Source organism: Stenotrophomonas sp. 62841_Sma, assembly GCF_056482945.1.
In genome coordinates this window covers 227,490-283,868 of sequence record NZ_CM151224.1, presented here as the reverse complement: position 1 = coordinate 283,868, position 56,379 = coordinate 227,490, and the positions used below count along the sequence as shown (strand labels likewise).

Below are 56,379 nucleotides of genomic sequence, written 5' to 3'. Positions count from 1 at the left end.
GAATTTGCACTGTCACAGCCGCAGGAGAGTGGCCGACCAGGGGCCACACATCGTCCGGCTTCGCCTTTGGTTGATCCTTCGCTGGTACCGCTTCTGACCAAATCCCCAACACTTCGAGCGGGTCTTGCACAGGCTGATCACGACAACCTGGGTGTCGAATGGGGGCCAGCCGGTGGCGGCACCTATCTTGTTCCCGGCGTGAAGATCGTCATTGACGAGAACGCCATCGGGCAAGGCTCCAGAATCGCACGTTCTCTTTCTCATGAAGTTGGGCATCATCTCTTCACCGAGCAACCAGATCGGGCGTCTAAGCAGTCCTTTGTGAACACCTCGCTGCGAGGAGAAGCAGCTGCCACGCTCAGCAATGTCCAGGTCCAGCGTGAAATCACCGCAGCCGGAGGACCGAACATTGGCGTGTCGGGCACAGGCGATCGCCCCCAGCGGTATGGAGCCATTGCCGCGAAACTCGAGGCAGGGCAGATCAACCGTAACCAAGCACTAAGTCAGATCGCTGACGTGTTCAAGACGGAGGCTCCTTCTGTTGGTCCTCATGCGACATACGAGCTTTACTATGGCGCGCACTATGATCAGCACATAGCACCCACGCAGCGTCGACGTAGGCCCGAGCCACAATTTGACGCCGAGCGCACTTCGGCTGCGGAAAGAGACGCCGTGGTCGCCGACGACTCACCCTCAATGCAACGAGCAGCTTCCTCAGTAGCTGAACTCGGCGATGCTGACCGTTCTCTCTATAGGCAGATAAGAGCAGGTGTGGAACGCCTGGACGCCGAGAGCGGGAAGCAGTGGGATGAGTCGAGCCAGCGCATGTCCGCGAGTCTGTTGGTACTCGCGAAGGAGCAAGGGCTTGCAAGAGTTGACCACGTTGTATTGAACAACCCGACAGAGTCCCTTGCACGTGGCGAGAAAGTATTCATCGTCGAGGGAGCGATGGACGATCCTGCCCAACGCCGTGGAACCATGAATACGATGGACGCGCTTCGCACATCTGAAGCAGAATCACTTCATCGCGCTGAGGCGTTGGCAGTAAATCTTGAACAGCCATCAGCGCAGCAGGTTCATGCGCAGGATGGGCCATCGTTCTCAAGGTAAGACTGCCGAGGCGCTGGGTGTGCCGCCTTTCGAACCACCCGGCAAGCGCCTGTAGCATTGCAAAGTGGCGCCGACACATGGGGGGACCGCTTATCCGAATCGAACGGATGACCTGGTTGCCGTGGAACAACTGACGCTGTTGGCTGGAGCGAGGGCATCAGCCCCGTTTTCGTATGGGGACAAGATGCACACAATCGCAATCTTCCTGGTCAGCGTCTGCACCATTGTTCTTTCAGGCTGCGCGACTACCGCACTTCCGAAAGGGGTTGCCTCAGCTGGATATACTGAAGTTGTTTCCGTCCCTCTAGGCCCTCTTCGCTACTTCTACACGGCTTCCATGCTTCCTGGTCAGGACGCCGTAGGCACGACTTATCTCGTCCGCTGCGCGAACACCGAGCGGACGATCAACCTACAGATCGCGGATGGGCTTACGATTGACGCCGAAGAGGCTTGTGCACGTGTCGATGCGGCGGCTGCCTCATCCGAGTCATGGATACCGGCAGCATCGAATAGCTATCGGATCCTTCTTGTACAGGAAGGCACTTCTGCGGTAGCGCGGGCAAGGTCGCTTGGCCGCTTTGCCACGGGCAGGACGCTCGCGCTTGTGTCACCGGTCTACGGCGATCAACACCGGACCTTCGCAAATCTCGTTGATCTGGTTGCGCACGAGAGCGTTCATGCATTGGGCCATGCTACAAAGCATCCCCGAGCGCTGGACGAAAGAAGCGCCTACTACGCGGGCCTATGCGCGCAACTTCAGATCAACGGCTTCATCACGGAAGAAGGTTTGCCGGGGGCCCCTCTCGCGTCCGGCGATCAGGCCGTACGCTACTCCTCGCAGGAAGCCTATCGCGTGCGGCTGGAAATCTATCCGTTGCTGGCGGGCGGAGGCATCCGGCTTGGAACTCCACCCGGCAAGTTGATGCTGCAACGTTGTCAGCAGATCAGACGCGAGATGAATCGGCTTCGGTAGCCTCATTGGCCCCGTCCAGAACCTGAGCCCAAGGGTCGTTTCCCCGATCATCGCGAATGGGCCAGCGCGCCGCTCTGGCCTTTTTTACTGAAACCGCCATTTCCAACGCGTTTCGGCGCTTCTCATGTGGTGCCGCTTATCCGAATCGAACGGATGACCTACTGTTTACAAGACAGTTGCTCTACCAACTGAGCTAAAGCGGCATGGGTGGTGCACCGGCGGCAGCGCCTCGGTCCGGGGATTCTAGCGCAACCGTGTGCATTCCAGCGACCGGCTCTGTGCCGCCCCGCTGCGCTGCTGGGCCTGGGCCAGCTGCGCGCCCGCCGCCAGCTGCCCTTCCAGCCACCATTGGCCGGCGTCGCCGCTGGCGATCAGGCGCGGCTGGAAGCCGGCGGCCTGCACCGCCGCCATGCGGCGCTCGGCGCCTTCACGGTTGCGGTACTGGCCCAGCGCCACGGCGTTGATGTCCTCGCCCTGGCTGATGATGTAGTAGTCGCTCAGGCCGGCGGCGACGATACGCTTCACCGTGGCCTGGGCTTCTTCGCGGCTGGCGGCGGCCGGCAGCATCACCCGGAAACGTGCGCTGCCGCTGGCAGCAGGCTGTTCGCGCAGGCGCACCTGACTGATGACGTTGCCGGCCTTGCCTTGCGCACTGCTCGCAGCAGCGCGGTCGGCGAACGGGCCCAGCGCGATGCAGCGCGGCGGCTCGGCAGCCACGGGCGGGGTTACGGGTTTTTCCGGCGCCGGGGCCGGTGCAGGCGGCGTTACCGGCTTGGCAGCGGCAGCAACCGGCGTAGCCTCAGCCACCTGTGGCCTGGCAATTTCCGGCGTGGCCGGCGTGGCCGGTGCAGGCGTCGCAGCCACAGCGGTCTTCTCCGCCGGTTCGCGTTCCACCAGCGGCGCGGTCGGGGCAGCTGCGGTCGCTTCGGCGGCCGCAGCGGCATCCACGCCACCGGGCACCCACCGCAGCTCGGCTACGCCAGCCGGTTGCGGCGGCGGCGCGGGCGGTTGCGGTGCATCGCGCAGCAGCCACCAGCAGGCGACGCCAAGATTGAGGATGGCCAGTACGACGATCAGGGCACGGGTCAGCATGCGCGGATACTAGCCTGCGGGCTGGTGCACCGCCCAGCGGGCGAGGCCATCCAGCACCAGCGAGGGGTGGTAGTCGGCGCCGGGCAGCAACGGCATCAGCGCCGGTGCGCCGCCACCGTGCACCAGCAGCGACGGTGCCACGCCCAGCAGCGCATGCGCCTGCTGCGCGCTGCGTTCGATCAGCGCCACGGCGGCGCCATCGCAGCCGGAGGCCAGCGCATCGGCGGTGTCGTTGGCGAACTCGCTGTAGTCACCCCCGGTGGCCGGCAACTGCACGGCACGCGCGTGCAGCGCTTCACGCATGGTGGTGGGCGATGCGGAAATGCGCCCGCCGTGATGCTGGCCATTGGCGTCGAGCAGATCAATCGTCAGTGCGGTGCCCACGCCGACCACCAGCACCGGGCGCTGCGCCTTGGCGGCGGCCAGCAGGGCCAGGAAGCGGTCGACGCCGAACTTTTCCGGTTTGGCATAGGCAATGCGCACGCCGGCACATTCGGCGCTGGTGCGCACCACATGCACGTGTTCGAAGCGGCGCTGCAGCTGGTCCAGCATGGCGCTGGTCAGCGACGGTGCGGCCACGCTGGCCACGAACGCGGTGGTGCCGCTGGGCAGGCTGTGCGGCGGCTGTCCGGCCATGCCTTCGGCGCCGTGCGCCCAGGCCTGTACGTCGCCGGCGCGGTCACCCTGCAACGGCGCGAACTTGAAGCGCGAGTTGCCGAGGTCGAACAACCAATCGCTCATGCCGCCCTCACGCTGACTTCGCCGGCGTGCAGCAGGCGTTCCTGGCCATCGATGCGCACGCGCAGCGCGCCGTCGTCAGCCAGGCCAAGTGCGGTGCCGTGCTGCCACTGCCCGTCCAGTTCCACGCGCACTTCGCGGCCGGCCAGCATGTCGAACGCGGCGTAGCGCGGCAGGAACGGGGCCAGTCCTTCGCGATCGAATTCTTCCAGCGCCGGCAGCAGGCGTGCCAGCACCGCGGCGACAACCACGTTGCGGTCCACCGGCTTGCCAGCCAGCGTATCCAGGTCTACCCACGGCTGGGTGATCTGCTCGGCGAACGACGGCGGCATGTGCGTGTTGATGCCGATGCCGATCACCGCGCGCGCCGGGCCGGCGTACTCGCCACCGCCTTCTGCGAGCAGGCCGACCAGCTTGCGCTTGCCGTCGACGATCAGGTCATTCGGCCACTTCAGCTGGGCCTGGATGTAGCCCAGATCGTGCAGCGCTTCGGCCACGGCGATACCGGCCACCAGGCTCAGCCCGGCCAGGCGGCCGAGGCCACCGGAGTACAGGCGCAGCACCGACAGGTAGATGTGCGCGGCCAGCGGCGAGGCCCAGGCACGCCCACGACGGCCACGGCCACCGGTCTGGCGTTCGGCCAGCAGGACGCTGACCCCGCGCTGGGGCGCGCTGCAACGCAGCAATTCAGCGTTGGTCGAGTCCACCGTCCAGGCCACCTGCAGGTCGTGCAGCAGGGCCTGAACGTCGGCAGGCAGGCCGGCGCGGATCGCGTCCGGGTCCAGCAGGTCGACCGGGCGGGTCAGGCCATAGCCTTCGCCAGCACGGCCCTCGATGTCCACACCGGCGGCCCTAAGTCCTTGAATACGCTTCCAAATGGCCGCCCGGGTCTGACCCAGCTCACGGGCCAGGGCGTCGCCGGACAGGCGACCGGCAGCGAGTTTGGCCAGCAATTGGCGATCGTCCACGGCAGCTTCCACGAAGTCAGGAAGGAATTATGCGGGAAAGCCGCCAGCGACGCCCGCCACGCTGGGTTTCGCGGGGGCTTCCAACGGGGCGCCGGGTTCGGGCTAGAATCGGGAACTCACCCTCCCTTAACGTGGATGTCGTCAATGCGCCGTTATGCCCATTGCCTGATCCTGCTGCTGATGCCCTTCGCGGCGTCTGCGACAGCAGCGCTGGACGACAGCCGTGGGGCCTGCGTGTCCTCCAATGGCGATGCCGCCTCGCAGCGCGCGCCCACCGCCAGCGCATCGGCCGCCAGCACCAAGGCGGCACCGGTACGCCCGGCGGCCAGCACCACCACCGGTGGCGGTGGCAGCGACGACGACATGCTGCCGCGCATCCGCGCGCCGAAGTGGCATAGCTACCTGCCGGGAATGTTCCGCTGATCAAGTCGTTGCTGCAGTGGCTGCGGCCTGCGCCGCGGCCGATCGACGATGCACTTTGGGATGACGCCTGCCGCCGCGCGGCCTGGCTGCACGGACTGGACGACGAACGCCGCGCACGCCTGCGTGTGCTGACCACGCGCTTCCTGCATGAGAAGACCATTACCCCGATTGGTGACCTGCAATTGCAGGCCGGCGATGGTGTGCTGCTGGCCGCGCTGTGCTGCCTGCCGCTGCTGGAATTCGGCGAGGTAGGACTGGAAGGCTGGTCGCAGCTGATCGTCTACCCGGATGCGTTCCGCGTGCACCGCAGCCACATGGATGCGGCCGGCGTGCTGCACGAGTGGGATGACGAACTGATTGGCGAATCGTGGGACAGCGGTCCGTTGATCCTGTCCTGGGCCGATGTGCAGGCCGACCTGGCGGCGCCGCACGAGGGCTACTGCGTGGCGGTGCACGAGATGGTGCACAAGCTGGATGCACTGGACGGTGCGATGGACGGCACGCCGCCGCTGCCGCGCGCATGGCAGCGCGAGTGGGCGGCCACGTTCCAGCAGGCTTACGATGCCTTCTGCGAGCGGGTGGATGCCGGCGAAGAGACGTTGATCGATCCGTATGCGGCCGAAGCGCCGGAAGAGTTCTTCGCGGTGACCAGCGAGTACCACTTCTCCGCGCCGGATCTGCTGCAGCAGGCGTTGCCGGAGGTGGCCGCGCAGCTGCGGCGGTTCTATGGCAAGCCGCCGGCGATCGAAACACGGTAGTGCCGGCCGCTGACCGGCAACCTGGCAATGCCACCGAAGATCATGAGGTTGCCGGCCAGCGGCCGGCACTACCGGAACACTACGCGCGGTTGCGCCAGGCGATGCCCGACGGACGGGAACGCGCAGCTGCCGCGGTTCTATGGCGAGCCGCCGGCGATCGAAACACGGTAGTGCCGGCCGCTGGCCGGCAACCTGGCAATGCCACCGAAGTTCATGAGGTTGCCGGCCAGCGGCCGCCACTACCGGAACGCCACGCGTTGTTGCGCCAGGCGATGCCCGGCGGACGGGAACGCGCAGCTGCGGCGGTTCTATGGCGAGCCGCCGACGATCGAAATACGGTAGTGCCGGCCGCTGGCCGGCAACCTGGCAATGCCACCGAAGATCATGAGGTTGCCGGCCAGCGGCCGGCACTACCGGAACGCCACGCGCTGTTGCGCCAGGCGATGCCCGGCAGACGGGAACGCGCAGCTGCGGCGGTTCTATGGCGAGCCGCCGGCGATCGAAACACGGTAGTGCGAGCCGCTGGCCGGCACCTTGGCAATGCCACCGAAGATGATTAGGTTGCCGGCCAGCGGCCGCCACTACCGGAACACCACGCGCTGTTGCGCCAGGCGATGCCCGGCGGACGGGAACGCGCAGCTGCGGCGGTTCTATGGCGAGCCGCCGGCGATCGAAACACGGTAGTGCGAGCCGCTGGCCGGCACCTTGGCAATGCCACCGAAGATGATTAGGTTGCCGGCCAGCGGCCGGCACTACCGGAACACCCGCGCTGTTGCGCCAGGCGATGCCCCGCGGACGGGAACGCGCAGCGGCGGCGGTTCTATGGCGAGCCGCCGACGATCGAAACACGGTAGTGCCGGCCGCTGGCCGGCACCTTGGCAATGCCACCGAAGATCATGGGGTTGCCGGCCAGCGGCCGGCACTACCGGAACGCCACGCGCTGTTGCGCCAGGCGATGCCCGGCAGACGGGAACGCGCAGCTGCGGCGGTTCTATGGCGAGCCGCCGGCGATCGAAATACGGTAGTGCCGGCCGCTGGCCGGCACCTTGGCAATGCCACCGAAGTTCATGAGGTTGCCGGCCAGCGGCCGGCACTACCGGAACACCCGCGCTGTTGCGCCAGGCGATGCCCGGCGGGCGGGAACGCGCGGATTACGGCCCCGGCGGCAGGCGCACTTCGAAACGGGCGCCGCCCAGTTCCTCGGAGCGGCCTACAGCCAGTTCACCGCGATAATCCTTGATCAGGTCCTGCACGATCGACAGGCCAATGCCGTGGCCCTGCACGCGCTCGTCGCCACGCACGCCACGCTGCAGCACCTTGCCGATGTCGTCCGGGGCGATGCCGGGGCCATCGTCGTCCACCGCAAGCAGCAGGCCCGCGCGGCGCGCGTTCGGTGCCGGCAGCGGCTGTGCGGTCAGCAGCACGCGGCGGTTGGCCCACTTGAAGGCATTCTCCAGCAGGTTGCCCAGCAGTTCCTGCAGGTCACCCGGTTCGCCGTGGAAGCGCGCAGCCGGGTCGATATCGAATTCACACAGCACGCCCTTCGAGGCATAGACCTTTTCCAGGCCACGCACGATTTCCTCGGCGTTGGATTCGATCGGCAGCGGCGCGGAGAACAGCTTGTGGCCCGACGAGGCAGCACGTGCCAGCTGGTAGGAGACCAGGTTGTTCATGCGCTGCAGCTGCACGTCCAGCTCCTCGCGCAGCGCGCCATCGCCCGCGCCGCTGTCCATCTGCGTGCGCAGCACTGCGATCGGTGTCTTCAGGCTGTGCGCCAGATCGGCCAAGGTATTGCGCTGACGCTCGAGGTTCTCGCGCTCGCTTTCAATGAAGGCGTTGATGCTGTCGGTCAGCGGTTCCAGCTCGCGCGGGTGGCGCTCGCTCATGCGCTCGGTTTCGCCGCGCTGCACCTTGGTCAGCTCGGTAATCACGCGACGCAGGGGCCGCAGGCTCCACTGCAGAATGACGGTCTGCAGCAGCAGCAGGATCAGGCCGATGCCACCGAGGTAGAACCAGACCCGGCTGCGGAACACCCGCAGCTGTGCACCCAGCGCGCGCGAGTCTTCCATCACGTAGATGGTGTACGGGAATTCGGTGGCGGGGTCGGCGTCGGCATCCCACACCAGGCCCAGGCCATAGCGGTACACCGAGCCTTGGCTGCCGTCGATCTGGATCATCGGCAGCGGGCCTTCGAACACTTCCTGGCGCGGCGCCAGCAGGCCGCCGCCGACGGTGGGCAGCATCGGGCCTTCGGCGGACATCGAATTGCCCTTGCCGTGCGGCATCACCACCTGCAGGTACAGGCCGCTGCCCGGCACGTCGAAGCGCGAATCCGGCGGCTGCTCGCGGATGTACAGCGAGCGGTCGCGGGTGAAGTCGATGCCGGCCGCATAGGCGGTGGCGTAGTTCTTCAGGCGCTCGCGCAGGTTCGCCTTCGCCGTATCGGCGAAGGCGGCGTCGAGCGCGTAACCGGCCAGCGCCAGGAACGCGACCAGACCCACGGACGCGGCGAACATCTGGCGCGCCTGCAGTGAGCGCGGCCGCCAGCGTCGGAAGAACCACAGACGGCCGGACATCGTGTTATCGCCAGGGTAAGCCGGCTCAGCCCTCGTTGCGCGGAATCGCGAAACGGTAGCCGCGACCGCGCACGGTCTCGATCGGCTTCAGTTCGCCATCCGGGTCCAGCTTCTTGCGCAGGCGGCCGATGAACACTTCCAGCACGTTCGAGTCGCGGTCGAAGTCCTGCTGGTAGATGTGCTCGGTGAGGTCGGCCTTCGAGACCAGTTCACCGGCATGCATCATCAGGTACTCCAGCACCTTGTACTCGTAGCTGGTCAGGTCGACATTGCTGCCGGCCACGCTGACGGTCTGGGCGGCGAGATCCAGCGCAACCGGGCCGCATTCCAGCGTCGGCTTGCTCCAGCCAGCGGCGCGGCGCAGCAGCGCGTTGACGCGGGCCAGCAGTTCTTCGACGTGGAACGGCTTGACCAGGTAATCGTCGGCGCCCTGCTTCAGGCCCTCGACCTTGTCCTGCCAGCTCGAACGCGCGGTCAGGATCAGGACCGGGAACTTCTTGCCTTCGTCACGCAGGGCCTTGATCAGCTCCATGCCCGACATCTTGGGCAGGCCGAGGTCGATGATGCCGACATCGAACGGAACTTCGCGCCCCATGTAGAGGCCTTCCTCGCCGTCCTGCGCAGCATCGACGGCAAAGCCTTCGCGCTTGAGCCGGGCTGCCAGGGTCTCACGCAGCGGGGCTTCGTCTTCGACCAGAAGGATACGCATGAACTCTCCCTAGTGTCCTGGGTGTGGCCCGGAGGCCTGTGGGGTACGGGTTGATAGCGACAACTATCCCTGTTCAGGGGTTATCGCCGCGTAGTGATGACATATCCGACCGCGGCGTGCGCGGCTGTGAACGCGACGGGGCGGGGTCGTCCATGTAGCGGACCCGGCCCCGATCGTCCATGTACTTCACCCGGTTGATATCACGACCATCGAACGGCACGCGCTCGGCGCCGAGGATGTGGCCGCCGGTGGTGCGCTGCACGCGGCGCACGGCATCGGACAGCGACCGCTCGTCGCCACGGTTGCCGCGCTCACCCCGCTCCATCATCTCCGCCCGCGCCTGCTCGCCACGCGGTGGCTGTTGCGCCAGCGCCGAAGACAGCGGCACAGCCGACAGGACCACGCAGGTGGCCAGGGCAATGCGGCGATGGAAGGGAGCGGAAGACATCGATGCGATCCTAGCCGAGCACGGCGATTCGTTCAAAAGTCGTAAATCCGGCGCCGGGTTCGAAACCCAGCGTTTTACAAATCTTTTGCAAATTCTTGGTTTACAGCGGTGAATCCGGTCTGAACTTTTCCGGCCCTGCGCCCGAGTCGTTCAGCTAAGTGAACATTCGGGGCGAATCGCCGTCCCTTGTCAAGTCAGGAATGTGACTGCGGTCACGCTGCGGCGCGATCAGCTTCGCGGTCGGTGACCGCCAAGGCCTGTTCGATCAGGCTCCAGCCGGCACCGGGGCGGTGTGCGCCCTCGCTCAGCACCTGGCGGAATGCGCGCCCACCGGGCTGGCCGTGGAACAGGCCGAGCAGGTGGCGGGTGATGTGCTTCAGCGCCAGGCCTTCCCCCAGCCGCGCCTCGATGTAGGGGCGCATCGCGCGCAGCAGGTCGCCACGGGCCTGCAGCGGGGCGCCGGTGTGCAGCGCCTCCAGCTGATGCAGCAGGTAGGGGTCGTGGTAGGCCGCGCGGCCCAGCATCACGCCATCGACGTGCGCGGCCTGCGCCTGCACCGCCTCGATGCTGGCCAGGCCGCCGTTGATCACCACCGGCAGTGCCGGGCGCTCCTGCTTCAGGCGGTAGGCCCAGTCGTACTTCAGCGGCGGAACCTCGCGGTTCTCCTTCGGCGACAGGCCCTTCAGCCACGCGTTGCGCGCGTGCACCACCACCATCGCCGCACCGGCGGCGACCTGGCGGTCGACGAAGCTGGCAAACACGTCGTAGTCGTTGTCCTCGTCCACGCCCAGGCGGCACTTCACCGTCACCGGGATATCAACCGCGTCGACCATCGCCGCGACGCATTCGGCCACCAGCGCCGGTTCGCGCATCAGGCAGGCGCCAAAACGCCCGGCCTGCACGCGGTCGGACGGGCAGCCGCAGTTGAGGTTGACCTCGTCATAGCCCCACTCGGCGGCGATGCGCGCGGCCTGCGCCAGCAGCACCGGATCACTGCCACCCAGCTGCAGCGCCAGCGGCTGCTCGGTGCGGTCGAAGCCGAGCAGGCGCTCGCGGTCGCCGTGGATGACCGCGTTGGCGTGCACCATTTCCGTGTACAGGCGCGCGCCCGGCGCCAGCACGCGATGGAACACGCGGCAATGGCGGTCCGTCCAGTCCATCATCGGGGCAACGGACAGGCGCAGGGAATCGGCGTAACGGGCGGTGGCGGACGTCATCGGGGCATTGATCGTGGAGACTGGCATTGCCAGTGAGATCAATAGTTTACACCGGGCGGCTGAATGCGCCCGGTCAGCCGCGCGGCGAGCGCCGGTTCGGCCCGGCTCCGGCTGGCGGCCGGGGCGGGCTGGGCGGTGGCGGCGGACGCTTCCTGCCCTCGGGGAGCTTGGGGTTCGCGTTCTCCATGGATACGACCAACTGGTCCAGTGGTGGGTTGGAACCCTTCCTCAACTTAGCCATCGTCTGTCTCCTGGAGAATCTCGACCCACTGCACATCCACTGCGTGAATCAGTATGCCATCGAGCTGCGGAAGCTCGACCACGGCGGGGCTGGCTACGGGATCCGCTGCTGGATCGGCACCTTCATCGGGTGGATCCGCATCCACCAGCCAGGCCGGCATCTGCATGTAGAACTGTCCCGCAGCGGGGCTGATCGGCCACTCCTTGGGATAGCCGGTCAATCGACGGCCATCCTTCAATTGCAGCACCACGAAGGCAGGACGCGTACCGAGCACGCAGTACCACTCGCTCGGGTGGGATGTCCTCGTGGTGAAGCCTGCACGACGGAGAACCCTGTGGAGGGAATCCTTGTTCGCAGCGAGGGCCAATCCTGCCCCCAGCAGTGCGGCGAGGACAAAACCCCATAGCAGGCTGCTGGTCTCGGTCCAGGTCCCCAGCACAAAGCAGCGACCAGCCAGCAGGAGCATCAGTTCGGTGAACTTCACCAGCACCTGGACCGCGAAGGTGAACACCAACGCTTCCACGGTCCGTTCGAACTGCGGCGGCTTGGGATGGGATGTCAGCCCATAGAACACCCATGCCGCCAGGAAGCCCGGCAGCAGAAAGGTCAGCAGCGTGGTGGCGTTGTTGAAGAGCGAATCCATTCCGGCAGAAGTACTCCGTCGTGAGGATCACAACGGAGCACGATCGCGGCGATTCTTCCACCTTGGGTGGGGTTCACAGGCTGAAGATGCAGCAACCGCAACAGCGGCCATGGCGTTGCAGTTGCTCCACGAGAGCCGATTGCGTCAATGCGCGCTGCCAGCAGCGCCTTTGCCACCCACCTGCTCAATGAGGGTCTGGCCGGCCGCATTGAGCCCCACCACCGTCACCTCCGCCCCATGCGCGGCCAGCTTTTCCTGCGCCCGCTCCAGCGCGGCCACGGCAGTCAGGTCCCACAGGTGGGCATCGCGCAGATCAATCTGCACCTTCGGCGCCACGTGCTGGTAATCGAACGCTGCACCCAGCTGCCCCGCCGAGGCGAAGAACACCTGCCCGCGCACGCGGTAGACCTGCGTGTCACTGGCATCGTCGCGCTGCACGTCCAGCATGCGGCCAACCTTGCGCGCGAAGAACAGGGCCGACAGCAGCACACCGCTGAGCACGCCCTTGGCCAGATCGTGGGTAGCCACGGTGACCACCACGGTCAGCAGCATCACGGCGGAGGAACTGCGCGGATGCGTGCGCAGGTCGCGCAGCGAGCGCCAGCTGAAGGTGCCAATGCTGACCATGATCATCACCGCCACCAGCGCCGCCATCGGGATCTGCCGCACCAGATCGCTGCCGTACACCACCAGTATCAGCAGGAACACGCCGGCCACCAGGCAGGACAGGCGGCCGCGGCCACCGGAGGTCACGTTGATCACCGACTGGCCGATCATCGCGCAACCTGCCATGCCACCGAGGAAGCCGGTGACCGTGTTCGCCACGCCCTGGCCGACACATTCGCGGTTGCGCTCGCTCGGCGTTTCGGTGATGTCCTCAACGATCTGCAGGGTCATCATCGATTCGAGCAGGCCGACCACGGCCAGCGTGGCCGACACCGGCAGCAGGATGCGCAGCGTCTCCCAGGTGAGCGGCACATCGGGCAGCAGGAAATGCGGCAGGCTGTCGGGCAGCTGGCCCATGTCGCCGACGCTGCGTACGTCCACGCCGAAGCCGATCACCACGGCGGTCAGCACCACAATGGCCACCAGAGGCGACGGCACCGCGCGGGTAATCCGTGGCAGCAGGTAGATGATCGCCAACGCGGCGGCGCACAGCACGTAGACCGTAGGACCGCGACCGATCAGCTCGGGCATCTGCGCCAGGAAGATCAGGATCGCCAGCGCGTTGACGAAGCCGGTGATGACCGAGCGCGAGACGAAGCGCATCAACGCGCCGAGCTTGAACACGCCGGCCAGCACCTGCAGCAGGCCGGCCAGGATGCTGGCAGCGAACAGGTACTGCAGGCCGTGGTCCTTGACCAGGTCGACCATCACCAGCGCCATCGCACCGGTGGCGGCGGAGATCATGCCAGGGCGGCCGCCAGCAATGGCAGTGATGACGGCAATCGAGAACGCGGCGTACAGGCCAACCTTGGGGTCGACGCCGGCAATGAGCGAGAACGCGATGGCCTCGGGAATCAGGGCCAGGGCGACGACGATGCCGGACAGCAGGTCGCCACGGATGTTGCCGAGCCATTGCTGGCGCAGGGGGTAGGACGTTTGCATGGGAAAGCTCCGCGCGCAGGCGGGCGTGGCCGCATGGCGCTGCAGTGGAAAGACACGGGTTCCTGAGCCGGGCGGGCCGGCTGCCGATGTGCGGCAAGGGTCAGGGTGGCGTGATCACTGCAGGCGGGCGTCGGTACGTGGGAGGGACGCAGTCTACGGGAAGCGGCCCCACGGGGGTAGCGCGGTTGGCCGGCGAAGGCAGCGAAAGGCAGCGGAGCCTGGCTCCGCTCTACAATTGAACCATGGCCGCCAACCGCCCGCAGTTCTTCGACCCCGCCACCGAACAGGGCGTGCTGCGCCTGTCGATCGCCGCCTCGCTGCTGCTGGCCGCGGCGGCGGTGGTGTTCGGCCTGCTGGCCAATTCCTCGCTGATCATCTTCGACGGCATCTACGGCCTGATCGACGTGGTGATGACCTGGCTGTCACTGCTGGTGGCGCGCCTGATCGCGCTGTCCACGCAGACCGATGCGCTGCAATCGCGGCTCAACCAGCGCTTCACCATGGGCTTCTGGCACCTGGAGCCGATCGTGCTGGGGGTCAGCGGCACACTGATGATCGGTGCGGCGCTGTATGCGCTGGTCAATGCGGTGGACGCGTTGATGTCCGGGGGCCGCCACATCGCCCTCGGCCCGGCCATTGCCTTCGCCGGGCTGTCGATCGTGGGCGAAGGCGCACTGGCCTGGTTCATCCTGCGCGCCAACCGTCGCATCGGCTCGGAGTTCATCGCATTGGACGCTAAGAACTGGGTGATCGCGGCCAGCATGTCGGCCTGCTACCTGCTGGCTTTCCTCGGCGGCGTGCTGGTGCAGGGCACGTCGCTGGCGTGGGTCGGGCCGTACATCGACCCGGCCATCCTCGCCTTCGTCTGCGTGCTGGTGATGATCGCCCCGCTCGGCACAGTGAGGCGGGCGCTGGCCGGCATCCTGCTGGTCACCCCGCCGGAACTGCAGGCCCATGTGGATGCAGTGGCACGCGGGATCGTGGCCAAGCACGGCTTCGTCGAGCACCGCAGCTACGTGGCCCAGGTGGGGCGTGGCGAGCAGATCGAGCTGTTCTTCGTGGTACCGGAAAACGACCCGCCGCGGCCCCTGGTGGAATGGGACCAGCTGCGCGATGAGATCGGCGATGCACTGGGCGAAGCCTCGCCGGACCGCTGGCTGACCATCATGTTCACCACCGACCGCGAATGGACGATCTAGGCTGGCAGGACGATCAATCAAATTTTTCGTACGCATTGCAACCCAACGTACGCGGAAACCGGGCAAAGTAGGCTCCATCGCAACACCCACCCACCGACCAGGAGCATCCCGATGTCCATCGAAAAGGTTCTGTACACCGCCCAGGCCACCTCCACCGGCGGCCGTGAAGGCCGTTCCGTCTCCTCCGACAACGTGCTGGATATCCAGCTGTCGACCCCGCGCGAGCTGGGCGGCGCCGGCGGCCCGGGCACCAACCCGGAACAGCTGTTCGCGGCCGGCTACTCGGCTTGCTTCCTGGGCGCGCTGAAGTTCGTGGCCGGCCAGGCCAAGGTCGCGCTGCCGGCCGACACCACCGTGACCGGCAAGGTCGGCATCGGCCAGATCCCGACCGGTTTCGGCATCGAAGCCGAGCTGACCATCAGCGCTCCGGGCGTGCCGCGCGAGCAGCTGGAAGAGCTGGTGCAGAAGGCGCACATCGTGTGCCCGTACTCGAATGCCACGCGTGGCAACATCGACGTGACGCTGGTCGTTGCCTGATGGGACCGGGGTCGGGTTCATTTCGCCTTGTGAACGGGATCCGACCCCGATTCAGGTAATCTGACGAAATATGATGGCGATTTGTTTGACATATCCACCAGTGGCGACTAAGCTTCGCCTGCGAAGCTTAGTCGCCACTGGTGGATCAGATCCGACTAAAGGACCCTGTGGCCCGCATTAGCCTCAATCCTGCACTCCTGAACCAATTCAAGCGCTCAGTTTGACAATGGGTCACTGCGGCCTCAGGCTTCGCCTGCGAAGCCTGAGGCCGCAGTGACCAATGAAAAATGACCTGCGAGATCGAGCAGTAATAGACGCAACGGCGGAGCTGATTGACGTATTTCAGCTCACCCTGCTGACGGCCTCCCAGGAACTGCCGTCTACGCGCTGCATCAGCCACGCTTCGCTCGTACCGATCATCCAGCGGACGCAGAAGGCGCTCACCTCAGGTACGTTCCGCACCTACTCTGCGGTCAGGATCATCGCGGTGTTGGAGAGCGCTGAACTGCTGCGCCGGTTGCCACTGACGTCACCACGGGGCAGGCCCGTGAAAATCTACGCCCTGGGCTTCAATGAAACCTCGCAGCCCTCCGCTCTGGAGGTCATGCAGGCTTACCGTCCCGCCGGGACGCTTTGCTATTTTTCGGCCCTGGAACTGCACGGGTTGACGACCCAACCGACACCGCACTATCACCTGGCGGAATTCAGGCCAGGCATAGCGTCTTCTGCCGTCGAGCCGCCGGCAGAAAGCAGTGACAAACCGCAATCTCTCGGCGTTGAAGTGTTCACGCTTGAGGATGTGAAGTGCTTCCTGACCAGCCGCGACCCGAACAATCTCCAGGGCATACAACGCCGCCAGCTCCACTCGCAGTGCACGGTGCGGGTCACCACACTTGAGCAGACATTGCTCGATTGCCTGCATCGCCCCCGAAGCGCCGGCGGGCCGGCCGTTGTTTTCGAGGCCTGGGCATCCGGCTTGCCCCGATCAAATGCCGCAAAGCTTTGGGCGCTGCTCGACTCGATCCAAAACCCCAACCTGATGCGGCGCGCCGGTTACATGCTGGAGTACCACCAAACCACTTCTGCCTTGCTGGATCAGATCCGCAGCGCACTGAGGGGTTTTCCCACCGACCAACCTCCCGAATCACTGCTTCCAGGCATTCCATACAGCAATACCGCGAACGACTGGCACCTGCGAACACCTTGAGGAAAGTGCATGAATCGGAGTCAACAGGATGCATGGAAGCGCGAAGCCCTCGATATGTGTTTCCAGGCACTGGCCGGCTGCAACGAACTGTCCCGAAAAATCGTCTACAAGGGTGCCCGCATCCTTGCCCTGCGGCTTGGAGGGCAACAAAGAGCGTCTTATGACCTGGATGCCAACATCCTTCTATCGTTCGCGGTCAGAACGCCAGATAGAAACGAGCAGTCAGCAATCCTGCACGACTTGTTCAGCACTGCGATTTCCAACTTCGCTTCGGCACAGGATCCTGTACGTTTCGAACTGGACAGATTGGACATCACGCACAACCCACCCAACCATCCCATGGGCTGGAATGCCTTTGATGTGAAGGTGAGATTGAAAGACTTCAACAACGAAGGCGTTCGTGGGCTTCCGTTCGTTTCATTTGACGTTGCTGCGCCAGAGGCCCTGGGTGACATTGCCGTTGCCCCATTGGAGGTCGATAGGCACACCGTATTCGCCTATACGCTTGAGCGCATCGCTGGCGAAAAGCTCAGGGCATTTCTCAGCTCGCTTCCCGCCTATCGGACCAAAGTCCAGAAGCCAGGTGAAGTCGTCCGCGTCAAGGATATCTATGATGTTTCAAAGATACTGGCAGCGCATCCGCTCGAAGACACTGCGTTCTGGAATGCCGCGGGCGCCGAATTCAAACTTGCCTGCGCGTCCCGCTTCATCGACTGCAGCAACATGGCGACGTTCTCGGAAGCTCTCGCCGTTACCAAGGCCACTTACGAATCTGACCCGACCTTACCCAAGGACATCGACTTCAACACCGCGTGGACGAATCTGCAGGCGATTGTCGCCTATTGGGAATCCTGCCTCATCCTGCCTATTGCCAACCCATTCCCCATCCAGAAGACGTAAAAATGGGCGGATGCCGGTCGAAACCGAACATCCGCCCATCCCACCTTCGTTGTCCCGCACGGGGGCATGAGGTTGCCGGCCAGCGGCCGGCACTACCAGGTCACTTCTCGCTGGTGATCAGCTGCACGACGCTGGAGAAGTCCAGCTTGCCGCGGCCAGCCTGGTGGTTCATCGAGTACAGGTTGCGGGCCACTTCGCCCAGCGGGATCGAGGCGCCGACACTCATCGCCGCTTCCACCGCCAAGCCCATGTCCTTCAGCATCAGATCGCTGCCGAAGCCGCCGCTGTAGCCGCGCGAGGCCGGGGCGTTTTCCAGCACGCCCGGCCACGGGTTGCACACTTCGGTGGCCCAGCTGCGGCCGGTGCTGACCGCCATCATCTGCGACAGCACCTTCGGGTCCAGCCCGTGCGCCACGCCGAGGGCGATGGCTTCACCGGTGACGGCCATGATCACGCCCAGCGCCATGTTGTTGCACAGCTTGGCCACCTGGCCGGCACCGCTGGCGCCGACATGGAAGATGTTCTTGCCCATTGCCTGCAGCACCGGGCGGGCGCGCTCCAGCGCATCCTCCTCGCCACCGACGATGAAGGTCAGGGTGCCGGCCTGGGCACCGGCGGTACCGCCGGATACCGGCGCGTCGATCATCTGCAGGCCACGTGCGGCAGCGGCTTCGGAGACCTTGCGGGCGCTGGCCGGGGCGATCGTGCTGCAGTCGATGACCAGTGCGCCGGCCGGAATCGCGGCAAGAATGCCGTCATCGCCCAGGTACACGCCTTCGACGTGGCGGCTGGCCGGCAGCATCGAGATCACCACCTCGGCATCGGCCAGGGTTTCGCGCGCCGATGCGGCCGCGCTGGCGCCGGCATCGACGGCGGCCTGCACCGCGGCCGGGACCAGATCGAACACGCGCACGGTATGGCCGTTCTTGACCAGATTGGCGGCCATCGGGCCACCCATGTTGCCCAACCCGATGAATGCAATGCGGCTCATGCAAGGCTCCTTTCAACAAGGGGAGTGCCCAGGTCGGCCAGCGGATGCGCGGCATCGGCCCAGGGGGAAGCGAAGAAGGTGTCGGCCCAGGCGCCGGTGGCCTCGGCCAGGGTGGCCGGGTTCCACTGCGGATTGCGGTCCTTGTCGATCAGCAGCGCGCGGATGCCTTCGGCGAAATCACCGTGGGCGGCGCAATGCAGGGCGACGATGTACTCCAGGCGGTAGATCGCGGCCAGGTCCTGGCCGGCACTGCGGCGCTGCAGCTCGTACGACAACCGTGCCGAACCGGGTGCACCGGCGGCGAGGGTCTTCTGTGCCGCCTGCAACCAGGCATCGTCGGTCTGCAGACCGGCGATGCGCGCAATGATGGCCTGCAGGTCATCGCCTTCGCACAACGCATCAACCTGCGCCGCATTGGCCAGCAGCGGACCGGTCGCGGCGTCACTGGCATGCGACTGCAGCAGATGGCTGAGCCGTTCGTGGTTGTGTGCGGCATCGCTGGACCACGCGACCTGCAGCAGCGCATCGAACACCGCGCTGCGGCGTTCTTCGGCCACGTGCACGTCGGCCAGGCCGGCGTAGATGGCGTCGCCCGGATTGAGCAGCGCGCCGGTCAGCGCCAGGAACAGGCCGCCCTTGCCCGGTACGCGCGGCAGCAGCCAGCTACCACCCACATCCGGGAACAGACCGACGGTGATTTCCGGGAAGGCCAGCTTGGAGCGCTCGCTGACCACGCGGTGGCTGGCACCGGACATCAGGCCGATGCCACCGCCCATCACGATGCCATGGCCCCAGCACAGGATCGGCTTGGCATAGGTGTGGATGAGGTAGTCGACGCGGTATTCGACGTCGAAGAACTCGGCCGCGTAGTCGTTCTCGCGGATGTCGCTGCGGCCGGCCTCGCGGAAGGCGACCATGCTCTTGTACAGGCTGTGCAGGTCACCGCCGGCGCAGAACGCCTTTTCGCCTGCGCCCTGCAGCACCACCATGGCGATGCCATCGTCGTCGGCCCAGGCATTCAACTGCTTCAGCAGCAGGTGTGCCATCGGCAGCGAGAAACCGTTGAGCGTACGCGGCGCATTGAGCGTGGCGATGCCGATGCGCGTGCCGTTGCCGGCCACGCGCTCTTCGAACAGCACCGGTGCGTCGTCGGCAGCGGTGTCGGTGCTCATGCGTTCTTCCACTGCGCAGCGCGCTTTTCCAGGAAGGCGGTCACGCCCTCGACCTGGTCGGCGGTGTCGAACAGGTCGACGAAGGCTTCGCGTTCGGCCACCAGCGCCGAAGCGTGGGTACCGGTGCGGGTGGCCTGCACCAGAGTCTTGCAGGCGGCGATGCTGGTCGGGCTCTGCTTGCCGGCCTTATTCGCCCATTCCAGCGCCAGCGCCTTGGCTTCGCCCTTGCCGACCTTTTCTTCGGCCAGGCCAATCCGCACGGCGGTTTCAGCGTTGATGCGCTCGCCCAGCAGGATCATGCGCTTGGCCCAGCCCTCGCCGACCAGGCGCGGCAGGTTCTGGGTGCCACCGGCGCACGGCAGCAGGCCGACGGTGGCCTCCGGCAGCGCGACCTGGGCGTGGTCTTCGATGATGCGCAGGTCACAGGCCAGCGCGCATTCCAGGCCACCGCCCATGGCGTAGCCGTTGATCGCGGCGATCGACACGCCACGGAAACCGGACAGCGCTTCGAAGGCTTCACCGAAGCGGCGCGCGGCTTCACGTGCAGCGGCCTTGTCGCCGGAGGCGAACTGGTTGAGATCGGCACCGGCGGAGAAGAACTTCTCGCCGTCACCGGTGATCACCAGCGCGTAGATGTCGCGGTCTGCGTTGAGCGCGCCGACCAGATCACGCAGCGCCGACAGGCTGTGCACGGTCCAGGTATGCGCCGGCGGGTTGTTCAGGGTGACCACGGCGGTGTGGCCATCCACCTCCACCTTCAGGCCCACGTGCTCCTGGGTACGCCAATCCTTCATCGCAGTTCCTCTTCGGTGTTGAGCAGGTGACGGGCAACGATCACCCGCATGATCTCGTTGGTGCCTTCCAGGATCTGGTGCACGCGGCAGTCACGCAGCAGGCGCTCGATCGGGTATTCGCGGATGTAGCCGTAGCCACCGTGGATCTGCAGTGCTTCGTTGCAGACGTTGAAACCGGCATCGGTAGCGAAGCGCTTGGCCATCGCGCACCAGACGTTGGCATCGCTGGCACCGGCATCGAGCTTGCGCGCGGCGGTGTGCACCATCTGCCGTGCAGCCACCAGCTGGGTGACCATGTCGGCCAGCTTGAACTGCAGTGCCTGGAACTCGGCCAGCGCCTTGCCGAACTGGCGGCGCTCGCCCATGTAGCGGCGCGCGGCATCCAGCGCGCCCTGCGCAGCACCCAGCGAGCAGGCGGCAATGTTGATGCGACCGCCATCGAGTCCCTTCATCGCCAGCTTGAAGCCGCCGCCTTCCTCTCCCAGAAGGTGGCTGACCGGCACGCGGACGTTTTCGAAGGTGATGCCACGGGTGGGCTGGCTGTTCCAGCCCATCTTCTCTTCCTTGCGGCCGAAGCTGATGCCCGGCAGGTCGGCCGGCACCGCAATGGCGCTGACACCGCCGGCACCGGCACCACCGGTACGCGCCATCACCACCAGCAGTTCGGTGGCACCGGCGCCGGAAATGAAGGCCTTCGAGCCGTTCAGCACATAGAAGTCACCGTCGCGCACGGCGGTGGTCTTCAGCGAGGCCGCATCGGAACCTGCACCCGGTTCGGTCAGGCAGTACGAGGCCAGCTTGCTGCCCGAGGACAGATCGGTTCCCCACGCATCGCGCAGTGCCGGCTGGCCCCACTTGGACACCATCCACGAGGCCATGTTGTGGATGCTGATGTACGCCGCGGTCGACGGATCGACGTTGGCGAGCTCCTCGATGACGACGGCGGCGTCCAGTCGGCTCAGGCCGCTGCCGCCCACTTCCGGGTCCATGTACAGACCGCAGAAGCCCAGTTCACCGGCCTTGGCGATCGCCTCGCGCGGAAAGATGCCCTCCGCATCCCATCGCGCGGCGTGCGGCGCCAGTTCGGCCTGTGCGAAGTCGCACGCCGCCTCGCGGTACGCCTGCTGCGCTTCTTCCAGTTCCGTCGTCATCGAGTGGCTCATGGCTGCTCCTGCCGTTACTTCAGGCTGATCGTGGTGTTGACGCCATGGCTGAGCGTCTCGTCATCGAACCAGCGCGCGGTGACCGTCTTGGTCTGGGTGTAGAACAGCACCACTTGCTTGCCGTACGGGCCCAGGTCGCCCAGCTTGGAGGCGCGCGAACCGGTGAACGAGAACAGCGGCACCGGCACCGGGATCGGCACGTTGATGCCGACCTGGCCGACGTCGATGTCTTCCTGGAATTTGCGCGCGGCGGCGCCGGACTGGGTGAACAGTGCGGTGCCGTTGCCGTTCGGGTTGCTGTTGACCATCGCGATGGCCTCGTCCAGCGTCTCCGCTTCGAGGATGACCAGCACCGGCCCGAAGATTTCTTCCTGGTAGATGCGCATGTCGGTGGTGACACCGGCAAAGATGGTCGGGCCAACGAAGTTGCCCTTCTCGAAACCATCGACCTGCGGCTTGCGGCCATCGAGCACCAGCTTGGCGCCCTGCTCCACACCCGAGGCGATCAGGCCTTCCACGCGCTCGCGGGCGCTGCAGGAAATGACCGGACCGACGTCGGTGCCGGCCACGGTGCCGCCGCTGACCTTCAGGGTCTTGGCCTTGGCGACCAGGTCCTGCACCCAGTTGCGTGCTTCACCGACCAGCACCAGAGTGGAGGCGGCCATGCAGCGCTGGCCAGCGGCACCGAAGGCGGCACCGACCATCGCGTTGAGCGTCTGCTCCTTGTTGGCGTCCGGCAGCACCACGGCGTGGTTCTTGGCGCCCATCATGCACTGCACGCGCTTGCCGGCCAGCGAGGCACGGTTGTAGACGTGGGTACCGACGCGGGTGGAACCGACGAACGACACCGCCTTGATGTCCGGGTGGTCGCAGATCGCGTTGACCACTTCCTCGCCGCCGTGGACGACGTTCAGCACGCCCTTCGGAATGCCTGCTTCCAGGGCAAGCTCGACCAGGCGCATGGTGACCATCGGGTCCTGCTCGGACGGCTTGAGGATGAAGGTGTTGCCGGTGGCAATTGCCATCGGGAACATCCACAGCGGGATCATCGCCGGGAAGTTGAACGGGGTGATGCCGGCGCACACGCCCAGCGGCTGCATGATCGTGTAGGTGTCCACGCCATTGGCCACGTTGTTGGCCAGCTCGCCCAGCTGCAGGTTGCCGATGGCGGCGGCGTGCTCGACCACTTCCAGGCCGCGGAACACATCGCCTTCGGCGTCCGGCAGGGTCTTGCCCTGTTCGGCGGTGAGGATGTGGGCCAGCTCGCTCATGTTCTCGCGGATCAGCTGCTGGTACTTCAGGAAAATGCGCGCACGGGTGCCGATCGGGGTCTTGCGCCAGGTCTTGAAGGCTTCCTTGGCAGCGGCGACGGCGGCGTCCACTTCGCCGGTGGTGGCGAACGGCACCTTGGCCAGCACGTCCTGGGTGGCCGGATTGATCACGTCCTGCCAGTGGGAAGTAGCCGATTCAACGAACTGGCCATCGATCAGCATGCGGATACGGGGCGCTGCAACAGTCATGACGACAATCCCACGGGGTGCGAAAGATGCTTGGCATTATTCACAGCAGCCACCTCGATTTCCGGGCTGAATCCGCTTAATCTGGCCAACACGCCAGACGATTCATGTTAATTCTGTGAATTATTCAGCCACCCAGCGGCAACTCGGCCTTCGCCTGCTGCGGCTGCGCGAGCAGCGCGGCTACAGCCAGGCGGATCTGGCACGGGCGCTGGGGCTGTCGGCCAGTTACCTGAACCAGATCGAGCGCAACAAGCGCCCACTCACGCCAGCGGTGCAGAAGAAGCTGGGCGAGGTATTGGGCGACGTTTCCGCACTGTTCGACGAGGATGAGCCCGCCGCCCTGCAGGAAGCGCTGGGCGAGACCCTGCGCGATCTGGGCCTGGCCGAGGTCAGCGCCACCGAACTGCGCGCGCTGGCCGGCAACCTGCCGCAGGTCAGCCGCGCGCTGCTGGATCTGCACCGACGCCACCTGGCGCTGCGCGAGCATGCCGCGGCGCTGGAATTCCAGCTGGGCGAGCCCGGTGCCGGCAGCACCCTGCCCGCTGGCGACCAGGTACGCGAATTCTTCAACCGCATGCACAACCACATTCCCGAGCTGGACGAGCTGGCGGAGCAGCTGTTCGCCGAGTGGGGGCTGTCGCCCGGGCACGTGGCACCGCGGCTGCGCCAGCTGCTGGCCGACCGCCATGGCGTGCTGGTGGAAGTGGCCGCACTGCAGGCCGGGCGCGAGAAGCGGCAATACGATGCCGGTGCGCGGCGGCTGTGGCTGCCCGATTACCTGGAGCCCGGCCAGCAGGCGTTCCAGATGGCCGCCGAGCTGGCGCTGCACGGCTACCTGCCGCAGATCGATGCGGTGGTGGCGCGCGCCGGGTTCACCGACGACGCGCGCATCGCGCAGGCGCGGATCGGTCTTTCCAACTATTTCGCCGGCGCGCTGGTGATGCCGTACATGCGCTTCCTGCGTGCGGCGGAAACCAGCAGCTACGACATCGAACTGCTGGCGCATCAGTTCGGCGTCGGCTTCGAAGCGGTCTGCCACCGGCTGAGCACGCTGGCGCGACGCAGTGCGCCTGGCCTGCCGTTCTTCTTCATCCGCGTGGACCGCGCCGGCAATGTGTCCAAGCGTCATTCGGCCACCGATTTCCACTTCTCGCAGGTGGGCGGCTCGTGCCCGCTGTGGATCGTCTACGAGGCGTTCAACCAGCCCGGCCGCATCCTTACCCAGACCGCGCGCATGCCCGACGGGCGCCGCCATTTCTGGCTGGCGCGGCAGGTCAGCAGCGGCCCGGTCGGCCATGGCCAGCCACGCAAGACCTTCGCGGTGGCGCTGGGCTGCGATCTGCAGCATGCCGAGCGACTGGTGTATTCGCTGGGGCTGGATGTGCAGAGCCCGGGGAACTCGGTATCGATCGGGCCGGGGTGCCGGGTGTGCCCGCGCGAGGACTGCATGCAGCGCGCGTTCGCGCAGTTGCCGGGGAGGTAGGGAGTTTTGCAGGGCTGCGCCCTGCACCTGCTTCAATTCAAGGCAACAGCAAAAGCAACAGCGGGCCTTCCGTAGGATGGCGGGGTGGGTCCGGTTGCGGGGGACGCTGCAAGTCCCCCTCAGGGGCCCGGCCCAGCCGCTGGCGGCTGTGCGTTCGGGCGCTTGCGAAGCAATGCTTCGCAAGCAAAGCGCCCTCACCCATGTAAGCTCGGTCGCCGCTTGCTCGTGTGCGCAGTCCTGCGCACACGGCAAGACCGGGGTTGGGCGTCCTGCCCAACCCGCCCGAGGCATGCCTCGGGCCCATGCGGCTCACGCCCCCGCAACCGGACCCACCCCGCCTTCGACAGGTCTCCGCGAGCTGTCGAAACGGCATCCTTTGCTGCTGTGGGTAGGTGTCGACCTTGGTCGACACGGTGGATCCACGTCGTGCGTGGATGCTCTTCGATGAATGTTCGAAATATTCGATTTCGATGGGGTTCCATCCACGCATGGCGTGGATCTACTACCGGGTCAGTAGATCGGCGTCACCTTCATCTGCGGCAGCGGGCGCGGTGCGCCGTCCGTAAGGTCCGGGCCGAGGTCCTCCCAGGTACGTCCCTGCTCGACCATCAGCCCCCACAACTGCTGCGATGCCAGCCGCTTGTCTTCCGAGCCCAGCTTGTACGACGGTGGCGTCGGCTGGCCACTGGCAACCATCGCGTACGCCGCGCGGTAGGCCAGTACCTGTTGCGCCGGGTCGTCGGTGCGCGCCACTTCCAGCGTGTAGCGCTGGTAGGCCGAGGCCAGGTTGCGCCAGCGGATCCAATAGTGGTTCTCGAACGAGAACGAACAGAAGCGCGCACCGGCCAGGCTGCCCTTGTCGGCGATGCGGGTCAGCACCTCCTGTGGCATGTCCAGGTTCATGCCGCCTTCGTCGCCCTGCAGGCTGACGTGCACGATGCGGTCGCGGTAGCCCGGTGCACGCGCCTGCAGCAGATCGCGCCAGTTCTGCATGGTCGCCACCACCGCGAACAGGAAACGGCCCAGTTCTGCGGCCGCCAGCGGCGTAGCGATCGACTGGTAGGTACGCTGCCAGCCGTGGCGGTTCTCGGTGGGCAGGAACACGGCGTGTTCCAGCGCCTGGCGGCCACTGCTGCTGTGGCTCACGTCTTCGGCGTGCTGCGGGTAGACCAGATTGATGGCGAAGGTTGGCCAGCGCGGCAACGCGGCATCGAACAGGTGGATCGGGAAGTTGCTGCTGATGCCACCATCGGAGAACCAGCAGATGCGGAACGCGGTGATCACCGGTCCGCAGGTCTGCCCGGCACTGGTCAGCCCTTCCATGCTGTCGGCCACGTTGTGCTCCTGGTCGGCGGCAGGCGCGGTCGGTTCGCAGCGACGCTCGCGGCGCGAGGGCTCGTGCAGCGGCACCGCGCTGATCAGCAGCGGGAAGCTCAGGCTCATGCGCGTGGCCACCAGCACCGGCAGCTTCGGGCCCTGCGGCAGGTGGTAGTACCGGCGCCCTTCCACCTCCAGTGGCGGGCCGGCCTGCGTCACCAGCCACTGCACCACGCTGGCCGGGAACAGCTGCTCGAACTCCTCGCGCAGGAACCAGAACTGCGCGCCGCCCAGCGGCAGCGTGCGCGGCTCGTTGTGCGACACACAGGTGGTGATCATCTGCAGGCTGATCGCATGCGGGCTGTCCGGCTCGCCGGCATAGCGCGGCGCATCGTGCAGGTCAGCGAAGGTGAGCGGTGCATCCAGCGGCTTGCCGGACAGCTGCTGCAGGCATTCATGCAGCCACTCGGTCAACGCCGGCGTGCGTGCATCGCGGCCAAGGCCGCTGCACAGGCCCAGCAGATTGCGCCGCGCCACCCGCGCCACCCGCAGCGCGGCGCCGGCCACGCCGGCACCGTAAGCGCACAGCAGTGATGGCAGCAGCGTGGCGGCCACGCCGCTCCAGCCACCGCCCCACCAGCCCAGGCCGAGCAGCAGCGCCAGCGACACCAGCACCTCCAGTGGCGCAATCTCGAACACCGCGATGGCAAGGCACAGCAGCTTGTGCGGCAGGCGGGCATTGCCGGTCAGCACCACCAGCAGCCGATACGCTGCACGAGCGCCTCGCGCCGGCTGGAACAGGCTGTAGATGAAGCCACGCCGCGACAGCTGCGCCGACACCGCCGACAGCCCGCTGTAGCCTGCATCGCCGGGCAGGTGTTCACCCGCCTGCTGGCGACGATCACCGCACGCCGCCGCGGCCGCCACCGCCGCGGCGATGGCGCCGGCCGAGGTGCCGCCGATGCTCTTGAATCGATACTCGCGCGCCAGCGCCAGTACCGCATTGGGGTACACGATGCCGCTGGTGATGCCGCCTTTCATGACCAGATCGCAGTACTTCGCCGCCACGAGCCACCTCCCGTCTGTCGGTGCCCAGTATGGCAAGAGGCGCTCTCACAGCCTGAGAAGCGAGCCACAGCCCTGCGCTTTCATTGGCCCTTGACCATTGCCCTCGACGCGTCCACCGTTGGCACGCCGAAGGTATCCCTGCCGTGGCGTTGATGGCGGCAGGGATTTAAACGGGAATCCGGTGAAGGCGCCTCGCGCGCCCACTCCGGAGCTGCCCCGCAGCAGTGAATGGAAACGAATCCTGCCAACAGCACTGGGCTCACGCCTGGGAAGCGGCGGGTAGTAGGTGGGCTGCGGCCCGTGTCCATCAGCCCGAATACCGGCCCCGGCCGGGGGACACGACCGTCCCCTGACTCGACCTGGAATCTCCGCGGGGAGGTTGCCGGGGCCGTCGTTGTCCTGCGCGTGCAGGCGGTGCGGCCGCGTGCGTCCTGTTCACGGTTTCCGGCCAGACCTGTTCACCCACGCGCTGATGCATGGGCCACCGCCGTTGCCGGCGGTCCATGCGGTACCTGACGATGACCGAGCTCCAACGCCCCACCCTGTCCCTGCCCGAAAACGGCCAGCGCCTGCTGCTGCACTCGTGCTGCGCCCCCTGCTCCGGCGAAGTGATGGAGGCGATCACCGCCTCCGGGATCGACTACGCGATCTTCTTCTACAACCCCAACATCCACCCGGTGAAGGAATACGAGCTGCGCAAGCAGGAGAACATCCGCTTCGCCGAACAGCACGACATCCCGTTCATCGACTGCGACTACGACACCGACAACTGGTTCAGCCGTGCACGCGGCATGGAGAACGAGCCCGAACGCGGCATCCGCTGCACGATGTGCTTCGACATGCGCTTCGAGCGCACTGCGCTGTACGCGCACGAGCACGGCTACGACACCATCAGTTCGTCGCTGGGCATCTCGCGCTGGAAGAACATGGCGCAGATCAACGACTGCGGCATCCGTGCCGCGTCGCGCTATGAAGGCCTGCAGTACTGGGACTACAACTGGCGCAAGGGCGGCGGTGCCAGCCGCATGATCGAGATCAGCAAGCGCGAGCAGTTCTACCAGCAGGAATACTGCGGCTGCGTGTACTCGCTGCGCGATGCCAACCGCCACCGCCGCGAGAATGGCCGCGAACGGATCAAGATCGGCCTGCTGTACTACGGGCAGGACGCTGAGACGCCGCAGGGCGATTGACGTGTGGGCATGGGGCGGCCACGCTGGTCGCCCCTTCTGCTGTACCGGAACTGCCATGACCGCCCTGCCCGCCGATGTCGCCCTGCTGGTGATCGACCTGCAGCCGGACTTCATGCCCGGTGGCGCGCTGGCCTGCGACCAAGGCGATGCGCTGGTGGCACCGATCGCCGATCTGCTGGCACAGCGCCGCTACGGCACCGTGGTGGCGACACAGGACTGGCACCCGGCCGACCATGCCTCGTTCGCCAGCCAGCACCCCGGCCAACGCCCCTTCGAGACCATCCTGCTGCACGCGCAGCCGCAGACCCTGTGGCCGGACCACTGCGTGCAGGGCAGCGCCGGTGCCGCGCTGCATCCGGGCGTGGACTGGACCGTGGCCGACCTGATTCTGCGCAAGGGCACGCGCCAACAGGTGGATTCATACAGCGCCTTCCGCGAGAACCATGGCCCCGATGGCGAGCGCCCGGCCACCGGCCTGGCCGGCTGGCTGCACGAACGCCGCATCCGCGAAGTGCACGTGTGCGGCCTGGCCCGCGACTACTGCGTGCTGTGGAGCGCGCAGGACGCGGTGAAGTCCGGCTTCCGGGTGAAATTCCTGTGGGAGCTGACCAAGCCGGTGACCGACGCCAACGACGCGATGGTGCGTGAAGCGCTGGGCAAGGCGGGGATTTCGATCGCCTGAGGCGTGACCGCCGGGCATGGCCCGGCGCTACCGCGCACGTCGCTTATGCCGCTTGCGCGCTCCTGCCCACAACAACACAATCGATTCATCCAGCCCCCTAACTACGCCCCCCTATAGATCGCGGGACGGCCGAACCGGGGGCTTTTCATTGGATGAAATCAGGATTCGGTAGTGCCGGCCGCTGGCCGGCAACCTCGGGATCTCTGCAGTTGCCGGCCAGCGGCCGGCACTACCGGATAGCACCCGTGGTAGCGCCGGGCCATGCCCGGCGGACGCGGGATGGGCGATTACCGGAACACCACCGTTCGGTGCCCATTGAGCAGGATGCGGTGCTCCACATGGCGCCGAACGGCGCGGGCCAGCACCAGCGATTCGGTATCGCTGCCCAGCCGCACCAGCTCGCGCGGCGCCATCGCGTGGTCCACGCGGGCCACGTCCTGTTCGATGATCGGTCCTTCGTCCAGATCCTCGGTGACGTAGTGCGCGGTGGCGCCGATGATCTTGACCCCGCGCGCGTGCGCCTGGTGGTACGGCTGCGCGCCCTTGAAGCTGGGCAGGAAGCTGTGGTGGATGTTGATCGCACGGCCGGCCAGCGCGCGGCACAGCGTGGGTGACAGGATCTGCATGTAGCGCGCCAGCACCACCAGGTCGATGCGTTCGCGCTCGACCAGGTCGATGATCTGCTGCTCCTGCACCGCACGCGTATCGGCGGTCACCGGCAGGTGGTGGAACGGTACCTGGTAGGACGCCGCCAGCGGCGCGAAGTCGGCGTGGTTGGACGCTACTGCGGCAATGTCCACCTTCAGCTGGCCGCTGTGGGCACGGAACAGCAGGTCGTTGAGGCAGTGCCCCTGCTTGCTGACCAGCACCAGCAGGCGTGCGCGGCGGCGGCCATCATGCAGCTGCCAGTCCATGCCGAAGCCGGCGGCGAGCGTGGCCATGGCGGCGTGCACGGTCTCCAGCGGCAGGCCAGCATCGCGATCGAAATGCACGCGCAGGAAGAAGCGGCCGCTCTCCTCGTCGCCGAACTGCTGGGCGTCGAGAATGTTGCAGCCGTGGTCGAACAGCAGGCCGGAAACGCGGTAGACGATGCCGGTACGGTCGGGGCAGGACAGGGTGAGGATGGAATCGGGGCGCATCGCCCGAGTGTAGGGCAGCAGCCTGTCCTCGGGATCGATGGTCACCGATGCAACCGACCTGCTTGGTTCAGTCCCAAGCGATACTTGGGTTTCTCCATGGCAAGCTGGTCGGTCATGAACCTGTTGCAACTGATCCGCAGCTTCACCCGCACCGCAGAGACCGGCAGCATTGCCGCAGCGGCCCGCATCCTTGGCATCAGCGCCACCGCAGTCGGCCAGAACATCAACCGGCTGGAGGCGCATCTGGGCGTACGGTTGCTGAACCGAAGTACGCGCCAGCTGGCCCTCAGCGAGGCCGGCGCGCTGTACCTGGCGCAGGTGCGCCACATCGAAGCCGACCTGGCGCGCGCGCAGGCGATGGTCACCTCTGGTGACATCGAACCGGCCGGGCCACTGCGCATCGCCAGCAGCAGCGCCTTTGGTCGCCACGTGCTTGCCCCCTTGCTGCCGTCGCTGCAGCAGCGCTACCCGCAACTGCAGCTGGAGCTGCGCCTGACCGATCGCGCCGTGCAACACGGCCCGGAAGCGGTGGATGCCAGCATCCGCATCGGTGCGCAGCTGGAGGACGGTGTCGTCGCACGGCAGCTGGCGCGCGTGCCGTTCGTGTTCTGTGCCTCGCCGGCCTATCTGAAGGCACACGGCACCCCGCAGCAACCCTCCGAGCTGAGCGGCCATCGCGGGCTGCTGCACCGCTTCCCCACCGATGGCCGGCCGCTGCGCTGGGGCCTGCTGAAGGATGGCCAGCGCGTGGACGCCGCACTGCCGCCGAGCATGGTCTGCGATGACATCGATGCGCTGGCGACGCTGGCCGCAGCCGGTGCCGGCATCACCCGGCTGGCCGCATTCGTGGCAGAGCCGTACCTGCGCGATGGCCGCCTGCAGGCAGTGTTCGGCGCCGACACTGCATGGCGCCCGGAGCCGATGGAGGTCTATTTCTGCGTCAGCGACCGCCGCGATTTCACTGCCAAGATCCGCGCGCTGTTCGAGCACCTGCAGGCCGGCATGGCGCCGGCCTGGCGGGTGTGAGCCTCAGCGCGTCTTGAACACGCCGCGTGCATCGCGCGGCTCGCAGCGCAGGTACTGCGGCGCCGGTTCCACGCTGTCGCGCAATGCGGCGGCGGCATGCCACGGCCAGCGCGGGTCGTAGAGGATGCCGCGCGCCAGGGCTACCGCATCGGCGTGGCGATGGCGCAGGATCGATTCGGCCTGCTCCGGTTCGGTGATCATGCCCACGGCGATGACCGGCATGCGCACCTTGGCCTTGATCGCCGCTGCGAACGGCACTTGATAGCCCGGGCCGACGGTGATCTTCTGGCGCTCGTCCAGGCCACCGCTGGAGACATGCAGGAAGTTGCAGCCGCGCGCGTCCATCACCTGCGCCAGCGCTTCGCTCTGCACCAGATCCCAGCCGCCATCGACCCAGTCGCTGGCGGAGATGCGCACGCCCACCGCGACCTTGTCGGACACTGCCGCACGCACAGCATCGAACACCTCCACCAGCAGGCGCAGGCGGTTCGGCAGCGAGCCACCGTAGCCATCGGTGCGGCGGTTGCTCAGCGGCGACAGGAACTGGTGCAGCAGATAACCGTGCGCGGCATGCAGCTCGATCAGCTCGAAGCCCAGGCGCTCGGCGCGCACCGCACTGGCGGCGAAGGCGGCGATGACCTCGGCGATGCCGGCCTCGTCCAGTTCCTGCGGTGCCGGATCGGCGGCATGGAACGGCAGCGGCGACGGCGCCACGGTGGCCCAGCCACGCGCATCGTCGGCCGGCAACTGGCCACCACCGTCCCACGGACGCCTCACCGAGGCCTTGCGGCCGGCATGGCCCAGCTGGACGCCCAGCGGCATCGGCGACCAGCGGCGGACGCTGGCCAGCACCTGCGCCAACGCGGCCTCGGTGCCGTCATCCCACAGGCCCAGGTCGGCCCAGCTGATGCGGCCGCGCGGTTCGACCGCGGTGGCTTCCAGGATCAGCAGGCCGGCACCGGACTGCGCCAGGTTGCCCAGATGCATGGCGTGCCAGTCGCTGGCGCGGCCATCTTCGGCGGAGTACTGGCACATCGGCGCGATGACGATGCGGTTGGACAGGGTCAGGGGGCCGAACGAGATCGGCGAAAACAGCTGGCTCAAGACGGTGATGAACGACGTAGGGGGTGCGTATTGCACCGCCGCACGGCCTGCGAATCAACCGTCTGGATGGATCGCTGTTTCGCGGTGGGCGTGCAGCCGAGCGTGTGCTCGGCTCAGGACGAAGCCCACGCGGCCAGCGCCTCGGCGCAGTCCCGTTCATCCTTGAGCTGCAGCAGGTCGTCGGCGCGGGTGCGGCCACGGTTCAACGCCGCCACCGGCAGCCCTGCCCTGGCCGCCGCCTGCACGAAGCGGAAGCCGGAATAGACCATCAGCGATGAACCCACCACCAGCACGGCGTCGGCCTGCTGCAGGTGCTCCTGCACCGCCTGCACGCGCTCCCGCGGCACGTTTTCGCCGAAGAACACCACATCCGGCTTCAACAGGCCGCCGCAATACGGGCACTCGGGCACCACGAACGCGGAGAAATCGGTCTCCAGATCGGCATCACCATCGGGCGCGATGCCTGCCTCCAGCGCGTCCCAGCCGGGATTGGCGTCCAGCAGGCGCTGCTGGAAATCCTCGCGGCCGCTGCGACGCTCGCAACCCATGCAGCGCACCAGATCCAAGCGGCCATGCAGGTCGATCACGTTGTGGCTGCCGGCACGCTGGTGCAGGCCGTCCACGTTCTGGGTCAGCAGCACCTGCAGCTTGCCGCGTCGTTCCAGGGCAGCCAGGGCCTGGTGGGTGCCGTTGGGCCGGGCCAGGCCGAAGCGCGGCCAGCCGAGCAGGCTGCGCGCCCAGTAGCGCTGGCGGGTGGCCGCCTCGCCCATGAAGGCCTGGTAGGTCACCGGCGGCGTGCGTTTCCACTGGCCGTCGGCATCCCGGTAATCGGGAATGCCCGAGGCGGTGCTGCAGCCGGCGCCGGTCAGCACGAACAGGCGCTGGGCACGGTCGATGAAGTCGGTCAGTGGCAGGGTCATGGCTGCCAGATGGGGGCGCGGTGGCGCCCCCGCAAGCGCCGGTCCGTTGGCCGGGTCAGGCCGCCGGCAGCGGCGGTACCGCGATCGGGTGGCCTTCCTCGTCCAGCGCGATCATCACGAAGTGGCCGCGGGTGCACAGCTTGCGCTCGCCGCTGTGCAGGTCTTCGGCGACCAGTTCCACCTCCACCTTCATCGAGCTGCGGCCGACTTCGACGATGCGGCCGATGGTTTCCACCATCTGGCCGATGCGGATCGGCAGCTTGAAGTCGACCTGGTCGCTGCGCGCGGTCACCACGGTGCGGCGCGAGTAACGGGCGGCGGCCAGGAAGGCAGCCTTGTCCATCCACGCCAGCGCCTGGCCACCGAACAGGGTGCCAAGGTGGTTGGTGTGGTTGGGAAAGACGATTTCGGCCATGCGCACTTCGGTGGGCGGCACGGTCTCGGGGATGGGGGTCATGGGGGGGGCTTCGGTGTGGGGTGCTGCGGATTCTAAGCGACCGGCGTGATGGCCATCGGAATGCACGTGCAACGGTCACCCGGCAGCGGTGCCTGCGCAGGCCGCGCCTGCGGCAGGCGTTACACTGCGCCACGCCCACTGCCAGGACCGCCCATGCCCGCCACTTCCGACCTGCTGGCCTTCGCGCTGGTTTCACTGGCCATGGTGCTCACGCCCGGGCCGAACATGATCTACCTGATCTCACGCTCGATCTGCCAGGGGCCGATGGCAGGCCTGATCTCGCTGGGCGGGGTGGCGCTGGGCTTCGTGTTCTACATGCTGTGTGCGGCACTGGGCATCACCGCCCTGCTGATGACCGTGCCGTTCGCCTACGACGCGCTGCGCATCGGCGGCGCGCTGTACCTGCTGTACCTGGCCTGGCAGGCGCTCAAGCCCGGTGGCCGCTCGCCGTTCGCGGTGCGCGAACTGCCGCAGGACAGCCCGCGCAAGCTGTTCACGATGGGCTTCCTGACCAACCTGCTGAACCCGAAAGTGGCGGTGATGTACCTGTCGCTGCTGCCGCAGTTCCTGCATCCGGACGGCGAGGGCAGTGTGCTGATGCAGTCGATCGTGCTGGGCTCCACCCAGATCGCGGTGAGTGTGACCGTGAACGGCATGATTGCGCTGACCGCTGGCAGCATCGCCGGTTTCCTGGCCGCGCGCCCGACCTGGCAGGTGGTACAGCGCTGGCTGATGGGCACGGTGCTGGCCGGGCTGGCGGTACGCATGGCGGTGGAAGGGCGACGCTGATTGTAGAGTCGAGCTTGCTCGACCGCTTTGCGCGAACGGCAGTCGAGCAAGCTCGACTCTACAAAGGCCCGCGTGCAGCATGACGGCCCGGTAGCACCAGGCAGGCTCCGCCGGGCATGGCCCGGCGCTACCAACAAAAAACCCCGGCGTTGGCCGTAATGCTGTTCACTTAAGCGGTGCAGCCTTGCGATCGACGGGATAACGGGTTTTGGAGATCTTCACCGTCCTCGGCGTTGTTGGCCGGGGACGGTGCTCCAGGAAGAGGCTGGCGACGCCGGATCGCAGCTGGGATAAACGCCTTCCGGTAGCCGAAGCGGGTTGTGCCGCCGCCATCACGATCAGCTGCGCGGCGATGTAGTGGCAGGCAGGTTTGAAACGTATCTCCGAGGGTGCGCGCCCGTAGGCAACCGCTGCCTGGCTGGCCTCCCGGCGGATGATGTTGTACGCCAAAAGCAGGCCCCAGACTTCCTGATACACCAGCTCGACGGTCTTGCTGCGCAGGGTGATGGCATTCCGCTGCATTGAGCTTTTAAGGTCCCTGAAACCAAGCTCGATTTCCCAGCGCTCCTGATAGAGCTCGGCTACGGCCTTTGTGCTGTACGTCTCTGCCGGTAGCGAGGTCAGCACCGTTTTCAGCTTGCCCTGATGCTCATAGCTCACTTCGCGCACCCGCCAGTGCGTGGGCAGCGCAGGATTTTTCTTCCGCGCCTGCGCAGAGACGCGCATTTCCAGCAACCGATCATGCGCGTTGTAACGCTCCACTTGCTCAGATGCCAGATGGCTACGCGAGGGCATGAGCCAGTGCCGCTGATTGCCAGTGCGCGCCAACCCCAACAGCAGATCCGCACCCCAGAAACCCTTGTCCAACAAGGTAATTGAGCGATCTGGAATCTTCTCGACGAAGTCCTGGGCCAAGCGCATTTCGCCGCGACGATAAGGGCTGAGCCGAGCGTCGAGCATGATGTGCGAGCGCACGTTCATCAGCGCTACCAGCCGCATCAGCGGATAAGGCGTCTGGCGTTCGGTGCCGGTATTGCCAGAGCCAAAATGCGCGCGCAGTTCCGGTGTATCTGCGGTGCGCAACAGAGCACCATCAACGGCCAGAACCTGCAGACCCTGCCAGTCATCGCCGGGGTAGCGCTCGGCTCCCCAATGCTGGCCGCATCTGCGGAAAAGATCCTCCACTGGATCAGCGCCAAGCCGCGCGCGAGCGTGGCTGATGCCGCTGCGTGCAGGCAGATCCAGCGACGCAAGGCCTTGGGCACAGATGTTCAGCCGCCTGGCCACCTCATGCACCGGCTCGTCGCGGAACAGGGCCATACCCAGCACCAGCCAAAGCACCTGATCGCTGGGCAGTCTGCGTCTGCGGATTGTGGCCTGCGACGAGAGCTCCAGCGCGCTGGACACCCACTCCACCGGAATGTTCTGGGTGAAGGTGCTCAGGTCGGAGAAATTGAACAGTTCACCAAGGTCGAGCAATTGCTGTTGGACGCCCACAAAAAATCCGATGCCAGGAAACTGGCATCGGATTCTGAGTTGCCCGGCTGCTTAAGTGAACAGCATTACGGCGTTGGCCGGGGTTTTTCGTTGCGACAGATCTGACCGGTTCGATCAGAAGTTCATGTCGAAGGCGACTTCGCCCTGCACGCCGACCTGGTAGGCCGAGACGCGGCGTTCGAAGAAGTTGGTCAGCTCCTGCACGTCCTGCAGTTCCATGAACGGCAGCGGGTTGCGCACGTTGTACTTTTTTTCCATGCCCAGCTTGGCGAAGTGCTGGTCGGCGCAGTGCTGCAGGTACTGCCGCATGTCACGGGTCGAGATGCCGGCCACGCCACCGGACAGCACGTCCTCGGCGAACTGCACTTCGCATTCGATGGCTTCGGCCAGCATGTCGTAGACCTGCTGCTTCATCTCGTCGTCAAACAGGTCCGGTTCTTCCTCACGCACCACGCGCACCGACTCGAACGCGAACTCCATGTGCGCGCTCTCGTCGCGGAACACCCAGTTGGTGCCCGAGGCCAGGCCCGGCAGCAGGCCGCGCGAACGGAAGTAGTACACGTAGGCGAAGGCAGCAAAGAAGAACAGGCCTTCGATGCACGCAGCGAAGCAGATCTGGTTGAGCAGGAACTGGCGGCGCTCGGCACGGGTCTCGATGCGCTTCAGGTCCTGGATCGAGTCGATCCACTTGAAGCAGAAGTCGGCCTTCTTCTTGATCGAGTCGATGTTCTCCACCGCGGCGAACGCTTTGACGCGCTCTTCCGGATCCGGCAGGTAGTTGTCCAGCAGGGTCAGGTAGAACTGCACGTGCAGCGCTTCTTCATACAGCTGGCGCGACAGGTACATGCGCGCTTCCGGCGCATTCAAGTGCTGGTACAGGTTCAGCACCAGGTTGTTGGACACGATCGAGTCGCCGGTGGCGAAGAACGCGACCAGGCGGTGGATCAGATGGCGCTCACCCGGCGACATCTTGCTGTGCAGGTCGGTGATGTCGATCTGGAAGTTGATCTCTTCCACCGTCCAGGTGTTCTTGATCGCGTTCCGGTACATGTCATAGAACTGCGGGTAGCGCATCGGGCGCAGGGTCAGTTCAAAACCGGGATCGAGCAGCATCTGCTTGGGCTTGTCGGCCATGGGTGTTTCCTTGAATTCCTGGGTGAGCCGCCGGGCATGGCCCGGCGCTACCGTGGGTGATGATCGTTGGCCGGGGTTGCCGGCCAGCGGCCGGCACTACCGCGCGGCGGTGCCGCTCTTACTGGCAGGCCTCGCAGGCTTCCGGGTTTTCCAGCGAGCACGCGATGGCTTCGTCCGGGCTGAACACCTTGGCCGGGGCCGCAGCACTGACCGTGGTCTTGGCGATCTTGGTGGCCGGGCGCGAACGCAGGTAGTAGGTGGTCTTGATGCCCTGCTTCCAGGCGTACATGTACATGGAGGACATCGCGCCGATGTTCGGGCTTTCCATGAACAGGTTGAGCGAGGCCGACTGGTCGATGAAGGCACCACGCTCGGCGGCCATGTCGATCAGCGAACGCATCGGCAGTTCCCACGCGGTGCGGTAGACCTCGCGCAGCGTTTCCGGAATCTGTGCCACGCCGGCGATGGAGCCTTCGGCCAGCTTGATGGCGTCGCGCATGTCGGCGGTCCACAGGCCCAGCTTCTTCAGCTCGTTCACCAGGTAGCGGTTGACCTGCAGGAAGTCACCGGACAGGGTCTCGCGCTTGAACAGGTTGGACACCTGCGGCTCGACGCACTCGTAGCAGCCGGCGATCGAGGCGATGGTCGCGGTCGGCGCGATCGCGATCATCAGCGAGTTGCGCAGGCCATGCTCCTTGATGCGGGCACGCAGGGCATCCCAGCGCGCGGTGTCTTCCGGCACCACGTTCCAGGCGTCGAACTGCAGTTCGCCACCGGCGGCGCGGGTGTCGTTGAACGACGGGTGCTTGCCGCGTTCCTGGGCCAGCTCGCAGGAGGTTTCCAGCGCGTGGAAGTAGATCGCTTCGGCGATCTTCTTCGACAGAGCGCGGGCTTCGGCGCTGTCGAACGGCAGGCGCTTGCGGAAGAACACGTCCTGCAGGCCCATGCAGCCCAGGCCGACCGGACGCCAGCGCAGGTTGGCGCGGCGGGCGGTTTCGATCGGGTAGAAGTTCAGGTCGATGACGCGGTCGAGCTGGCGCACGGCCAGGCGCACGGTCTCGGCCAGCTTCTCGAAGTCGAACTCGTTGTGCTCGTCGAAGTGGTTGCCCAGGTTGATCGAACCCAGGTTGCACACCGCGGTTTCATCGTTGGAGGTGACTTCCAGGATTTCGGTGCACAGGTTCGACAGGTGGATCACGTTGCCCGGACGCAGGGTCTGGTTGCTGGCGCGGTTGCACTTGTCCTTGAAGGTCATCCAGCCGTTGCCGGTCTCGGCCAGCGTACGCATCATGCGGGCGTACAGCTTGCGCGCGGAGATGGTGCGGTTGGCCTTGCCCTGGGCTTCGGCCTGCAGGTAGGCCTGCTCGAAGGCTTCGCCGAACAGGTCGGTGAACTCCGGCACGACGCGCGGATCGAACAGCGACCATTCCTGGTCGGCCTCGACGCGCTTCATGAACAGGTCCGGCACCCAGTTGGCCAGGTTCAGGTTGTGCGCACGGCGGGCTTCGTCACCGGTGTTGTCACGCAGCTCGAGGAAGTCCTCGACGTCGGCGTGCCAGGTTTCCAGGTACACGCAGGCTGCGCCCTTGCGCTTGCCGCCCTGGTTCACCGCGGCCACGGACGAATCCATGGTCTTCAGCCACGGCACGATGCCGTTGGAGTGGCCGTTGGTCGACTTGATCAGCGAACCACGCGAACGCACGCGGGTGTAGCTGACGCCGATGCCGCCGGAGAACTTCGACAGCTGGGCGATGTCGCCGTACTTGGAATAGATCGACTCCAGCGAGTCCTGCGGCGAATCCAGCAGGAAGCACGAGGACAGCTGCTCGTGGGTGGTGCCGGAATTGAACAGGGTCGGGCTGGACGGCAGGTAGTCCAGGTTGCCCATGCGCTTGTACAGCGCCAGGGTCTCGGACACATCCTCGCTCAGCGCGCTGGCAATGCGCAGGAAGAACTGCTGCGGGGTCTCGATCACCTTGCGGGTGTGCGGATGGCGCAGCAGGTAACGGTCGTACAGGGTACGCAGGCCGAAGTAATCGAAGTTCAGGTCCAGCGAGATGTCGATGGCATCGTTGAGCTTGCGCGCGTTGGTCTGCACGAAGTTCAGCAGGCGGTCGTTGATCAGGCCGACTTCATGGCCACGGCTGACCGACTGCGAGAAGGCGTAGATTTCCTGGCCCGAGACTTCCTTGGCGATGTAGTTGGCCAGCAGGCGCGCAGCGAGGCGGCCGTACTCGGGCTCTTCACCGATCAGCAGGGCGGCGGTGCGGATGGACAGTTCGTCCAGCTCGCGGGTGGTGGCGCCGTTGTACAGGCCGGAAATGGTGCGGGTGGCCACGCGCATCGGATCGACGGCGTGCAGGCCTTCGGAGGAACGCTGCACCGCGCGCACGATCTTGTTCAGGTCCACCAGTTCGGTCGTGCCATTGCGCTTGGTCACACTCATCGCGTTGGCCGTCGGCGGCGACGTCAACAGGAATTCGCTTTCCTTCTCGATGGTGGCGCTGGATTCGGTGGTCACGGCGTGTGTCCTCTTGGCGTGATTGGTGGGTGCTCGATGCATCGGGTGACGCAGCCCGGGACATGACAGCCCAGGATGGCAGGACGGCGTCGCAGGGGATGAGACCCTGCGCCTGCCACTACCGTTGACGATCGCGGATGGGTACCCCGGGCACCCCCTTGAATTGGGGTTGCTGCGACCGACGGCCACAAGATAGTGGGGGTAATGGGGTCCGTCAACGCCAAATGTAGTGAAATTCGGCAATCCCTTGCGCCGCAAGGATCGTGCCATCGGCGCCCGGATCAGACGCTTCAGACCTGCCGGAACGGGCTGCGCAGTCAAGCCCGAAAGGCGTCATCGCGGTGGTACAACGCACCGCGAAAACGGAACAATGACAGCTTCACATGACAGTGATGAAACTGGCTAGGGACAACCCTGTGGATAGCTGGTGGGCAGCCGGTGGGAATCCGGTGGACGGGTGACTTCCGGCCGGTGACGCCCGCGCGCTGGCAGCGGATGCTGGCCGCTCGCTCCCGGAAAAGGATGCTCCGATGCACCTGCGGTTGCCCGCGCTGGCCCTGCTGCTTGCCCTGTTCATTGCCCCGGCGCTGGCCGCCGAAGGGCCGGACCTGCGTTCGGACCAGTGCGGCATCCATACCGACTACGACGTGCTGGTGGACAGCGGCGGCATCTGGCTGCGGCATGGCCCGCAGGCGCCGCACGAGGTGGTGTTCCACGATGGCGTGCTGAGCCTGGACGACACGATCGTGCCGGTCAGCGAGGCCGACGCCGCCCGCCTGCGGCAGATGGAGGCCGGGGCGCGGCAGCTGATGCCGGCGGCCACCGCGCTGGCCCATGAAGTGAGTGGGCTGAGCTTCGACGTGCTCGACGGGGTCTATGAGAGCCTCACCGGCACCGCCAACAGCCGCAAGGTCCGGCGCCTGCGCCGGCAGGCCGATGACTGGATCGGCGGCACGCTGGGCAAGGGTTACTGGGAACAGGCCGTGTTCGGGCCGGGCTTCGAGGCCAAGGTGCAGGACATGGCCGAGTCGCTGTCCGCGTCCATCGCCCGCAGCGTGCTGTGGCAGGTGTTCACCGGTCGCAGCGATGCGATGGAGGAACGCGCCGACCGCCTGGACGCGCAGATGGAACAGCAGCTGGAAGGCCGCGCCGAGCGCATCGAGGCCCGCGCGCAGGAGCTGTGCCCGCTGGTGCAGTCGCTGGCAGACGCCCACGACGCGCTGGAGGTGCGCTACCAGGGCCAGCCACTGCGGCTGCTGGAGCGCGGCGAGAGCGTACGGGTAGAGCACGGCGATGGCTCGGGCCTGCATGTGTCGGCCGGGCCGGATGAGCGGCCGCGTGGGAACGCCGTGGCGCCGACCCGGTAACCGCGCGGCGGATGCCGGCCAGCGGCCGGCACTACCGGAACCCTGGCCGGCAACGCATTTACCTGGGTGGCGCCCTCACGCCCGGTGCGGGGTGCCCAGGTACTCGGCGCTCTGCATTTCAATCAGGCGCGAGGCGGTGCGCTCGAACGCGCCCTGCAGGCGCTGGCCGGTGTACAGCTCGATCGGCGAGGTACTGGCGGTGCAGACCAGGTTGACGTGGCGGTCGTACAGTTCGTCGATCAGGTTGACGAAGCGGCGCGCGGCATCTTCGTTCAGGCGATCGAAGGCAGGAATGCCGCCCAGCAGCACGGTGTTGAACTCGTGGGCGATCTCGATGTAGTCCGACGGCCCGCGCGGGCCCTCGCACAACGCGGCGAAATCGAACCAGGCGATGCTCTTGCCGCGCCCACGCACCGCAATCTTGCGGCCCTCGATCTCGATGTTGCCGGGCTTGGCCGGCTGGCCGCCACTCAGTTCGTTCCAGCGCGTGGCCAGCCACTCATCACTGTCGGCGGCCAGCGGTGCGCGGTACACCGGCGAGCGGGTCAGCGCGCGCATCCGGTAGTCCTCGGTACCCTCGGCGTACAGCTCGACGCAGAAGCGCTGCAGCAGGCCGATGGCCGGCAGGAAGCTCTCACGCTGCAGGCCATTGAGGTACAGGTTCTCCACCGCCGTGTTGGAGGTGGTCACCAGGGTCACGCCCTCGGCGAACAGGCGCTCCAGCAGCCGTGCCAGCAGCATCGCGTCGCCGATGTCGGTGACGAAGAATTCGTCCAGCACCAGCACCCGCAGGTTGCTGCGCCATTCCTGGGCGATCTTCGCCAGCGGGTCGCTCTGCCCCTGGTGCTCGCGCAGGCGCTCGTGGACGCTACGCATGAAGCGGTGGAAATGCGTGCGGTACTTCTGTTTGATCGGCAGGCCGTCGTAGAACAGGTCGACCAGGAAGGTCTTGCCACGGCCGACGCCGCCCCAGAAGTACAGACCCTTCACCGGCTCGGGTTTCTTCCAGAACGAGGACAGGCGGTCCAGCCAGCCGTCTTCGGCGCTGTCGACCAGGCCCAGGTGGATGCGGTCCAGTTCGGCCAGCGCTGCGTGCTGGGCCGGGTCGTTCTGCCAGTCGCCACGGGCAACCCCTTCCGCGTACCGCTGCGACGGGGTCAGCTCGGTTGCACTCATGCCGCCGCGCCCAGCCAGTGCTTCACGCCGTGGGTCAGCGCGCCACGCAGATCGATCAGCTTGCGGTGGAAGAAGTGGCTGGTCTCGGGCATGCGCACCAGCTCATGCGGGACATCCAGCGTGTCCAGCCACTGGTAGACGGCCTGCGGGTCGACGATCTCATCCTGCTCGCCCTGGATCACCAGCCAGCGCGCCGGCGGCGCGATGCCATCGAAGTCCCAGCGACCGGCCGGCGGCGCGATCGAGATCAGCGCTTCCGGCTGCAGCGCGGCAGCGGCCTTCAAAGAAACGAACGAGCCGAAGCTGAAACCGGCCAGCCACAGGCGGTCGTCCGGGCGCTGGCTGCGCACCCAGGCGGCGACGGCTTTCAGGTCGTCCTGCTCGCCCACGCCATGGTCGAACTCACCGGCCGACGCGCCGACGCTGCGGAAGTTGAAGCGTACCGTGGCGATGCCCAGCTCGCGCAGCGTGGTGGCGGTCATGGTGACCACCTTGTTGTGCAGGGTGCCGCCTTCGGTGGACAGCGGATGGCAGACGATGGCCACGATCGGCTGCACCGGCACATCGGCCTTGGGCAGGTCAACGACCACTTCCAGCGGGCCGGCCGGGCCGGCCAGTTCGAGGCAGGCGGTTTCGCCGGGGGCGACGGGGAACGAAGGCTTGTGCATGGCACCATGATACCGTCCCCTGCCCCTGCCCTGTGCCCGCCCCATGCTCTACCTGTCCTTGGCCGTGATCTGCAGCGTGCTGGTTTCGGTGTTGTTGAAGGTGGCCGGACGCCGCCAGCTGGATGTTTCGCAGATGGTCACCTGGAACTATCTGGTGGCGGCAACGCTCACCGCCGTGGTGCTGCAGCCGCCGCTGGACGCACTGCGCGCGCCACATGCCCCGTGGCTGTCATTGCTGGCCCTGGCGGTGGTGCTGCCGTCGATCTTCCTGGTGCTGGGCCGCGCGGTGGCGGTGGCCGGCATCGTCCGCAGCGACGTGGCACAGCGTTTGTCGCTGCTGCTGTCTTTGGCCGCCGCCTTCCTGTTCTTCGGCCAGACCGCCACGTCGTGGAAGCTGGCGGGTCTCGCCCTGGGCCTGCTGGCGATGGTGGCGATCAGCCTGCGCCCACGCGGACCGGCGGTGGCGTCCTCACCGGGTGGCTGGGGCTGGCTGCTGGGCGTCTGGGCCGGGTTCGCGGTGGTCGACGTGCTGCTCAAGCAGGTGGCGCTGTCCGGCACGCCGTCGATGGCGGCGGTGCTGGCCAGCTTCAGCGTGGCCTTCGTGCTGATGCTGGCGCTGCAGCTGTGGCGACACGCCAGCGGCCGCAGCCGGCTGGCCTGGCGCAACCTCGGCGCCGGCGCGCTGCTGGGCCTGCTCAACGGCGGCAACATTCTCTTCTATGTACATGCACACCAGTCGATGCCGGACAGCCCGGCCACCGTGTTCGCCGGGATGAACATCGGCGTGGTGGTACTGGGCGCGCTGGTGGGTGTGTTCGCCTTCGGCGAAGCGACCACGAAGTGGAACCGCGCCGGTCTTGCACTGGCGGTGCTGGCGATTGGATTGATCGCCTGGGGGTGAGCCCGGCCTCGGGGTCAGAGCCCATTTCGTTGGAATGGGATCCGACCCCGGCGCTGGGCGTTATTTATCGAAACCCAGCAGCAGCGGATCGTGGTCGGAACTGCGCCACGGGCCCTGCACGTTGCGGCCCTGGTAGCCGCTGGCATCCTGTTCGTCGGCATTGCTGTGCCACTCGGCGGCACCGCGCAGGCGCTGGGCCATGCCCGGGCTCAGCAGCGCATGGTCGAGGCGGCCGGTATAGCCGTTGTAGACGTAGCTGTAAGGATGCTCGACCTGGGCGACCTTGAATGCGTCCTGCCAGCCCAGGTCATGCAGGGTGCGGATCGGGTCTTCCATCGCGTAGGCGTTGAAATCGCCCAGCAGCACCACGTCCTTCACCTTCAGGCGGCCAGCTTCGGCCTGCACCCACTGGTTCAACTGCTTTGCCGATTCCACCCGGGTGGCATTCCAGCAACCCTGGCCATCGTTGCGGTCGGCATCGCCGCCGCTGGCATCACGGCAGCCCTTGGACTTGAAATGGTTGGCGACCACCATGAACGGCGCGCCCTTGCCCTGGAAGGCCTGCGCCAGCGGTGCGCGGCTGTGTTCGGCGAACGGACCGTCGGTTCTGGTCAACGGCTTGCCCAGCGGCTTGAACGCACTCCTGCGATAGATGATGCCAACCCGGATCGGGTTGCTGCCCGGCCCCTCGCCGGCATCGACGAAGGCCCACTGCTTGTCGGCGGCAAGACCGGCGTTGAGGGCGCTGACCAGTTCGGCGATGGCCGACTGCGGGCCATAGCCATCGTTTTCCAGTTCCATCAACGCGGCGATGTCGGCACCGAGCGCGTTGACCGTGGCCACCAGCTTGCCGACCTGCGCCTTGTGCTCTTCCAGCGTGCGCGCGCCGCGCAGGGTCGGGAAGCCACCGCCCTGGCCATCGCCATTGAAGAAGTTCTCCAGGTTGAATGCAGCGATATGCAGGCTGCCCGGCACCGTCGGCACCGCCGGACGCTTCAGCTCGGGCAACGTGAGTGCACCCTCGACCTGCAGGCGCGGACGGCCCTGTGCGTCCACGTGCACGACACCTTCCACATTGCGCAGCTGCATGCCGGTGCGCAGCACCGGGTTGGCTGGCAGGTAGGCCACGCTGGCCGGGTCGCGGGCTTCGCTGCCGTCGTCCAGCAGCAGGCGGCGGCGCTGGTTGTCGGCCATCACCTGCTCATAGCCGGCAGTACCCGGCGCGGCCACTTCGGTCGGCTGCCAGAGGCGGCCATCGAAGGCCACGGTGAGCTGCCCAAAGCGCTCCAGGCCATCGGTGCCGGCCAGGGTGAGCGGTGCGGCGATGCGCACGCGCTGGCCATCCAGCGCACGCCAGTCGGCCGGCGCGGTGGTCAGCACCACGGTGGCGCTGCTGCGCGCGGCGGACGGCGACGCGACCGGTGCGGCCTGCGGCTGGGCCTGGGCAAAGGCGCCGGCCGGCAGCAGCAGGGACAGGGCAAGGGCGAGGGAACGGCGGCGCATCGACGGGCGACTCCATGGAAGAGGCGCACAGACTAACCCTGAAATACGAAACCCCGCCTGCGGGCAGGGTTTTGACCTTGGTGGGCAAAGCCTGGGGAGTGCCGGCCGCTGGCCGGCAACCTCATGACCTTCAAGCCATGCGTGGTTGCCGGCCAGCGGCCGACACTACCGGTTACTTCAGGTTGCCCAGCATCCAGTCCACGGTGGCGTGGATCTGTTCCTCGGTCAGCGCCGGGTTGCCGCCCTTGGGCGGCATGATGCCGCCATCCGGACCGGTATAGCCCTCGATGGCGTGCTTGTAGAGGGTGTCCTTGCCCTGTGCGATGCGCTTGTCCCAGTGCGAATGGTCCAGCGTCGGCGCCATGCCCACGCCGGTGGTGTGGCAGGCGGTGCACAGGTTGTCGAAGATGACCTTGCCGTCCTTGGTGCCGCCGTAGGCCACCTGCGAGGCGGCCTTGGCCAGCGCGGCGGCCTTGGCCGCAGCCTGCGCGGCGGCGCCGGTGCTGCCGGCATAGACCGCGCCGGTGGGCGAGATGCGCTGCTCGGTGCGCTTGGCCGCGGTCGGCGACACCTCGGGCGGAATCCGGGTGTGGATGTAAGCGGCAAGGAGGATGAGGCCGAGGGTGATGGTCGCCAGCAGCGCGATCACCATGGAGAAGCGTTTCAGGAACTCCAGATCGTAATTCCGCACTCTTCGTTACCCCTGGCTGATAGTCGTTGGACCACGGCTGAGCGACTGCGTGATGGACCGAGTATAGAACGCGCTTTGCGTGCGACAACAGGCGTCACTGCTGGTGCGGCGCAGCATTCGGACCCGGTAGTGCCGGCCGCTGCCCGGCATCGCCAGCCCGCCGGATGGATCGTGCAGAAGCCGGCCAGCGGCCGGTGCTACCGGATTACCGGGCGCCGATCGCGCGCAGGCAGAAACTGCAGATTGCATCCACCAGTGCGTCTTCGTCGCGGTGTGCTTCGCGGCTGGGCGCGGTCGGGCCGACCATCGCCTCGGTGAAGGCGCCGACCAGGCAGGCGGCGGCCACATGCGCGTCCTGCGCCGGCAGCTCACCGGCGGCCACGCCCTCCTCCACCAGCCGCAGGAACACGTCGCCGAAGGCGCGACGACCGCGCATGCGCTCGGCTTCCACGTCCGGGTCGACCGGTTCGACGATGAAGGCATGCGCCAGCCCCGGCCCGGCCAGGGCGCGGCGGACGAAGGCGGTGATCGCCAACCGCAGGCGCTCGCTGGCCACCTCCGGGCCGCTGGCGATGCGCTCCATGATCGCGACCTCGTGGGCCACCGCGGCGTTGAGCACCTCCACGAACAGCTCGGCCTTGGACGGGAAGTGCCGGTAGATCAGGCCGGTGGACACCCCCGCCTGGGTCGCCACGGCGGTCACCGGGGCATTGCGCCAGCCGCCGGTGGCGACCAGCTCACGGGTGGCCAGCAGGATCCGTTCACGGGCCCCGGCCAGGCGTTCTTCCATCAGTGCAGAGCGTTTGTAGGCCATGTTTTGATTCTAGTTTCAATTTTTGAATTTGTATTCACTTCTTACCCGAACCCCGCTACGCTGGGGTCCAATCGCCCGTGCGGGCAGCGGTCCTGCAGACCGCCGCCCGCTCCCCCGCCGGGTGCGTCCATTTCCTGCCATCCCGCCGTGGAGCCACCACAATGCACGTGCCATCCCTGAACTTCGATCTTGGCGAAGACATCGACCTGCTGCGCCAGAGCGTGGCCCATTTTGCCGCCGCCGAGGTCGCACCGCTGGCCGCCGAGGCCGATGCCAGCAACCAGTTCCCGCTGGCCCTGTGGCCGAAGCTGGGCGAGCAGGGCCTGCTCGGCCTCACCGTGGAGGAAGAATACGGTGGTACCGGCATGGGCTACCTGGCCCACGTGGTGGCGATGGAAGAAATCTCGCGTGCCTCCGGCGGCATCGGCCTGTCCTATGGCGCGCACTCCAACCTGTGCGTGAACCAGCTGCGCAAGAACGGCAACGAAGAACAGAAGCAGCGCTTCCTGCCCGGCCTGTGCAATGGCAGCCTGGTCGGCGCACTGGCGATGAGCGAACCAGGTGCCGGTTCGGACGTGGTGTCGATGAAGCTGCGCGCCGACAAGCGCGGCGACCGCTACGTGCTCAACGGCAACAAGATGTGGATCACCAATGGCCCGGACGCCGACGTGCTGGTGGTCTATGCCAAGACCGACATGGACGCCGGTGCCAAGGGCATCACCGCGTTCCTGGTCGAGAAGGGCATGAAGGGCTTCTCCACCGCGCAGAAGCTGGACAAGCTGGGCATGCGCTCTTCGCCCACCTGCGAGCTGGTGTTCCAGGACTGCGAGATTCCCGAAGAAAACGTGCTGGGCCAGGTCGGTGGTGGCGTGCGCGTGTTGATGTCCGGCCTGGATTACGAGCGCGTGGTGCTGTCCGGTGGCCCGCTGGGGCTGATGGCCGCGGCCATGGACGTGGTCATGCCCTATGTGCACGAGCGCCACCAGTTCGGCGAAGCGATCGGCAGCTTCCAGCTGATCCAGGCCAAGATCGCCGACATGTACGTGGGCCTGGGCGCGTGCCGCGCCTACGTCTATGCCGTCGCGCGCGCCTGCGACCAGGGCCGCACCACCCGCCAGGATGCCGCCGGTGCCATTCTGTACGCCGCCGAGAAGGCCACCTGGCTGACCGGCCAGGCGATCCAGATCCTGGGCGGCAACGGCTACATCAACGAATATCCGACCGGCCGCTTGTGGCGCGACGCCAAGCTGTATGAAATCGGCGCCGGCACGTCGGAGATCCGCCGCATGCTGATCGGCCGCGAACTGTTCCAGCGCACCCTGTAAGGCCAACGCGATGACCGTCCTGAACAGCCAGCTGCAACCGGGCAGCGAAACGTTTGAAAGCAACCGCGCCGCCATGCAGGCCGTGGTCGACGACCTGCATGCCACCCTCGCCCGCACCGCGCTGGGCGGCAGCGAAGCCGCGCGCGCCAAGCACACCGCACGCGGCAAGCTGCTGGTGCGCGACCGCATCGACGCCCTGCTCGATCCCGGCAGCGCCTTCCTGGAAATCGCGCCGCTGGCCGCGCACGGCATGTACGAAGACGCCGTACCCGCCGCCGGCGTGGTGGCCGGCATCGGCCGCGTCAGCGGCGTGGAATGCGTGATCGTGGCCAACGACGCCACGGTGAAGGGCGGCACCTACTACCCGATGACGGTGAAGAAGCACCTGCGCGCGCAGGAGATCGCCGAGCAGAACCACCTGCCCTGCATCTACCTGGTCGATTCCGGTGGCGCCTTCCTGCCGCTGCAGGACGAGGTGTTCCCCGACCGCGATCATTTCGGCCGCATCTTCTACAACCAGGCCAACCTGTCCGCGCAGGGCATCCCGCAGATTGCCTGCGTGATGGGCAGCTGCACCGCCGGCGGCGCCTATGTGCCGGCGATGAGCGATGAGACGGTGATCGTGCGCGAGCAGGGCACGATCTTCCTCGGCGGCCCACCGCTGGTGAAGGCGGCCACCGGTGAAGTGGTGACGGCCGAGGAACTGGGCGGTGCCGACGTGCACACGCGCATTTCCGGCGTGGCCGACCACATGGCCGACAACGACCTGCAGGCGCTGGCACGGGTGCGCGCGATCATCGCGCAGTTGAACTGGCGCAAGCCGGAGCCGGCGATGGCGGTGCAGGCCAACGAGGAACCACTGTTGCCGGCACACGACCTGTACGGGGTGATCCCGGCCGATACGCGCAAGCCCTACGACGTGCGCGAAGTGATCGCGCGCCTGGTCGATGGTTCGCGTTTCGATGAATTCAAGCCGCGCTACGGCGCAACGCTGGTGACCGGCTTTGCGCATCTGAACGGCTACCCGATCGGCATCATCGCCAACAACGGCATCCTGTTCTCCGAATCGGCACTGAAGGGCGCACACTTCATCGAGCTGTGCACCCAGCGCAACATCCCGCTGGTGTTCCTGCAGAACATTACCGGCTTCATGGTCGGCCGCAAGTACGAACAGGGCGGCATCGCCAAGGACGGGGCCAAGCTGGTGATGGCGGTGGCCTGCGCCAAGGTGCCGAAGTTCACCGTGGTCATCGGTGGCTCGTTCGGTGCCGGCAACTACGGCATGTGCGGCCGCGCGTACTCGCCGAACTTCCTGTGGATGTGGCCGAACGCACGCATCGGCGTGATGGGCGGCGAACAGGCCGCCAGCGTGCTGGCCACGGTCAAGCGCGATGGCATCGAAGCCAAGGGCGGCCAGTGGCCGGCGGCGGAAGAGGATGCGTTCAAGGCACCGATCCGCGAGCAGTTCGAACAGCAGGGCCATCCGTACTACGCCAGCGCGCACCTGTGGGATGACGGCGTGATCGATCCGGCCGACACCCGCCGCGTGCTGGCCCTGGCGCTGTCGGCCAGCCTCAACGCCGCCCCGCAGCAGACGCGCTTCGGCGTGTTCCGCATGTAACCCGTGCCATGACCGAGCCTGTTGCCATGTTCACCAAAGTCCTGATCGCCAACCGTGGCGAAATCGCCTGTCGCGTCATCGCCACCTGCCGCCGCCTCGGCATCGCCACCGTGGCGGTGTATTCCGATGCTGACCGCAACGCGCGCCACGTGCGGCTGGCCGACGAAGCCATCCACATTGGTCCTGCCGCCGCACGTGAGAGCTACCTGCGCGGTGATGCCCTGCTCGACGCCGCACGCCTGACCGGCGCGCAAGCGATCCACCCCGGTTATGGCTTCCTGTCCGAGAACGCCGACTTCGCCGATGCCTGCGCGGCGGCCGGCATCACCTTCATCGGCCCGCCAGCCAGCGCCATCCGCGCGATGGGCGACAAGAGCGCGGCCAAGGCACTGATGGCCAAGGCCGGTGTGCCACTGACCCCCGGCTATCACGGCGACCAGCAGGCGCCGGACTTCCTGCGCGCACAGGCCGACGGCATCGGCTACCCGGTGCTGATCAAGGCCAGCGCCGGCGGCGGTGGCAAGGGCATGCGCAAGGTCGAGCGCAGCGAGGACTTCGTCGATGCGCTGGCCAGCTGCCAGCGCGAGGCGGCCTCAGCGTTCGGCAACGACCATGTGCTGGTCGAGAAGTATGTCGAGCGCCCGCGCCATATCGAGATCCAGGTGTTCGGCGACAGCCACGGTGAGGCGGTCTATCTGTTCGAGCGCGACTGCTCGGTGCAGCGCCGCCACCAGAAGGTGCTGGAAGAGGCGCCGGCGCCGGGCATGAGCGCAGAACGTCGTGCTGCAATGGGCAAGGCGGCAGTCGATGCCGCGCGCGCGGTGGGCTACGTCGGTGCCGGCACGGTGGAGTTCATCGCCGGCCCGGACGGCGATTTCTACTTCATGGAAATGAACACCCGCCTGCAGGTCGAGCACCCGGTGACCGAGTACATCACCGGCACCGACCTGGTGGAGTGGCAGCTGCGCGTGGCCTCGGGCCAGCCGCTGCCGCTGCGCCAGGAACAGCTGGCGATCCACGGCCACGCCATCGAAGCGCGCCTGTATGCCGAAGATGCCGACCGGGGCTTCCTGCCCTCCACCGGCACCCTGCGCCGCCTGCGCCTGCCGACCCCATCGGCCCATGTGCGCGTGGATACCGGCGTGGAGGAAGGCGACAGCATCACCCCGTACTACGATCCGATGATTGCCAAGCTGATCGTCTGGGACGTGGACCGCGATGCCGCCCTGCGCCGCATGAGCCAGGCGCTGGCGGACTGCCAGGTGGTGGGCGTGACCACCAATGCCGGCTTCCTGCGCCGCCTGGTGAACACCGATTCGTTCGCGCACGCCAAGCTGGACACCGCGCTGATCGAACGCGAACAGGCGGCATTGAGTGCAGTGGGCGACACGGATGATGCCCTGTGGCAGCTGGCTGCGGTGGCTGCGGTTGCAAGCACGGGCGGCGCCAGCACCGACGCGCGCGATCCGCATTCGCCGTGGCAGGCCCAGGACGGCTGGCGCCTTGGCGCATCGGCATCGCGCGTGCTGCCGCTGCAGCAGGGCGAACGCAAGCACACGCTGAAGGTGTGGACGCAGACCGATGGCTGGCGCGTGCAGTGCGATGACGCCGCGCCGGTGCAGGTGCTTGGCACGGCCGATGCGCAGCATCTGACCGTGCACCTGGGCGAGCGCCGCCGGTCACTGCAGCTGCTGCGCGAAGGCGACCAGCTGTATCTGTTCGGCGCCGATGGCCAGCACCGCTTCACCCTGCACGATCCGGTGGGCGAATCGGACCACGCCGTGGCCGATGCCGGCAGCCTGCTGGCGCCGATGCCGGGCAAGATCGTCGCGACACTGGTCGCGGCCGGCACCGAGGTCAAGCGCGGCACGCCGCTGGTGGTGCTGGAAGCGATGAAGATGGAGCACACCCTGCAGGCACCGGCAGACGGCACGGTGAAGGGCTACCGCGCCAAGGCCGGCGACCAGGTGGGTGACGGTGCGGTGCTGGTGGACTTCGAAGCGGCGTGATGTGGCGGGGGCCGCGCGGGTTCAGACCGCGCGGTCCTCGGGATTCCAGATCACACCTGCCGGGTCCAGTTCGGTCGTGGTTATGGTCGGGGCGCGCCAGCCAAAACCGCATACGGCGAGGACGCCCTCGGAACGCGGATCTAGGCCAAATTCGTGCTCGATGGGCCAGGTCGCCGACGACGCCTCCGACCTGGACACCGCGCTGAAACTGCGTCGCAGGAACGTCAAGCTGGCCTCTCCGGTGCGCTCTTCCAACGTTTCTGGAACCACGGTGCCATGCCCAGCAGGACCACTGGCCTGTACCGGCTCGGCGCGCCTTGCTTGACGCTGCGCTGCGGCACGCTCGCGGTAGTCACACGTGGTCCAATCGGCGGACATTGACCCACAAGGAGTGTTTCCGATGTCCGCAAAGTCCCCGATGACCACTGTCAATGCCGGTCGGCTGCTCGACCTGCTGTGTTCTGACGACGCCTTCCGCGCAGAGTTCACAGCCGATGCCGGCGCTGCGATGGCGCGGCATGGGCTGCAGGCACAGTCCGGCACAAGCCCCTGCGCCATCCACAACGTCCTGGCCAGCAAGGAAGAGTTCCAACAGGTGCGCCAGCAGATCGCCGCGCTCCTGGCCCAGCGCGCCGCATTCACTGTCCCCTTCATGTTCGAATCCGGGCATCTGCAGGGAAGCGTGCACCACTCCGCCGTACCGCAGGCCGCTTGAACGCCCCTCAATCCACTTCAGAGGTAAATCCGATGCTGCCGTTCACTCGTGCCCCGTTCTCCAGCGAACACACCACCACCGAGTCGCCGCGCTTTGAGCCGCAAACCGCCATTGCCCTGCTCGATCGCTTGTGCAGCGACGACGTGTTCCGTGCGCAGTTCAGCAGGAATCCGCTGCCGGCCTGCCGACAGATCGGCCTGGCATTCGGCTCGATGGCGCAGGTGCCGCCTTGCCTGAGCACCGGCAAGCTGGCCAGCAAGGAAGAGCTGAGCCAGGCCCGCGATGCCCTGGTGAACTATCTCTCCAGCCACCGCGCAGCCATGACCGTGGTCTTCACCTTCGAAGCCGGTCACGTCCACCGCATCATCCAGTAATGCACCCGACAAGGGGCGCTGGGTACTCCAGCGCCCTGCCGGGCTTGTTCAATCGCGGGCCTCGCGCTTCCAGACATGCCCCGCAGGGTCCAGCTCCGCCGTGGTCATGCTCTGCGCACGCCAACCGAATCCGCACACCGCCATTGCGCCGTCGACCATCGGGTCGAACCCGAGCAGCGACTCGATCTCCGTCTCATTGATCGCCGCGGTGACGAAGCCGCCCAAGCCATTGGCCGTGGCCGCTGTATACAGTGCCTGCGACACATGGCCGACATCCAGACTCACGGCGCGATAGGCCTTGGCGTGGTTGCGGTACTTCCAGAAGTTGCGACCGAAACGGCAGACCAGCACCACCATGGCGTGGGCCGAAGCGAACCAGTGCTGGCCCGACAACAGGCGCAGGCAGAAATCGTCCAGCTGGGCGGGCTGTGCCTGTTGCCGTGCCAGCTCGTGAGCCACGGCATGGTAGTGATACAACCCAGGCTGCAGGCCATCGACCTTGCGCGCAATCACGTACGCTTCCAGCGGATGCAGGCTACCCGCGGACGGTACATTCTTCTTCAGGAAGCGCACGCCGGGTTCGGTTTCCACCTGTGCCTGCGCCATCAGCACGTGCTGCATCATGCCGGCCAGCATCTCCAGCGATAGAGGCTTGTCCTCGGCGTAGTTGCGGCAGGTGGTACGTGCAGCCAACAGCTGCGCCACGGCATCGGGTGCCGCGACCGGCAGAGCGATGGCACCCGGCTGCCGCTCCGGGGCTTCGGTCGGTGGCTTGCCGAGCTGCTGCACCAGGTCCTGTGCGGTCACCATCCGGTGCTTCTCCATATCGCCGGCACTGTCTACGCCCGCCCAGCGGGAATGGCGATGATGGATGGCTGACAAGGCCCACCAGTGCCCGTCGCGAACACGCTGGTCGGCCTGTCGCGCCGCCTCGGGCGCGCCCTCCTCGGCGATGAGCAACCCCGCCTCCAGCAGCGATGCGACTCGGGCGCGGTTCTGCAGGTCATCCGGCAAGACCTGCCAGCGCTCCGCGCTGGTCTGCAACAGCAACGCACAAGCGTCGGCATCGAGCGTCACAGGCTGATCGAGATGGGCAGCACGCACCTGCAACTGCTGCACGAACTCCACACCGGTTCCACCAGCCAGCAGGCTGTTCAGGGAGAACGATGGTTGTTCATCGGGAACAACAGCCAGCGCGTGGCATCGGCGGTACCGCGAAGAGGTCATCGACGTTCCTGTGGCAAATGGGATTCCAGCAATGTGCTGCCGGTGGAGCTGGGTAAGTATGGCCCAGTACCGCGTTCAAGACCCATCGATCCGCGCCGCTATGACTACGGTCAAAGGCACGCGCCACTTGTTCGACCTTCCCTGTCTCCTTGGATCCCACGCTCATGACCAACCGCAAATCCCCACTGTCCCTCGCTGACGCCACCACGCTGTTTGATCTGCTCACCACCGACGCTGACTTCCGCACAGCATTCAAGCAGGACCCGGCAACAGCCCTGCAGCAGATCAGTGCCGAGGCGGGTGCCGCCGCGCAGGGCTGCATGCTGTCCGCCGACCTGGCCTCCAATGAAGATCTGGCCGCTGCACGCGACAATCTGGTGCAGCAGCTGACCGAGCGCGCGGTGTTCAGCCATCCGCATTGCTTCATCGACGGTTCGCAGGCGCCGACGCCCTGACCTTGGTGCTGATCGCTCAGGATGCGTCCGGTGAGAGGGCGCATCCCGGGCGTGATGGCCCACGCTGGCTGTCGCCTACATTCAATGCCTGCAACACGGACGAGCCTGCGAATTCGGTATAGGCGCGCCCGCGGTGCCGACGCATCCAGTCCAGCTGCGTCTGCTGCTCCTGTATCGCGCCCTGTGCGGCGTAGGCCGCTGCCAGCACGCTGTGGACCTGGAACAGCTCGCTGCCATCAACCATCGCCTGCAGCATCTTGATTGCCTGCGCGCTGTCACCGGACAGATGCAACGCATTGGCCTTGACCACCGCCGCCAACTGGCGCGCACGTGGGTCGACGGCGTCGGCCGCCAATACGTCAAGCTCGGCCACCTGCCGGCCGATCGAGGATTGCAGGCCCAAGCGCTGTGCCGCATACAAGCTGGCCGCAGCGAAATACAGATACTGTCCGCGTTCACCGTTTTCGGGGCGTGCCGCATTCCGCAGCAGCGCGCTGGCCTGCGTTGCGAAGTCGCGTGGCGCTACGCATCGAGCCGCCGCGGCGTGAACAGCCAAATTGACCGTGCCCAGCAGATCACATACGAAGGGACCGCCATTGCACCGGCCTGCGGACGCGACCGAGGCTGCCAACGCCTCCTCGAATCGCCCCTCATCAATGGCCAGTGAAGTCCCTTCCAGCCACCGTCCCGGCCCGTTCTCCGGCAACCGCGCCAGCACTGCACTGGCCTCTGCATTTCGCCCGGACACGGCCAGCGCCGCAACCAACTGCCGGTTCGGGCGACCTTCGGCGAGCTGCATGGCACGATGCAGCGTTGCTACCGCCTCATCGACCTTTCCCCGTGCCAACTGGATGCGCCCGAGCAGCTCCAGCGTCACGCTGCGCAACGGGTTCTGCTCCACGTTGGCATGGGCAACGGCCTGCTCCGCCTTTTCGTAGTGGCCCAGCACGAACTCGGCCAGACCATGGTTGACGCTGGCCCCGTGATGATCCGGATACAGATCGGCCAGTACCTTCCAGGCCTCGCCAGCGGCGGATTCAGAACCGGACTCCAGCTCCACCTGCCATGCATCCAGATACAGGCCCTCACGCGTGCTCAGCCGATGACGCAGCGTCCTGACCTTGGTCAGCAAACCGCGCGCGTCCTCCAGTTGGCCCTGGCTGAACATCGATCGCATCTGCCCGACATAGGCCATGGCGAAGTCAGGATCAATGCGCGTTGCGATCTGGAAGAATTTCAACGACGACTCGGTCTGTCCGCGGCCATAGGCAAGCTGTCCGCGTGCGTAGGCATGCAGTGCGTCGAGGTTGGCTGTTGCCACCTGCGGCAACGGTGCCGATGTCTTGCCGATCTGCGCCATCGCTTCGCCCAACCGCGATCGCAATTGCACCACCACTTGGTCACTGGAGGTCAGCGCGGAAGGCAGGCCTTTGCCATCGGAATAAACCGAGTAGACGGTCTCGCCAGTGGCAGGATTGACGACATCGACGGCCACACGCAGCTGGCCGTGTACCTCACGGATCGAGGGATCGAGTACCGCGCGCGCGCCATCGCGCATTGCGATCTGGACAGCGGCGGCACGATCGATCTCGGTGTTTTCTGGCATCAACATGCGCGCCATGGTGTCGCGCGCCTTCATGTCGCTGATCACGTTTACGTAACGCGACTGCTCAAGCCCGATGCGCAACGCCTGGTTCAGGGCGTCGTCCAGGACCGGGTTATCGGTCAGGTTGCGCGCATCGGCCATCACCACCCAGTCGCGTTCGGCGAAGGCAATCGCCGGCTGTGGCCGGGCCAGCAGCCACAGGCCCAGCCCGACAGAGACAATCAGGGCCGCCTGCGCGGCCATCGCCAGCGGACGCCGCCAGACCGGAACATCAGGGCGTGCCTTGTCGCTGGCACGCGGCCGGGAAAGCATGCCCTTCCCCGCCACCGCCACGCCCAGCACTTCCATCGGTTGCGCCACACCGCGAAAGCGCCAGCGACCGAATGACCTCCACTGCAGGCGACCGCCCAGTTCACCCAGCTCCGTCGCTGCACGGCGCACCACCGATTCAGCAGCCGCCGACATCAGCAGTTGTCCGGGGGGAGCCAACTGCATCAGGCGCGCGGCCATCGGCTTGGCCAGGCCCTCCACCTCCACAGCCTTGGCTCCAAGCGCGATCGATTCCGAGCTGTTGTTCCACAGGATGACCTCACCCACGTGCAACCCGGCCCGC

50 protein-coding genes, 1 tRNA gene, 1 pseudogene and 1 riboswitch (2 of these 53 running past the window's edge) are annotated in these 56,379 nt (G+C 66.5%); of the genes and pseudogenes, 21 read left to right on the top strand and 31 right to left on the bottom strand.

Translation table 11 applies throughout. The annotated features are described in order from the left end of the window. Both ACZK5G_RS01260 and ACZK5G_RS01255 read left to right on the top strand, forming a co-directional pair. Positions 1 to 1,110 carry the 3' portion of an XVIPCD domain-containing protein gene (locus tag ACZK5G_RS01260; RefSeq protein WP_478465060.1) on the top strand. It extends 15 nt beyond the left edge of the window, so the window shows 1,110 of its 1,125 coding nt (coding positions 16-1,125); the start codon falls outside the window, past its left edge; the stop codon is at positions 1,108 to 1,110. A gap of 121 nt (positions 1,111 to 1,231) precedes the next feature. Beyond that, positions 1,232 to 2,083, top strand: a complete 852-nt coding sequence (locus tag ACZK5G_RS01255) for a hypothetical protein (RefSeq protein WP_478465059.1) — start codon at positions 1,232 to 1,234, stop codon at positions 2,081 to 2,083. Positions 2,084 to 2,210: 127 nt separating this feature from the next. Here the strand turns inward: ACZK5G_RS01255 and ACZK5G_RS01250 are convergent. The 4 genes from ACZK5G_RS01250 to birA all read right to left on the bottom strand — a co-directional run bounded on the left by ACZK5G_RS01250 (position 2,211) and on the right by birA (position 4,881). Next, positions 2,211 to 2,286 (bottom strand) — tRNA-Thr (locus ACZK5G_RS01250). A 40-nt stretch (positions 2,287 to 2,326) separates the two neighbouring features. Then, on the bottom strand, positions 2,327 to 3,175 hold the full coding sequence (locus ACZK5G_RS01245; protein ID WP_478465057.1) for an SPOR domain-containing protein: 849 nt from the start codon (positions 3,173 to 3,175) through the stop codon (positions 2,327 to 2,329). Positions 3,176 to 3,184: 9 nt separating this feature from the next. After that, a complete protein-coding gene (locus ACZK5G_RS01240; RefSeq protein WP_012509777.1) occupies positions 3,185 to 3,916 on the bottom strand; it encodes a type III pantothenate kinase in 732 nt (243 codons plus the stop codon). Further along, positions 3,913 to 4,881, bottom strand: coding sequence for a bifunctional biotin--[acetyl-CoA-carboxylase] ligase/biotin operon repressor BirA (gene birA / locus ACZK5G_RS01235; protein WP_478465055.1), 969 nt, complete (start codon positions 4,879 to 4,881; stop codon positions 3,913 to 3,915). The genes ACZK5G_RS01240 and birA overlap by 4 nt, the downstream gene beginning before the upstream one ends. A 144-nt stretch (positions 4,882 to 5,025) precedes the next feature. Here birA and ACZK5G_RS01230 point away from each other — a divergent pair, with 144 nt between their 5' ends. Then, a complete protein-coding gene (locus ACZK5G_RS01230; protein WP_032128189.1) occupies positions 5,026 to 5,304 on the top strand; it encodes a hypothetical protein in 279 nt (92 codons plus the stop codon). Between the two features lie 8 nt (positions 5,305 to 5,312). Further along, the gene (locus tag ACZK5G_RS01225) at positions 5,313 to 6,062 is read left to right on the top strand and encodes a M90 family metallopeptidase (RefSeq protein ID WP_478465053.1); all 750 of its coding nucleotides are present in this window, start codon (positions 5,313 to 5,315) and stop codon (positions 6,060 to 6,062) included. A 1,151-nt stretch (positions 6,063 to 7,213) separates the two neighbouring features. On the opposite strand, the gene ACZK5G_RS01220 is transcribed toward ACZK5G_RS01225, so the two are convergent. The 6 genes from ACZK5G_RS01220 to ACZK5G_RS01195 all read right to left on the bottom strand — a co-directional run bounded on the left by ACZK5G_RS01220 (position 7,214) and on the right by ACZK5G_RS01195 (position 13,504). After that, positions 7,214 to 8,638, bottom strand: coding sequence for an ATP-binding protein (locus tag ACZK5G_RS01220; RefSeq protein WP_071229404.1), 1,425 nt, complete (start codon positions 8,636 to 8,638; stop codon positions 7,214 to 7,216). Positions 8,639 to 8,663: 25 nt separating this feature from the next. Then, positions 8,664 to 9,347, bottom strand: coding sequence for a response regulator transcription factor (locus ACZK5G_RS01215; protein WP_004136763.1), 684 nt, complete (start codon positions 9,345 to 9,347; stop codon positions 8,664 to 8,666). Between the two features lie 73 nt (positions 9,348 to 9,420). After that, positions 9,421 to 9,795, bottom strand: a complete 375-nt coding sequence (locus ACZK5G_RS01210) for a hypothetical protein (RefSeq protein ID WP_010487000.1) — start codon at positions 9,793 to 9,795, stop codon at positions 9,421 to 9,423. A 212-nt stretch (positions 9,796 to 10,007) separates the two neighbouring features. After that, positions 10,008 to 11,039 (bottom strand): tRNA dihydrouridine(20/20a) synthase DusA, encoded by a 1,032-nt coding sequence (gene dusA / locus ACZK5G_RS01205; protein ID WP_478465051.1) that lies wholly within the window; start codon positions 11,037 to 11,039, stop codon positions 10,008 to 10,010. A gap of 206 nt (positions 11,040 to 11,245) precedes the next feature. After that, a complete protein-coding gene (locus ACZK5G_RS01200) occupies positions 11,246 to 11,896 on the bottom strand; it encodes a DUF6338 family protein (protein ID WP_032128193.1) in 651 nt (216 codons plus the stop codon). 144 nt (positions 11,897 to 12,040) lie between these two features. Then, complete coding sequence (locus ACZK5G_RS01195; RefSeq protein ID WP_478465049.1) at positions 12,041 to 13,504, bottom strand: SulP family inorganic anion transporter; 1,464 nt, start codon at positions 13,502 to 13,504, stop codon at positions 12,041 to 12,043. Between the two features lie 242 nt (positions 13,505 to 13,746). On the opposite strand from ACZK5G_RS01195, the gene ACZK5G_RS01190 reads away from it, so the two are divergent. The 4 genes from ACZK5G_RS01190 to ACZK5G_RS01175 all read left to right on the top strand — a co-directional run bounded on the left by ACZK5G_RS01190 (position 13,747) and on the right by ACZK5G_RS01175 (position 17,347). Continuing rightward, positions 13,747 to 14,703 (top strand): cation diffusion facilitator family transporter, encoded by a 957-nt coding sequence (locus ACZK5G_RS01190; protein ID WP_032128195.1) that lies wholly within the window; start codon positions 13,747 to 13,749, stop codon positions 14,701 to 14,703. A gap of 111 nt (positions 14,704 to 14,814) precedes the next feature. Next, positions 14,815 to 15,240 (top strand): organic hydroperoxide resistance protein, encoded by a 426-nt coding sequence (locus ACZK5G_RS01185; RefSeq protein ID WP_049399846.1) that lies wholly within the window; start codon positions 14,815 to 14,817, stop codon positions 15,238 to 15,240. Positions 15,241 to 15,520: 280 nt separating this feature from the next. Then, positions 15,521 to 16,447, top strand: coding sequence for a type IV toxin-antitoxin system AbiEi family antitoxin domain-containing protein (locus tag ACZK5G_RS01180; protein ID WP_182267064.1), 927 nt, complete (start codon positions 15,521 to 15,523; stop codon positions 16,445 to 16,447). Between the two features lie 9 nt (positions 16,448 to 16,456). Next, positions 16,457 to 17,347: a nucleotidyl transferase AbiEii/AbiGii toxin family protein gene (locus ACZK5G_RS01175; RefSeq protein ID WP_478465047.1), complete on the top strand. Its 891-nt coding sequence runs from the start codon at positions 16,457 to 16,459 to the stop codon at positions 17,345 to 17,347. A gap of 100 nt (positions 17,348 to 17,447) precedes the next feature. On the opposite strand, the gene mmsB is transcribed toward ACZK5G_RS01175, so the two are convergent. The 5 genes from mmsB to ACZK5G_RS01150 are packed head-to-tail and all read right to left on the bottom strand — an operon-like array spanning position 17,448 to position 22,987. Next, a complete protein-coding gene (gene mmsB, locus ACZK5G_RS01170; protein WP_004136647.1) occupies positions 17,448 to 18,338 on the bottom strand; it encodes a 3-hydroxyisobutyrate dehydrogenase in 891 nt (296 codons plus the stop codon). Continuing rightward, on the bottom strand, positions 18,335 to 19,510 hold the full coding sequence (locus ACZK5G_RS01165; RefSeq protein WP_478465045.1) for an enoyl-CoA hydratase/isomerase family protein: 1,176 nt from the start codon (positions 19,508 to 19,510) through the stop codon (positions 18,335 to 18,337). Before ACZK5G_RS01165 ends, mmsB begins: the two co-directional genes overlap by 4 nt. Next, a complete protein-coding gene (locus tag ACZK5G_RS01160) occupies positions 19,507 to 20,304 on the bottom strand; it encodes an enoyl-CoA hydratase (protein WP_107431566.1) in 798 nt (265 codons plus the stop codon). Before ACZK5G_RS01160 ends, ACZK5G_RS01165 begins: the two co-directional genes overlap by 4 nt. Further along, complete coding sequence (locus ACZK5G_RS01155) at positions 20,301 to 21,467, bottom strand: acyl-CoA dehydrogenase family protein (RefSeq protein ID WP_478465043.1); 1,167 nt, start codon at positions 21,465 to 21,467, stop codon at positions 20,301 to 20,303. Before ACZK5G_RS01155 ends, ACZK5G_RS01160 begins: the two co-directional genes overlap by 4 nt. Positions 21,468 to 21,481: 14 nt before the next feature. After that, positions 21,482 to 22,987: a CoA-acylating methylmalonate-semialdehyde dehydrogenase gene (locus ACZK5G_RS01150; protein WP_478465041.1), complete on the bottom strand. Its 1,506-nt coding sequence runs from the start codon at positions 22,985 to 22,987 to the stop codon at positions 21,482 to 21,484. 115 nt (positions 22,988 to 23,102) lie between these two features. Between ACZK5G_RS01150 and ACZK5G_RS01145 the strand changes: the two genes are divergently transcribed. After that, complete coding sequence (locus tag ACZK5G_RS01145; protein ID WP_478465040.1) at positions 23,103 to 24,470, top strand: helix-turn-helix domain-containing protein; 1,368 nt, start codon at positions 23,103 to 23,105, stop codon at positions 24,468 to 24,470. A gap of 510 nt (positions 24,471 to 24,980) precedes the next feature. Here ACZK5G_RS01145 and ACZK5G_RS01140 read toward each other — a convergent pair. Then, positions 24,981 to 26,855, bottom strand: a complete 1,875-nt coding sequence (locus ACZK5G_RS01140; RefSeq protein WP_478465038.1) for a patatin-like phospholipase family protein — start codon at positions 26,853 to 26,855, stop codon at positions 24,981 to 24,983. A gap of 127 nt (positions 26,856 to 26,982) precedes the next feature. Further along, a riboswitch (cobalamin riboswitch) is annotated at positions 26,983 to 27,197 on the top strand. A 161-nt stretch (positions 27,198 to 27,358) separates the two neighbouring features. On the opposite strand from ACZK5G_RS01140, the gene ACZK5G_RS01135 reads away from it, so the two are divergent. Then, the gene (locus ACZK5G_RS01135) at positions 27,359 to 28,045 is read left to right on the top strand and encodes an epoxyqueuosine reductase QueH (protein WP_080291760.1); all 687 of its coding nucleotides are present in this window, start codon (positions 27,359 to 27,361) and stop codon (positions 28,043 to 28,045) included. Positions 28,046 to 28,100: 55 nt separating this feature from the next. Next, complete coding sequence (gene pncA, locus ACZK5G_RS01130) at positions 28,101 to 28,727, top strand: bifunctional nicotinamidase/pyrazinamidase (protein WP_478465036.1); 627 nt, start codon at positions 28,101 to 28,103, stop codon at positions 28,725 to 28,727. 287 nt (positions 28,728 to 29,014) lie between these two features. Here pncA and purU read toward each other — a convergent pair whose 3' ends face one another. Beyond that, a complete protein-coding gene (gene purU, locus ACZK5G_RS01125) occupies positions 29,015 to 29,866 on the bottom strand; it encodes a formyltetrahydrofolate deformylase (RefSeq protein WP_032128205.1) in 852 nt (283 codons plus the stop codon). 114 nt (positions 29,867 to 29,980) lie between these two features. Between purU and ACZK5G_RS01120 the strand changes: the two genes are divergently transcribed. Then, positions 29,981 to 30,892: a LysR family transcriptional regulator gene (locus tag ACZK5G_RS01120; RefSeq protein WP_049399772.1), complete on the top strand. Its 912-nt coding sequence runs from the start codon at positions 29,981 to 29,983 to the stop codon at positions 30,890 to 30,892. A gap of 3 nt (positions 30,893 to 30,895) precedes the next feature. Here ACZK5G_RS01120 and ACZK5G_RS01115 read toward each other — a convergent pair whose 3' ends face one another. The 3 genes from ACZK5G_RS01115 to ACZK5G_RS01105 all read right to left on the bottom strand — a co-directional run bounded on the left by ACZK5G_RS01115 (position 30,896) and on the right by ACZK5G_RS01105 (position 33,373). Further along, on the bottom strand, positions 30,896 to 31,996 hold the full coding sequence (locus ACZK5G_RS01115; RefSeq protein ID WP_032128207.1) for an NADH:flavin oxidoreductase/NADH oxidase: 1,101 nt from the start codon (positions 31,994 to 31,996) through the stop codon (positions 30,896 to 30,898). Positions 31,997 to 32,109: 113 nt separating this feature from the next. After that, a complete protein-coding gene (locus ACZK5G_RS01110) occupies positions 32,110 to 32,916 on the bottom strand; it encodes an NAD-dependent protein deacetylase (RefSeq protein WP_478465034.1) in 807 nt (268 codons plus the stop codon). 55 nt (positions 32,917 to 32,971) lie between these two features. Further along, entirely contained in the window at positions 32,972 to 33,373 is a 402-nt protein-coding gene (locus ACZK5G_RS01105; RefSeq protein ID WP_004153688.1) for an acyl-CoA thioesterase, read from the bottom strand. Positions 33,374 to 33,526: 153 nt separating this feature from the next. Here ACZK5G_RS01105 and ACZK5G_RS01100 point away from each other — a divergent pair, with 153 nt between their 5' ends. After that, complete coding sequence (locus tag ACZK5G_RS01100) at positions 33,527 to 34,162, top strand: LysE family translocator (protein WP_032128209.1); 636 nt, start codon at positions 33,527 to 33,529, stop codon at positions 34,160 to 34,162. Between the two features lie 165 nt (positions 34,163 to 34,327). Here the strand turns inward: ACZK5G_RS01100 and ACZK5G_RS01095 are convergent, their stop codons facing one another. The 3 genes from ACZK5G_RS01095 to ACZK5G_RS01085 form a co-directional block, all read right to left on the bottom strand. Beyond that, positions 34,328 to 35,659, bottom strand: coding sequence for an IS4 family transposase (locus ACZK5G_RS01095; protein ID WP_478464969.1), 1,332 nt, complete (start codon positions 35,657 to 35,659; stop codon positions 34,328 to 34,330). Positions 35,660 to 35,773: 114 nt separating this feature from the next. Beyond that, a complete protein-coding gene (locus ACZK5G_RS01090) occupies positions 35,774 to 36,793 on the bottom strand; it encodes a ribonucleotide-diphosphate reductase subunit beta (protein ID WP_008264781.1) in 1,020 nt (339 codons plus the stop codon). 118 nt (positions 36,794 to 36,911) lie between these two features. Continuing rightward, complete coding sequence (locus ACZK5G_RS01085; RefSeq protein WP_149909495.1) at positions 36,912 to 39,314, bottom strand: ribonucleoside-diphosphate reductase subunit alpha; 2,403 nt, start codon at positions 39,312 to 39,314, stop codon at positions 36,912 to 36,914. Positions 39,315 to 39,844: 530 nt separating this feature from the next. On the opposite strand from ACZK5G_RS01085, the gene ACZK5G_RS01080 reads away from it, so the two are divergent. Further along, on the top strand, positions 39,845 to 40,681 hold the full coding sequence (locus ACZK5G_RS01080; RefSeq protein WP_478465032.1) for a DUF2884 family protein: 837 nt from the start codon (positions 39,845 to 39,847) through the stop codon (positions 40,679 to 40,681). Between the two features lie 75 nt (positions 40,682 to 40,756). Here the strand turns inward: ACZK5G_RS01080 and zapE are convergent, their stop codons facing one another. After that, positions 40,757 to 41,857 carry a cell division protein ZapE gene (gene zapE / locus ACZK5G_RS01075; protein ID WP_094001642.1) on the bottom strand — a complete coding sequence of 367 codons (1,101 nt, stop codon included), beginning with the start codon at positions 41,855 to 41,857 and terminating at the stop codon, positions 40,757 to 40,759. Next, positions 41,854 to 42,525: an alpha/beta hydrolase gene (locus tag ACZK5G_RS01070; RefSeq protein WP_478465030.1), complete on the bottom strand. Its 672-nt coding sequence runs from the start codon at positions 42,523 to 42,525 to the stop codon at positions 41,854 to 41,856. Before ACZK5G_RS01070 ends, zapE begins: the two co-directional genes overlap by 4 nt. 43 nt (positions 42,526 to 42,568) lie before the next feature. Between ACZK5G_RS01070 and ACZK5G_RS01065 the strand changes: the two genes are divergently transcribed. Next, positions 42,569 to 43,426, top strand: a complete 858-nt coding sequence (locus ACZK5G_RS01065) for an EamA family transporter (protein WP_478465029.1) — start codon at positions 42,569 to 42,571, stop codon at positions 43,424 to 43,426. A gap of 60 nt (positions 43,427 to 43,486) precedes the next feature. Here ACZK5G_RS01065 and ACZK5G_RS01060 read toward each other — a convergent pair whose 3' ends face one another. From ACZK5G_RS01060 to ACZK5G_RS01050, 3 genes are all read right to left on the bottom strand, one after another. Further along, positions 43,487 to 44,929: an ExeM/NucH family extracellular endonuclease gene (locus ACZK5G_RS01060; RefSeq protein ID WP_049400583.1), complete on the bottom strand. Its 1,443-nt coding sequence runs from the start codon at positions 44,927 to 44,929 to the stop codon at positions 43,487 to 43,489. A gap of 172 nt (positions 44,930 to 45,101) precedes the next feature. Further along, positions 45,102 to 45,620: a c-type cytochrome gene (locus ACZK5G_RS01055; protein ID WP_005407662.1), complete on the bottom strand. Its 519-nt coding sequence runs from the start codon at positions 45,618 to 45,620 to the stop codon at positions 45,102 to 45,104. A 205-nt stretch (positions 45,621 to 45,825) separates the two neighbouring features. Next, positions 45,826 to 46,434: a TetR/AcrR family transcriptional regulator gene (locus tag ACZK5G_RS01050; protein ID WP_005407661.1), complete on the bottom strand. Its 609-nt coding sequence runs from the start codon at positions 46,432 to 46,434 to the stop codon at positions 45,826 to 45,828. 161 nt (positions 46,435 to 46,595) lie between these two features. Here ACZK5G_RS01050 and ACZK5G_RS01045 point away from each other — a divergent pair, with 161 nt between their 5' ends. From ACZK5G_RS01045 to ACZK5G_RS01035, 3 genes are read left to right on the top strand one after another with little or no spacing between them, the layout of a single operon-like run. Then, complete coding sequence (locus ACZK5G_RS01045) at positions 46,596 to 47,759, top strand: isovaleryl-CoA dehydrogenase (protein WP_478465028.1); 1,164 nt, start codon at positions 46,596 to 46,598, stop codon at positions 47,757 to 47,759. A gap of 10 nt (positions 47,760 to 47,769) precedes the next feature. Then, positions 47,770 to 49,380, top strand: coding sequence for a carboxyl transferase domain-containing protein (locus ACZK5G_RS01040; protein WP_478465026.1), 1,611 nt, complete (start codon positions 47,770 to 47,772; stop codon positions 49,378 to 49,380). An 8-nt stretch (positions 49,381 to 49,388) separates the two neighbouring features. Then, a complete protein-coding gene (locus ACZK5G_RS01035) occupies positions 49,389 to 51,389 on the top strand; it encodes an acetyl/propionyl/methylcrotonyl-CoA carboxylase subunit alpha (protein WP_478465024.1) in 2,001 nt (666 codons plus the stop codon). Positions 51,390 to 51,410: 21 nt separating this feature from the next. On the opposite strand, the pseudogene ACZK5G_RS01030 reads toward ACZK5G_RS01035, so the two are convergent. Continuing rightward, positions 51,411 to 51,551, bottom strand: a pseudogene (locus ACZK5G_RS01030) (putative peptide maturation dehydrogenase); the annotation flags it as partial. A gap of 238 nt (positions 51,552 to 51,789) precedes the next feature. Between ACZK5G_RS01030 and ACZK5G_RS01025 the strand changes: the two are divergent. Next, the gene (locus ACZK5G_RS01025) at positions 51,790 to 52,104 is read left to right on the top strand and encodes an NHLP-related RiPP peptide (protein ID WP_125895448.1); all 315 of its coding nucleotides are present in this window, start codon (positions 51,790 to 51,792) and stop codon (positions 52,102 to 52,104) included. A 32-nt stretch (positions 52,105 to 52,136) separates the two neighbouring features. Then, positions 52,137 to 52,478 carry an NHLP-related RiPP peptide gene (locus ACZK5G_RS01020; RefSeq protein ID WP_478465022.1) on the top strand — a complete coding sequence of 114 codons (342 nt, stop codon included), beginning with the start codon at positions 52,137 to 52,139 and terminating at the stop codon, positions 52,476 to 52,478. A gap of 48 nt (positions 52,479 to 52,526) precedes the next feature. On the opposite strand, the gene ACZK5G_RS01015 is transcribed toward ACZK5G_RS01020, so the two are convergent. After that, complete coding sequence (locus ACZK5G_RS01015; protein ID WP_012509742.1) at positions 52,527 to 53,705, bottom strand: putative peptide maturation dehydrogenase; 1,179 nt, start codon at positions 53,703 to 53,705, stop codon at positions 52,527 to 52,529. 164 nt (positions 53,706 to 53,869) lie between these two features. On the opposite strand from ACZK5G_RS01015, the gene ACZK5G_RS01010 reads away from it, so the two are divergent. Then, positions 53,870 to 54,160, top strand: coding sequence for an NHLP-related RiPP peptide (locus ACZK5G_RS01010; protein ID WP_478465020.1), 291 nt, complete (start codon positions 53,870 to 53,872; stop codon positions 54,158 to 54,160). A 16-nt stretch (positions 54,161 to 54,176) separates the two neighbouring features. Here ACZK5G_RS01010 and ACZK5G_RS01005 read toward each other — a convergent pair whose 3' ends face one another. Next, positions 54,177 to 56,379: the 3' portion of a putative peptide modification system cyclase gene (locus ACZK5G_RS01005; protein WP_478465018.1), read on the bottom strand. The gene runs 302 nt beyond the window's last position; the window shows 2,203 of its 2,505 coding nt (coding positions 303-2,505); the start codon falls outside the window, past its right edge — the gene reads right to left on this strand; the stop codon is at positions 54,177 to 54,179.

Coding starts and splice junctions, on each gene's coding strand:
- ACZK5G_RS01245 (WP_478465057.1), bottom strand. CDS start 3,175: ATGCTGACCCGTGCCCTGATCGTCGTACTGGCCATCCTCAATCTTGGC.
- ACZK5G_RS01240 (WP_012509777.1), bottom strand. CDS start 3,916: ATGAGCGATTGGTTGTTCGACCTCGGCAACTCGCGCTTCAAGTTCGCG.
- ACZK5G_RS01230 (WP_032128189.1), top strand. CDS start 5,026: ATGCGCCGTTATGCCCATTGCCTGATCCTGCTGCTGATGCCCTTCGCG.
- ACZK5G_RS01220 (WP_071229404.1), bottom strand. CDS start 8,638: ATGTCCGGCCGTCTGTGGTTCTTCCGACGCTGGCGGCCGCGCTCACTG.
- ACZK5G_RS01215 (WP_004136763.1), bottom strand. CDS start 9,347: ATGCGTATCCTTCTGGTCGAAGACGAAGCCCCGCTGCGTGAGACCCTG.
- ACZK5G_RS01210 (WP_010487000.1), bottom strand. CDS start 9,795: ATGTCTTCCGCTCCCTTCCATCGCCGCATTGCCCTGGCCACCTGCGTG.
- dusA (WP_478465051.1), bottom strand. CDS start 11,039: ATGCCAGTCTCCACGATCAATGCCCCGATGACGTCCGCCACCGCCCGT.
- ACZK5G_RS01200 (WP_032128193.1), bottom strand. CDS start 11,896: ATGGATTCGCTCTTCAACAACGCCACCACGCTGCTGACCTTTCTGCTG.
- ACZK5G_RS01195 (WP_478465049.1), bottom strand. CDS start 13,504: ATGCAAACGTCCTACCCCCTGCGCCAGCAATGGCTCGGCAACATCCGT.
- ACZK5G_RS01190 (WP_032128195.1), top strand. CDS start 13,747: ATGGCCGCCAACCGCCCGCAGTTCTTCGACCCCGCCACCGAACAGGGC.
- ACZK5G_RS01185 (WP_049399846.1), top strand. CDS start 14,815: ATGTCCATCGAAAAGGTTCTGTACACCGCCCAGGCCACCTCCACCGGC.
- ACZK5G_RS01180 (WP_182267064.1), top strand. CDS start 15,521: ATGAAAAATGACCTGCGAGATCGAGCAGTAATAGACGCAACGGCGGAG.
- ACZK5G_RS01175 (WP_478465047.1), top strand. CDS start 16,457: ATGAATCGGAGTCAACAGGATGCATGGAAGCGCGAAGCCCTCGATATG.
- mmsB (WP_004136647.1), bottom strand. CDS start 18,338: ATGAGCCGCATTGCATTCATCGGGTTGGGCAACATGGGTGGCCCGATG.
- ACZK5G_RS01165 (WP_478465045.1), bottom strand. CDS start 19,510: ATGAGCACCGACACCGCTGCCGACGACGCACCGGTGCTGTTCGAAGAG.
- ACZK5G_RS01160 (WP_107431566.1), bottom strand. CDS start 20,304: ATGAAGGATTGGCGTACCCAGGAGCACGTGGGCCTGAAGGTGGAGGTG.
- ACZK5G_RS01155 (WP_478465043.1), bottom strand. CDS start 21,467: ATGAGCCACTCGATGACGACGGAACTGGAAGAAGCGCAGCAGGCGTAC.
- ACZK5G_RS01150 (WP_478465041.1), bottom strand. CDS start 22,987: ATGACTGTTGCAGCGCCCCGTATCCGCATGCTGATCGATGGCCAGTTC.
- ACZK5G_RS01135 (WP_080291760.1), top strand. CDS start 27,359: ATGCGGTACCTGACGATGACCGAGCTCCAACGCCCCACCCTGTCCCTG.
- pncA (WP_478465036.1), top strand. CDS start 28,101: ATGACCGCCCTGCCCGCCGATGTCGCCCTGCTGGTGATCGACCTGCAG.
- purU (WP_032128205.1), bottom strand. CDS start 29,866: ATGCGCCCCGATTCCATCCTCACCCTGTCCTGCCCCGACCGTACCGGC.
- ACZK5G_RS01120 (WP_049399772.1), top strand. CDS start 29,981: ATGAACCTGTTGCAACTGATCCGCAGCTTCACCCGCACCGCAGAGACC.
- ACZK5G_RS01110 (WP_478465034.1), bottom strand. CDS start 32,916: ATGACCCTGCCACTGACCGACTTCATCGACCGTGCCCAGCGCCTGTTC.
- ACZK5G_RS01105 (WP_004153688.1), bottom strand. CDS start 33,373: ATGACCCCCATCCCCGAGACCGTGCCGCCCACCGAAGTGCGCATGGCC.
- ACZK5G_RS01100 (WP_032128209.1), top strand. CDS start 33,527: ATGCCCGCCACTTCCGACCTGCTGGCCTTCGCGCTGGTTTCACTGGCC.
- ACZK5G_RS01090 (WP_008264781.1), bottom strand. CDS start 36,793: ATGGCCGACAAGCCCAAGCAGATGCTGCTCGATCCCGGTTTTGAACTG.
- ACZK5G_RS01080 (WP_478465032.1), top strand. CDS start 39,845: ATGCACCTGCGGTTGCCCGCGCTGGCCCTGCTGCTTGCCCTGTTCATT.
- zapE (WP_094001642.1), bottom strand. CDS start 41,857: ATGAGTGCAACCGAGCTGACCCCGTCGCAGCGGTACGCGGAAGGGGTT.
- ACZK5G_RS01070 (WP_478465030.1), bottom strand. CDS start 42,525: ATGCACAAGCCTTCGTTCCCCGTCGCCCCCGGCGAAACCGCCTGCCTC.
- ACZK5G_RS01065 (WP_478465029.1), top strand. CDS start 42,569: ATGCTCTACCTGTCCTTGGCCGTGATCTGCAGCGTGCTGGTTTCGGTG.
- ACZK5G_RS01060 (WP_049400583.1), bottom strand. CDS start 44,929: ATGCGCCGCCGTTCCCTCGCCCTTGCCCTGTCCCTGCTGCTGCCGGCC.
- ACZK5G_RS01050 (WP_005407661.1), bottom strand. CDS start 46,434: ATGGCCTACAAACGCTCTGCACTGATGGAAGAACGCCTGGCCGGGGCC.
- ACZK5G_RS01045 (WP_478465028.1), top strand. CDS start 46,596: ATGCACGTGCCATCCCTGAACTTCGATCTTGGCGAAGACATCGACCTG.
- ACZK5G_RS01040 (WP_478465026.1), top strand. CDS start 47,770: ATGACCGTCCTGAACAGCCAGCTGCAACCGGGCAGCGAAACGTTTGAA.
- ACZK5G_RS01035 (WP_478465024.1), top strand. CDS start 49,389: ATGACCGAGCCTGTTGCCATGTTCACCAAAGTCCTGATCGCCAACCGT.
- ACZK5G_RS01025 (WP_125895448.1), top strand. CDS start 51,790: ATGTCCGCAAAGTCCCCGATGACCACTGTCAATGCCGGTCGGCTGCTC.
- ACZK5G_RS01020 (WP_478465022.1), top strand. CDS start 52,137: ATGCTGCCGTTCACTCGTGCCCCGTTCTCCAGCGAACACACCACCACC.
- ACZK5G_RS01015 (WP_012509742.1), bottom strand. CDS start 53,705: ATGACCTCTTCGCGGTACCGCCGATGCCACGCGCTGGCTGTTGTTCCC.
- ACZK5G_RS01010 (WP_478465020.1), top strand. CDS start 53,870: ATGACCAACCGCAAATCCCCACTGTCCCTCGCTGACGCCACCACGCTG.